The following is a 56,940-nucleotide window of genomic DNA, read 5'->3' on the forward strand; positions in this document are numbered from 1 at the left end:
ATCATAGCACTTTTAGCCGCTTCTTTTTATCCCTTCATGAGAAATCCGGGCTAGCTGCAAGGCGGTGTAGTGATAGCCGAATAGCGAGCCGGCGGCCAGCACAAGGGGTGCGGAAACCGCAATAATGTGGAGAAATAACAGGAAGTTCCCATGGGATTTATAGTCTCTCACAGACGACATAATGCGCTGTGCAAATACTGCCAGTGCAATGGACACCAAAGTGAAAAGCAGGCGCCCAAGGCTGTCATCAAATTGTGCACCTTCAGGCGTTGAACTTGTTGAGGTGGTGATGATTGTGACGGGAATAACAAAGGCCATCAGCAAAGGAATTTCCCGGCGGATAACCAGTAGAGAGCTCGGGTTCCAGTGGAAGTGGCTTTCCCCGAGCCCGCCTTTGCGGGCAACGTTGCGGATAAACGCGAGCAAAAACATAATAAAGCCGGCTGCGGTAAAGCCTTTTGAGAGTGCGGCGAAAAATTCATTGCCGTTCATCAGAACCAGGGCTGCCAGAGCGAATACAAGTACGCCAGGTAGCGCCAGTAAAAAACTGTTGACGAGTGCTTGCAGTGTATACGCTGTTCGGTCCTGGTCTACATTTCCGATATGGCGACCGTTGGTTTGGAGATGGTCAGCTATTGCTTTGCGCCTTATTAAAAGCACAGCCAGAAGCAGGGCTAAAAACGCTATGCGGCCGCCACGTTCATTCACAGACTCTTTAATGGCATCACTCAGTGCTTCAGGTTTTAATTGCGAAACAAACCACTTGGCAGATTGATAAAGCCCCCCGACGGTTTTTTTGCTCACCACGGCGGCACTGGGAAGCCAGAATAGTCGCTGCTGCAAGAGTGTTTGGTAGTCCTGAACCTGATCCTGAAGTGCCGACGCTGTGTTGAAATATTCATTGAGAACATCAATGTGGTCGGTCACCGCTTTGTGAAGCTCTCGCAGTAGTTCAGAGCGGCGGCTGAGCAGTTGGCTTTGGGCGTCGCTTTCGGGTTCGGCAATGGCCTCAAATTCCTCCAGCCGCAGTTGTTCTTCTCTTGCTGCAGAGAGTTTGTTCTCAATGCCTTCAATGAGATCTTCGGCAATACTCTGCCGCTGTAAACGCTCAAGACGCTGTTTTAACAGGTCGGCATAGCTTGCGGTTAGATTGAGCCCTGCCTTTTCGAGCCTCAGCTCGAAACTTTCGTACTCATCCTTCAGGCGGCTGAGGACAGATTCGGCATAGCCTAGTCGCTCCCGGCTCGCCAGGACTGCAGCCTGACGCTGATCGAGTGAGGCACCTAGCGTTTGGACCTGCTGATGAATGTCTGCATCGACCGAGTCCGGCAATTTGGTGTCCGGGGGCGCGTCTGTGCCCGCTTGCAGTTCCGGCTGTACCGCCGGGCGCGCCTCTTCAGGTTCTTCGGACTCTTCGGCGAAGGCCTGCGTTGTTACAAAGCACAGTAGAAAAAGCCCGGCCAGCCATCCTGTTAAAACTGGGTAACGGGTCGGGCGTTGCTTCATGATTTGCGATCCTCGCGTTGGCAGGGCCAGTGCTGTGTCCTCAGAAAGCGGTCAGCGGGGCTTTTTTCAGCTCCGGCGGCTGCTCAGGTTTGGCTATCAACCACCACACGTTTTCATCCCAGTCACCAAGGACAATCCGCTTCGCGGTTTTGCCATGTACTTCCGGGCTATGTTCAGCCGGCCGGTGGGTATGGCCATGAATCAGCCGCGGCACATTATGGGTCTCCATAACACGCACAACTTCTTCAGGGGTAACATCCATAATGTCTTCGGCTTTGCCCTGATTGGTGGCCATGCTCATTTCCCGGAGTTGTCGGGCCATTTGTTGGCGATCTTTAAGAGGACGGGCCAGAATGAGCTTTTGAGTCTGCGGGTTGCGCATGTTGGTGCGAAATTTTTGGTAGTCCACATCGGCCGTGCACAGGCTGTCGCCGTGCATTAATAGAGTAGGGGTGCCGTAGAGATCGATGAGGGTAGGGTCGTCCAGCAAGGTAGCACCGGCGCGGGCGCAGAAGTCTTCGCCCAGGAGGAAATCCCGGTTGCCATGCATCACGAAGATGCGGGTGCCACCATCGCTGAGCGCTCGCAATGCTGTTGCAATCTGCTCCTGCAGCGGCGTGCGCTCGTCGTCACCAATCCAGGCCTCAAAAAAATCACCCAGAATGTATAGCTGCTCTGCACCGGACGCTTTCTTTTCCAGGAAACCAAGAAACGCCCCGGTAATGTCGGGGCGTGATTCTTCCAGGTGGAGGTCGGAAATAAACAGCGTGGTCACGCTGCGCCTCCGTCCTCTTTACCATTTTCTGTAACAGTGGCTTTTACCAGCACCACGTCTTCATAGGGCACGTCCTGGTGGCCTGCATCCATAGTGGTGCGTACTGCGCGGATAGCGTTCACGGTTTCCATGCCCTCTACAACTTTGCCAAACACGCAGTAACCCCAGCCTTCGGCATTTTTTGCTGTATGGTCCAAAAAACCATTGTTCTCAACGTTGATGAAGAACTGGGCAGAGGCGGAGTGCGGGTCCATGGTGCGGGCCATGGCAACAGTGCCTTTCATGTTGCTCAGGCCATTGTCGGCTTCGTTCTTGATGGGCGCGCGCGTTTTGCGGGCAACCATACCCGGCTCAAAACCGCCACCCTGAACCATAAAGTTGCTGATTACCCGATGAAAAATCAGGCCGTCGTAGAAGCCGTCACGGACATACTGCTCGAAATTTTGAGCCGTTTCGGGTGCTTTTTCGTAATCGAGTTCGAGCTTGATATCGCCGTGATTAGTGGTCAGCAGAATCATCAGGGTTTCCTGTTCATTGGGTTTAAGTCGACTAAAGCCGGTATTGTACTCAAGAGTTTCCGGCGATGCATGAGTCCGGCCCTCATTTATGAGTATAATAGCGCGTTTATGATCCACTTCTTTTAAGAGATTGTATGAGCGCCGAGTCGAAGAAAGCCCACAACTTTATTCAGAACCTGATCGAAGATGCCGTCGCTAAAGGTGAGCATACCGGCCAGGTAGTCACCCGTTTCCCGCCTGAGCCCAATGGCTACTTGCATGTCGGCCACGCCAAGTCTATCTGCCTTAACTTTGGTATTGCTGAAACATTTTCCGGCGCGTGCAATCTGCGGTTTGACGACACCAATCCCGAAAAAGAAAACCAGGAGTATATTGAGGCCATTAAACGGGATGTAGAATGGCTGGGTTACACTTGGGCAGGCGAGGTGCATTACGCGTCTGATTACTTTGATTCCCTTTATTACTTTGCCGAAGAGTTGATCGAGAAGGGCAAGGCCTACGTGTGTGCATTGTCTGCCGATGAAATGGCAGAATACCGTGGCAGCCTGAAGGAACCTGGCAAAAACAGCCCTTATCGCGACCGGCCTGTAGACGAGAGCCTGAAGCTGTTCCGGGACATGCGCGACGGCCAGTACAGCAATGGCGAGATGGTGTTACGGGCCAGGATTGATATGGCCTCGCCCAACATCAACATGCGCGACCCCATTCTTTACCGTATTCGTTACGCGGACCATCACCAAACCGGCAGTAAATGGTGCATCTACCCGATGTACGATTTCACTCACCCCATTTCCGATGCCATGGAAGGGATTACCCATTCCCTGTGCACTCTGGAGTTTGAAGACCACCGGCCGCTATACGATTGGGTACTGGATAACATTACTGCTCCGTGCCATCCGCGGCAGATCGAGTTCTCACGGCTTAATCTGAATTACACTATTACCAGTAAGCGCAAGCTCAAGCGCCTGGTAGATGAGGGGTTTGTAGACAGCTGGAACGACCCACGCATGCCGACCATTTCCGGTATGCGCCGCCGTGGATACACGCCTGAGTCCCTGCGGGCGTTCTGCGATATGATCGGCGTGAACAAGGCGGGTGGCACTGTGGATATGGGCATGCTGGAATTCGCCATTCGCGAGGATTTGAACACCCGCGCACCTCGCGCCATGTGTGTAATGCGCCCGCTTAAGGTGACGCTTACCAATTACCCTGCTGACAAAACAGAAACCCTGGTGTTGCCTGTGCATCCGCAGAACCCGGATATGGGGCAGCGTGAAGTGACCTGGAGCCAGACACTGTATATCGATCGGGCAGATTTCGTGGAGGAGGCTCCCCGCAAGTGGAAACGCCTGGCACCTGATAAAGCCGTTCGCCTGCGCGGTGGCTATGTGATGACATGCAAAGAAGTGGTCCGCGATGCCAGCGGTGAGATTACAGAGCTGCGTTGCGAGTACGACCCGGCGACGTTGGGCGTTAATCCCGAAGGCTATAAGCCTAACGGCGTTGTTCACTGGGTGTGTGAAAGCGATAGCGTAGAGTGCGATATCAACGTGTACGATCGGCTGTTTAATCACGAGTCTCCAGACAGCGATAAAGACGGCGATCTGGTCGATCACGTTAATCCCGAATCACTTGTGGTGCTTAAAGGTGCGCGTGCAGAGAAGAACCTCGCCATGCCTCGCACAGACTTGCCTTATCAGTTCGAGAGGGAGGGGTATTTTTTCTGCGATCAGGAGCTGACAGCCAAAGCCGGCAAGCCGGTATTCAATCGCACCGTTACCTTGCGGGATTCCTGGGGTAAATAAAAAGTAAACAGGGTTAGCATTCGGGAGACCAGCAGTGATCAGAATTTACAACACGCTCACCCAGCAAAAAGAAACGTTTACGCCCATCGAGCCGGGAAAGGTTCGCATGTACGTGTGCGGTATGACGGTTTACGACTTTTGCCACTTGGGCCATGCCCGGGTGTTGGTCGCTTTTGATGTGGTGACACGTTATCTGCGCAACCGGGGTTACGACGTAACCTATGTGCGCAACATAACGGATATCGACGACAAGATTCTTCGTCGGGCTGAGGAGAACGCAGAGCCGTACACCGAGCTGACCGGTCGAATGATTGCAGCAATGCACGAGGATGAATCCCGCCTGGGCGTGCTAACGCCTGATGCTGAGCCCTGTGCGACCGATTATATCGATGAAATCATCGCCATGATCAACACGCTGATTGAGTCAGGCCATGCCTATGCTGCAGATAACGGCGATGTGTACTTTGCTGTAGAATCCTTTGAGGGCTACGGAAAACTCAGCAAGAAGAAGCTTGAAGACTTGTTGGCCGGGGCCCGGGTTGACGTGGAAGCGGCCAAGCGCTGCCCGGCAGATTTTGCTCTATGGAAGGCCGCTGACGAGGGCGAGGTTAGCTGGTCATCACCCTGGGGAAATGGTCGTCCGGGATGGCATATTGAGTGTTCTGCCATGTCCACCCGTTGCCTGGGTGATACATTTGATATTCACGGTGGCGGGCCGGATTTGCTGTTTCCCCACCATGAAAACGAAATTGCCCAGTCTGAATGTGCAACTGGTCATACGTTCGTAAACACCTGGATGCATGCAGGTGCGATCCGCGTGAACAAGGAGAAGATGTCCAAGTCTTTGGGTAACTTCTTCACCATTCGGGAGATCCTGGAGACCTATCCTCCGGAGGTTGTGCGCTTCTTTTTAGTGTCCAGCCATTACCGCAGTCAGGTCGATTATTCTGAAGATAATCTGGCTGAAGCAGGGCGCTCCCTTGCGCGGTTGTATCACGCGTTGCGTGGTGTCGCGCCGGCTAATTCTGACGATGTTCCTGAAACAGAGCACGATCGGCGCTTCGTGGAGTTGATGGACGATGACTTCAACTGTGCAGGTGCGATTTCGGTCCTCCATGCGGCGGCCAATGACATCAACCAGCATCGTCGGGAGGGGCGTGAAGATGACGCCAGAAATGTGGCGGCAGTGATGGTGCGATTGGGCGGCGTTCTTGGTTTGCTGCAGCAGGACCCGGACGTTTTCTTCCAGGCAGACACCGGCGGCCAACTAAGCGCAGAAGATATTGAAGCGCAAATACAGGCCCGTGCAGATGCCCGCAAAGCGAAAGACTTTGCCGGGGCCGACCGTATTCGGGATGAGCTGGCGCGGCAGGGGATTGTTCTGGATGATTCCCGTGAAGGTACAAGCTGGCGGCGCAGCTGATTGATATAGCTTAAGCCGTATTGTTTTCCGGGAAATGACCTTGTAGGGAATCTCCCGTATAATACGGCCTTCCATTTTCCCAACCCGACTGCTGCGGCTGTTGGGATAGGTTAACTCATTGAGGCTAAAAACGATGACAGAACGTGTGCAACTTGGCGGTATTCAGGTCGCAAAGAATTTGTACGACTTCGTAACCGACGAAGCAATTCCGGGCACCGGATTGGATGCAGATAAATTTTGGGCAGAATTCGACAAGATCGTTAACGATCTGGCACCACGTAACCGTGAGCTGTTGGCCAAGCGTGGCGAAATCCAGGAAAAAATGAATAGCTGGAACAGCGAGCACAAGGGCCAGAAGCTGGATATGGCCGCCTATAAAGCCTTCTTGAAGGAGATTGGCTATCTGGTAGATGAGCCGGCAGATTTCCGCATTTCTACCGCCAATGTTGACCCTGAAGTTGCCACCATGGCTGGCCCCCAGTTGGTGGTGCCGATCATGAACGCCCGTTTTGCATTGAACGCAGCCAACTCTCGCTGGGGCAGCCTTTACGATGCGCTTTATGGCACCGATGCGATTTCTGAAGAAGAGGGTGCTGAAAAAGGCCGCGGCTATAACCCGGTGCGTGGCGCCAAGGTTATCGAGTTTGCACGCAATCTACTGGATAGCTCTGCTCCGCTGGCGTCTGGAAGTCATAAAGATGCGGCCTTGTATCAGGTTGCCGGCGGCAAGTTGGCCGTTAAGCTGCAGAACGGTAGCGTGACCGGACTAAAAGACGAAACTGGTTTTGTTGGCTACACAGGTGCGGCGGATACCCCTACCGGCATCCTGTTGGTTAAAAATGGCATGCACTTCGAAATTCAGATTGATGCCAGTCACCCGATTGGTAAGGACGACGGTGCGCACGTTAAAGATGTGCTGATGGAATCTGCACTGACGACAATCATGGATTGCGAAGACTCGGTTGCTGCGGTTGATGCTGATGATAAAACTCTGGCCTACAGCAACTGGCTGGGCTTGATGAAAGGTGATCTGGAAGAAACCTTCGATAAAGGCGGTGAAAGCCAGACCCGTAAAATGAACGCAGACCGCGCCTATACAGCAACTGATGGCAGTGAGCTGAAGCTGAAAGGTCGCAGTTTGATGTTTGTCCGCAACGTGGGCCACTTGATGACTAACCCGGCCATCCTGCTAGAAGATGGCAGTGAAATACCCGAAGGGCTTATGGACGGCATGCTCACTTCACTGATCGCCATTCACGACTTAAAGGGCGGTGGGCAGTTTCAGAACAGTGCCACCGGTTCGGTTTACATAGTGAAGCCCAAGATGCATGGCCCGGAAGAAGTTGCATTTACCAATGATTTCTTCGGTCGGGTTGAAGATGCTCTGGGTTTGCCCGGCTTCACTCTGAAAATCGGCATTATGGACGAAGAGCGTCGCACCACGGTTAACCTTAAAGCCTGTATCCACGCTGCCAAAGATCGTGCCGTGTTCATTAATACCGGCTTCCTGGATCGTACCGGTGATGAAATGCATACCTCCATGGAGCTTGGGCCATTCATTCGCAAGGGTGAAATGAAGCAGGCTGCGTGGATAGGTGCTTATGAGCAGTGGAACGTTGACGTTGGACTGGAAACCGGTTTTCGAGGCGTTGCCCAGATTGGTAAGGGGATGTGGGCTATGCCGGATCTGATGGCGGCCATGCTCGAACAGAAAATTGGTCACCCCAAAGCAGGCGCTAATACCGCATGGGTGCCCTCGCCAACGGCGGCTACGCTGCATGCGACTCACTACCACCAGGTATCGGTGGCTGATATTCAGAAAGACCTGGAAAGCCGTGAACGGGCCAGCCTGGATGACATTCTGACGGTGCCTGTGATGGAAGACCCATCCAGGCTGACAGAATCCGATATTCAGCAGGAGTTGGACAACAACGCCCAGGGCATTCTTGGCTACGTTGTGCGCTGGATCGACAGTGGTGTGGGTTGCTCCAAGGTACCTGATATCAATGATGTAGGTCTTATGGAAGATCGTGCTACCTTGCGCATCTCGTCGCAGCACCTGGCTAACTGGCTGCACCATGGCATTTGCACCGAGGCGCAGGTTGAAGAGACCATGAAGCGCATGGCGCAGGTTGTTGACAAGCAGAACGCCGGCGATCCGACCTATCAGGCAATGGCGCCGGACTTCTCAGGCAGCGTCGCGTTCCAGGCTGCTATGGATCTGGTTCTGAAGGGGCGTGAGCAGCCAAGTGGTTACACTGAGCCACTTCTGCACGCCTACCGTCTGCAGGCGAAGGAAAAGTTCGGTCAGTAATAACGACTGAAAACAAAAAAACCCGCTTCGGCGGGTTTTTTTGTGGCTGATTAACTGCCTGAAGTGCACGGCTCTCAGCGTGGCGAGGTTACCCTTTGTGCAATTCGTTCGCAGCGTACAGGGTATTTTCGAGAAGCGTGGCGATAGTCATGGGGCCAACGCCGCCAGGCACCGGTGTGATATAGGCTGCGCGATCAGAAGCAGTTGCAAAGTCGACATCACCTTGTAGCTTGCCGTTTTCCATGCGGTTGATGCCCACATCGATCACCGTTGCGCCAGGTTTTACCCATTCACCCTTAATTAGCCCGGGCTTGCCCACGGCCGCAATAAGAATGTCGGCTTCGCGAACGAACTTTTCCAGGTTGGGTGTAAAGCGATGACAAACTGTCGTGGTTGCCCCCTTAAGTAGCAGTTCCATGGTCATGGGGCGGCCTACGATGTTTGAGGCGCCTACAATCACTGCGTGCTGGCCCTTGTAAGGGGTGTTCACGCTATCCAGCAATGTAATGACACCAGCGGGCGTGCATGGCCTGAGCGCCGGTTTACGTTGTACCAGGCGGCCTATATTGTAAGGATGAAAGCCGTCTACATCTTTGTCGGGGCGGATTTTCAGCAGAATGGGGTCGGCATCCAATTGCTCGGGTAGTGGAAGCTGCACGAGTATCCCGTCAACAGCGGGGTTTTCATTCAACTCATCAATCAAAGCCTCCAGGGCTTGCTGAGAGGTGTCTGATGGCAGATCGTAGGAGAGCGACAGGATGCCTGCCGCATCGCAAGCCTTTCGTTTGTTGCCCACATATATTTCAGAAGCTGTGTCGCTCCCTACCAGTACAACAGCTAAGCCAGGGGCGCGCAGCCCTATGCTTGTGCGGGCTTCTACGCCAGCAGCGACCTGCTGTCTGACCCCGGCGGCAATCTCTTTTCCGTTGATTAGTTTGGCGCTCATGTTTCGTCTTGTCGGTTGGTATGGGTAAATAAAAGAGGCGGCATTGTCTCACGCTTGCCCTTTAACTCCAATTGAGGACACTCTTGTGCCGCCGTTATTTCAGGAGGGTTTTCGGGGCAAAGAGCGTGTCTGTGTAAGAAATTGATTTTCCTTGTTGACGGAACCTGTTTGCAGCGGTAATATGCGCGCCAACTTAGCTGATGCAACACGTTGTTCAGTTCAGACGGGGTATAGCGCAGTCTGGTAGCGCGCCTGCTTTGGGAGCAGGATGTCGGGAGTTCGAATCTCTCTACCCCGACCATTTTCTGAATGTTCAGATGGGTGAACGGTCACGCGCCCGTAGCTCAGCTGGATAGAGCATCGGCCTTCTAAGCCGAGGGCCGCAGGTTCGAGTCCTGCCGGGCGCACCATTCAAGCTGTTCGCTTGATGGGAACCGAACCACCGCAAGAAGCGAAGTTAGAAAGTTAGTGATCTGGTTGTTGAAGTTACCGCAAGGTTGTTTCCCGATGTGGTGGACGTAGCTCAGTTGGTAGAGCTCAGGATTGTGACTCCTGCGGTCGAGGGTTCGATCCCCTTCGTCCACCCCACTTTTCAAAAGACTACCGACACTGATTTTCAGAATTACGGGTTGTGGCGAAATTGGTAGACGCGCCAGATTTAGGTTCTGGTTCCGAGAGGAGTGGGAGTTCGATTCTCCCCAACCCGACCATATTTTAAAGGCTCTTAGACGATCTCTAAGGGCCTTTTTTACTTGTCTGTCTTATTTTCTTTCTCTAGTTCCTCAAAATGCGGCGCCTATTCTGTAAATCCGGGTGGTTCACCCCTTTGTTTTTCTTTTTTCGTCCCAAACTCCTGTTTGTAGTGTCGTTGTGGTCACGATCCCTGAAACTACCCTTGGTAGGCGATTCTCTCGTAAGGGCAAACCGTGATAAACTACCGGCTTTTAATTTTGTGTCTTTTCCGGGGGAACTGCTTCGGGATGGACTTTTAGTTTAAATTTCATTCATATACCGAACCCGAAACTTGAGGATCTTCCATGCAAGTGTCTGTAGAAACGACCTCCAACATTGAGCGTCACATGACGATTAGTGTGCCCGCCCAGGAAATTGACCAGGCGGTTCAGAAACGCCTGCAGGAAACCGCGCGTACCGTGCGCCTGAATGGTTTCCGCCCTGGCAAGGTACCTATGAGCGTGGTTAAGCGTCGTTTCGGTGACAGTGTTCGCCAGGAAATCGTCGGCGACGTCATGCGTGACAACTATATTAAGGCGCTACAGGAGCAGGATATTAACCCTGCGGGTTGGCCAAAACTTGAGCCAAAAACCATGGAAGCCGGCAAGGACCTTGAGTTCGTTGCTATATTTGAAGTTCTTCCCGAGATTGAGTTGGGCGATCTGAGCAAAATTTCCATCGAGAAGTTGGCCTCTGAAATTACTGACAAGGATATCGATACCATGATCGATAACCTGCGTCGTCAGCAGGCCACCATGAAATCTGTCAAGCGCAAGTCCAAGAACAAGGACGTACTGACGATCGACTTCAAAGGCACCATCGATGGTGAGGAGTTTGAAGGTGGGGCGGCTGAGGGGCACAAGTTGACCCTGGGCTCTGATCAGATGATTCCTGGTTTTGAAAAAGCCATTGTTGGCGGTAAAGCGGGCGAAGAGTTTGAAATTGAAGTGACATTCCCGGAGGACTACCACGCCGAAGAGCTGAAGGGTAAGCCGGCCAAATTTGATATCAAGATCCACGAGGTTGAAGAGCCACAGCTACCTGAGCTGAACACCGAGTTCTTCACCAAGTTCGGTATCGAAGCCGAAGACGAAGCCGCATTCCGTGAAGAAGTGAAAAAGAATATGGAGCGCGAGCTCAAGCAGGCTGTAGCCAACAAGGTCAAGAATGACGTTGTGGACGGTCTTCTGGGAACGACCGAGGTCGACATCCCCAACGCCTTGACGGATCAGGAAATCGATCGTTTGCGCCAAGATGCTGTGAAGCGCTTCGGTGGGCAGGTGGATTTCCAGCAGCTACCCAAGGAAATATTCCAGGAGCAGGCTGAGCGCCGCGTGAAAACAGGCCTGTTGTTCCAGGAGGTGGTTAAGGCCAACGACCTGAAAGTGGATCCGGCCAAAGTCGACGAAAAGATCCAGGAGATCGCGTCAACGTATGAACAACCAGATGAAGTCATTGCGCACTTCAGTAGTAACCCTGAGCAGAAGAGCCAGATCGAGTCATCTGTGCTGGAAGATCAGGTTGTTGACCATGTGTTGTCGTTTGCCAAGGTCAAGGACAAGAAGGTCAAGTACGAAGAAGCTATTCAAGCTGGACAGGCGCAGCAGGGCTGAGGCCAGACAGAGAATAGCGCGATGGCCGGGTTGAGACCGGCCTGGCTGGCCTGAGTCAACGAACAGCCGGTGTGTCCGGCTGTTTCCATCAAGGCCGGCGACTGGCAAAGTAGAAGATGCAAGAAGACTGAAATTGCCGTGGTTTTTAAGCTACGTCCTATTTTTTTATAAGGAGTTCAGGCGCATCATGATGCAGAAACCGATTGATGGTCCCGCAATGGTTACGAGTTCCGGTCTGGTGCCGATGGTTATCGAGCAGACTGCCCGCGGGGAACGCTCGTTCGATATTTATTCCCGTCTGCTCAAGGAGCGTGTGATCTTTATGGTGGGCCCAGTGGAAGACCACATGGCTAACCTGATCGTGGCGCAGCTTCTTTTCCTGGAATCTGAAAATCCGGATAAAGACATTCACCTGTACATAAACAGCCCGGGCGGCTCTGTAACCGCAGGCATGTCTATCTACGATACCATGCAGTTTATCAAGCCTGATGTCTCAACCTTGTGCGTGGGGCAGGCAGCCAGCATGGGCGCATTTTTGCTGGCGGGCGGTGCTGAAGGAAAGCGCGCCTGCTTGCCCAATTCCCGGGTAATGATTCACCAGCCTTTGGGTGGTTATCAGGGCCAGGCAACCGATATTGAGATCCATACACGGGAAATTCTCAAGATACGGCACACTCTGAATTCCATTCTGGCGCATCACACTGGCCAGGATCTGGAGACGCTGGCAAGGGATACGGACCGTGATAATTTCATGGACCCAGCCCAGGCTAAGGAGTACGGGTTAATCGACTCGATACTTGATAAGCGCGTACCGAATAAATAATACTGGCAGTAAATGCATCACCCTTGGCCGGCGCACAGTTACTTCACGCGCCGGCAAAACGAGATCAGAGGTATTTCAATGGCAGATGAAAGAAACGGCAGAGGCGACGATAACGGCAAGTTGCTCTACTGCTCGTTTTGTGGAAAGAGCCAGCATGAAGTCCGTAAGCTCATTGCAGGGCCTTCGGTGTTCATCTGCGATGAGTGTGTCGACCTGTGCAACGATATTATCCGTGAAGAAATTCAGGAGAATGCACAGGAGGAGCCGAGTGACCGTCTCCCGACACCGGCTGAAATCCGCAACACACTGGATGAATATGTCATCGGCCAGGATCGCGCCAAGGTTGTGCTCGCGGTAGCGGTTTATAACCATTACAAGCGTCTTCGCTACGGCGAAGGGAAGGGCGATGTGGAGCTTGGCAAAAGTAATATTTTGCTGATTGGCCCAACGGGTAGTGGCAAGACTCTGCTTGCAGAAACTCTGGCGCGCATGCTCAATGTACCATTCACGATTGCAGATGCCACAACGCTTACCGAAGCCGGTTATGTTGGTGAGGATGTTGAGAACATCATCCAGAAACTGCTTCAGAAATGCGATTACGATGTGGACAAGGCCCAGCGCGGCATTGTGTATATCGATGAGATCGACAAGATCTCACGCAAGTCTGATAACCCGTCCATCACACGAGACGTCTCAGGTGAGGGTGTACAGCAGGCTTTGCTGAAGTTGATTGAAGGTACGGTGGCGTCCGTACCGCCACAAGGTGGGCGCAAGCATCCGCAACAGGAATTCTTGCAGGTTGATACGGGTAACATGCTGTTTATCTGTGGCGGCGCGTTTGCCGGCCTGGATAAAGTGATCCGTGATCGTACTGAGAAGAGCAGTATTGGCTTCTCGGCATCCGTTGCCAGCCATGACGACAGTAAGAATATGGGCGATGTGATCAAGCACGTTGAGACAGAAGATCTTGTCAAATACGGCCTGATCCCGGAGTTTGTAGGGCGCTTGCCAGTTGTTGCCACTCTGAACGAGTTGGATGAAGACGCACTGGTTCAAATCCTGACAGAACCGAAAAACTCTCTCACACGGCAGTATCAAAAGCTGTTTGACATGGAAGGCGTGGAACTGGATTTCCGTGAGGACGCCCTGCGTGCAGTTGCTGATAAAGCATTGGAGCGCAAAACCGGCGCCCGTGGCCTTCGCTCCATCATGGAGGCGACGCTGCTGGATACCATGTACCAGATCCCGTCTGAGCATGATATTTCCAAGGTTGTGATCGACGAAAGCGTGATCAAGGGCGATTCTGAACCGTTCAAGATTTATGCAAATACTGATCATGCCAAGGCTGTGCCTGATGACTAATCAGGTTGTCACCGCTGAGTGAGATAATATGTAGAGTTAAAAAAGGGGCGAAAGCCCCTTTTTTAATGGTTTGTGTTAGCAGGGCCAAGTGTCGTGTTGTTTGGTAAAAAGATTGCAATTCCGGCGGCCGCCCCAATGAAGGGTGATATGCTGAGACAAACACCGTCAGAGGATTCCTTATGACTCGGATACCCGAAGATACCGTGCAAGAATACCCACTACTTCCACTTCGTGATGTCGTGGTGTTTCCGCACATGGTGGTCCCTTTATTTGTGGGCCGTGAAAAATCCATTCAGGCTTTGGAAGCTGCGATGGAAGGAGACAAAGAAATCCTTCTGGTGGCCCAGCGGAAGGCCTCTACAGATGAGCCAGGCCCAAACGATGTGTTTGATACGGGCACGCTGGCTACCGTTCTACAAATGTTGCGCCTGCCGGATGGCACTGTAAAAGTGCTGGTAGAAGGTAACAACCGGGCAACGATCAGTAATATTTCCGAAGCGGAATATTTAACCGGTCGCGCGACTCTGTTGAACGAAAAAAACCTGCCTGAGCGTGAAGAAAAAGTGCTCCTGAAAACTCTGATGGATGAGTTCGAAAAGTATGTGAAGCTTTCGAAAAAAGTGCCTTCAGAAGTGTCAAATGCATTGACGGGCATTGAGGAGTTAGAGCACCTCTCAGACACCATGGCCGCTCACCTTGAAATGCAGATTCCGGAGAAGCAGGAGCTTTTGGAAGCTTTGGATCTGAATCGCCGCGTTGAGCTTTTGCTTGGAAAGCTGGACGGCGAAATCGACCTGATTGAAGTTGAAAAACGCATCCGTGGCCGTGTAAAGAAACAGATGGAACGCAGTCAGCGTGAGTATTACCTGAATGAGCAAATGAAGGCTATCCAGAAAGAAATGGGTAACCTGGGCGAAGGTAATAACGATTTCGAAGAGCTGGAGCAAAAGCTGGAGGATGCGGGCCTGCCCGAGGAGGCCCGCAAGAAGACCGAAGTAGAACTGAATAAGCTTAAAATGATGTCGCCGATGTCTGCCGAAGCCACAGTTGTGCGCGGTTATATAGACTGGATGCTGGCCATACCCTGGAAAAAGCGTAGCCGTGTACGCCACGATATTGAAAAGGCGCGAGAGATTCTTGATCAAGACCATTACGGCCTTGACGAGGTCAAGAAGCGTATTCTCGAATACCTGGCGGTGCAAAGTCGTGTGAAGAAAGTGAAGGGGCCAGTGCTGTGTTTAGTAGGGCCTCCCGGCGTTGGTAAGACTTCACTTGGGCAATCCATTGCCCGGGCCACTAACCGCAAGTATACGCGAATGGCACTTGGCGGTGTGCGCGATGAGGCTGAGATTCGTGGTCACCGTAAAACCTACATTGGTGCGCTGCCCGGTAAGTTATTACAGAAACTGTCCAAGGTGAGTGTTAAAAACCCGCTGTTCCTGTTTGATGAGATCGACAAGCTTGGCATGGACCATCGTGGGGACCCGGCCTCGGCGTTGCTGGAAGTGCTGGACCCTGAACAGAACCACACGTTCAACGACCATTATCTGGAGGTAGACTACGACCTTTCCGACGTCATGTTTGTTTGTACGTCTAACTCCATGGATATTCCGCCTGCGCTATTGGATCGGATGGAAATTATCCGAATTCCGGGTTATACGGAGGACGAGAAGGTCAATATCGCGCTTAAATACTTGTTACCCAAACAGATAAAAGCGAACGGCCTGCGCAAAGATGAGCTGACGCTGCCTGAGGATACACTGCGTGATCTGGTTCGTTACTATACCCGCGAAGCGGGTGTGCGCGGACTGGAGCGGGAAATTGCCAAGATATGCAGAAAGGTTGTTCGCGAGCATGTGGAGGCCGGTGATAAGGCGACTATAACCCTTGAGCCAACGATGCTTGAGCACTATTCAGGTGTGCGCAAGGTCAGCTTTGGGCTGGCAGAGGAAACCAATCAGGTAGGGCAGGTCACTGGTCTGGCCTGGACACAGGTAGGTGGTGAACTACTGACCATTGAGTGCGCGCTCACAGCCGGTAAGGGGCGAGTTGTGAAAACAGGCTCTCTCGGGGATGTCATGCAGGAGTCGATTCAAACCGCGCTTACCGTGGTAAGAAGTCGGGCTCCGGGCTTGGGGATAGCAGACGATTTTCACGAAAAACACGACTTGCATGTGCATGTGCCCGAAGGTGCAACGCCAAAAGATGGTCCCAGTGCCGGTATTGGGATGTGCACAGCTCTCGTTTCTGCACTGACAAAAATTCCGGTGCGTGCCGACGTTGCGATGACCGGCGAGATAACGCTGCGTGGTCGAGTGCTGGCCATTGGCGGCCTCAAGGAAAAGCTTCTTGCGGCCCATAGAGGCGGCATAAAAACCATCGTCATTCCTGATGAAAATGTTAGAGATCTCAAGGAGATACCGGAAAATATAAAGGAATCTCTGGAGATTGTTCCGGTGAAGTGGATTGATGATGTTTTAGACATTGCACTGGCCTACGCCCCCGAGCCACATACCGCCGGTTCATCATCTGAAACAGGGTCAGGTAAGCCCCGGGATGATGAAGGTGACAGTGCAGAACGCATAAATACACATTAAAGCTTGGATGAGTTGTTGACATGCCGGAGAGCCCATTGGTATAACTGTTTCGCCGTGAAGCAGCCAATACCAAGGGCTCCCGCGCAGTATGTGCCTATTCCAAACACCGGTTGAATGCCGAAAGGAATAAGAAAACCGAAGAATGGAATTCTCCGACCGCTTATGCGATAGTCGGGAAAGTCCCAGAAAAAACAAACCGACCTATAACATCTTCAACCTGAAAGCGAAGGGGTTTAGTGTGAACAAGTCCGAACTAATTGATGCAATTGCAGAATCAGCAGATATTTCCAAAGCAGCCGCTGGCCGTGCTCTGGACGCAATGACCAACTCTGTCACCGGTGCCCTCAAAAAAGGCGATCAGGTTACTCTGATCGGTTTTGGTACTTTCTCAGTGAAAGATCGTGCAGCGCGCACGGGTCGTAACCCGCAAACCGGTGCCGAGATCAAGATTGCGGCCTCCAAAGTGCCGGGGTTCAAGGCAGGCAAAGCTCTGAAAGACGCTGTTAAGTAACGGTTCTTTCTCCGGCGGCTCCTTTATTTAGGGGCGCCAAGAAGAATTCAAGGCGCATTCCGACAGGGTGCGCCTTTTTACGTTGAGAGTACCGGCAAAGGGGTTCGGGAGAAACATGCTTCAAGATATGCGGGAAAATGCCCAAGGCACTATAGCCAAGATCATTATCGGTCTGTTGATCGTGTCTCTCTCCATCTGGGGAATGGACGCCATTGTTGGTGGTTTCTCCGGCGAGCCGGAGGTGGCAACGGTTAACGATGAGGACATTACCGAGCGGGAGTTCCTTCGGGTGGTCCAAATGGAAAGCCAGCGTCGACTGTCGGAGATGGAACGTCCCGACCCGGCTATGCTGAATGAAGATCAGATCCGCAAAGATGTATTGGATACCCTGATTCAGGAACAAGTACTGATTCAGGACGCCAGGGCTCAGGGGTTTGTGCTCGATGATGAGGATGTCGACGCTCTGATTACCCAAATGCCGCAGTTTCAGGTTGACGGTGAGTTTAACCGCGATCGCTTTGTCTCTTCGGTACGCAACCTGGGCATGGGTGTGGGGGAATTCCGCGAAGCCATGCGCAAGCAATATGTGGTTAATCAGATCCGCAGTGGGGTTATCCAGAGTGGTCTCGTTGCAAATCAGAATGTCGCACAACTGTCGCGCATTCAAAATCAGACGCGAGACTTTCGCGTTGTTCAGATCCCGGCAACAGCTGTATCCGGTGAGGTAGAAGTGACCGATGCAGAGATTGAAACCTTCTATGACGAAAACAGCGATGCGTTCAGGCAGCCAGATCAAGTGGATGCCGCATACATAACCTTGTCGTTAGGCGCCCTGGCCGACAAAGTCGACATCAGCCAAGGTGACCTCGAAGCATACTACGAGCAACGTGCTGATGACCTGGCCCGGGAAGAGCGCCGTGCCTCTCACATTCTGATTGAAGATGGTGCTGATGCTGAACAGAAGATGGCCTCGATCCAGAAGCGTTTAAACGCTGGGGAGAGCTTTGGCGACCTTGCGAAGGAGTTTTCTGTCGACACCGTGTCTGCCAAAGAAGGCGGTGACCTTGGTTATGCCGGTCGTGGTGTCTATGACGAGGCGTTTGAAAAGGCTTTGTTTGCCCTGGAAGAAGGTAAGGTATCAGATCCGGTTAAAACCGGTTTTGGTGTGCACCTGATTCGCCTGGACGATGTGCGCCGGTCAGAGGTTCCGCCGCTGGCGGAGTTGGAGCAACAGCTTCGTAATGAGCTTGCCCGTGAGCGTGCTCAGGAAGAATACGCCGAAGTACGTTCCGAGCTGGCGGATTCCGCCTATGCCGCAGACGATTTGGCTGGCCCTGCAGAGGAATTGGGTCTGGAGGTTCGTGAGGCGGTAGGGGTTACCAAAGAAGGCGGTCAGGCGCCGTTTGATCACCCGGGTTTGGTTCGCCAGTTGTTCTCGGACGACGTGCTTGAGGACGGTTATAATACCGAGTTGATCGATGTTGGCGATAATGTCTCGGTGGTGGCCCGCGTGGGTGAATACCGCGAAGCGCAAAAGCTTGCGCTTGAGGATGTGCGAGACGATATTCGCAGAAACCTCGAGGCACGTAAGACCCGTGAACAGCTTGCTAACCGGGCTGAAGCCATCATTGCCGACCTGGAGAAAGGTGAAACGCTGGCTGATCTCAATGCGGGCGATTGGCAGCAGTTTAACGATCAGGCACGGAATGCCCAGGGGGCTGATCAGCGCGTAATGCAGACTGCTTTCTCCCTGACGCGGCCAGCCGAAGGCGAGACGAGTTACGGCACCGCGATGACGCAAAGCGGTGTTGCAGTGATTGCACTGGATGCCGTAAACGAAGGCGAAGCTGAAGAAGGAAGCGCAGAACTGAAACAGTTGCGTACGTTCCTGGCTTCTCTTGAGGGGCAGCGTGAGTACGCAGCCTATCAGCAGTACTTGAGAAGCACGGCTGAAGTATCCCGGCCTTAAAGCACGGCTGAAATAAAAAACCCGGGTAACAATTATGTTGCCCGGGTTTTTTATTTACTTTAATAAGACTTTGAGTCAGTCGGAGGTTGGCGGAAGGCGGGTAGGCTTCAGGCTGTCTTTGATTTTTTTGAGGTGCCCAAGAAAGTCTGCGCCGCGTTTGAGCGTCACTCCCGTAGCCAGAATATCAATAACAGTAAGGTGGATGATTCTGGACGACATGGGCATATAAACCTCTATGTCTTCCGGCGCCGTCACTTCCAGGGTTGTTGTACAGGTTTCTGCCAGCGGTGAGTCCGGGGTTGTAATGCCAATAACAGTAGCGCCATTATCGCGGGCAATACGCGCAATATCGACGGTTTCTTTGGTGCGCCCGGTGTAGGAGATCATCACAATAACGTCTCCAACGCTGGCCCCGGCAGCGACCATGCGCTGCATCAGTGTGTCGTCATAGGACATAACCGGTATGTTAAAACGGAAAAACTTGTGCTGGGCATCCAACGCTACAGACGCAGACCCACCCATGCCGAAAAAGTTGATTTGCCTTGCCTGAATCAGATAGTCGATAGCGGTTGCCAGGGCCCGGGGGTTCAGCGCCTGACGGGCTTTGTCCAGGTTAGACATTGTGCTCAGCATGATTTTATCGGCAAACTCTGCAACTGTGTCGTCAGGTTCAATGTTTTGGCCGATATACGGCGTGCCGGTGGCAATGCTCTGAGCCAGACGAATCTTGAAGTCGGGGAACCCGGTGGCCGAGAAGCCTCGACAAAATCGATTTACCGTGGGTTCGCTGACGTTCGAAGCCCTGGCCAAAGCGGCAATGCTGTATCGAGTGGCCGCGCTCGGGTCACGCAGGATGGCTTCCGCCACTTTACGTTCGGACTTATTCAGTGTCTCCAGTCGTGACTGGATATCTTCCAACAAATTGTCGTCACGATGCGCCTGGTTTGCGACCATCAAAGCTACTCCCTGTCTTCTGGGTGAAATCGTAGTAAATATGGGGTGAGTATACCGGGATTTTACGGTAATTTGGGTAGTAAACGTATCAGTGCCCAGGCATCAACCTTGGGTTACTCCCAGTCTGGTGTGATTATTTATATATAATTACTACATTTTAAGCCCTTAATGCTCTCTGGAGGTTGCTATGAGCCAATTGTCCGATTTTCACCGTGAGCGTATCCGGGCAATTTTAGATGTATCAGTGTTGATGCCTGTTATCACCATAAAGCACCCGGACGAAGCGGTACCCTTATGTCAGGCTCTCTTTGATGGCGGGATACGGGTAATGGAGATAACCTTGCGCACGGAGCACGGGGCGAAAGCGATCAAAGATGTGCGGGCAGCCCTTCCGGACGCGTGGGTGGGCGCGGGAACGGTCACCTGCCTGGCCCAGTATCGTCAGGCGGAGGCTGCTGGCGCGCAATTTATCATTACCCCCGGTATCACCGAATCGCTTCTTGAATTCTCGTTAACCTCTGAGGCACCTCTGTTACCCGGTATTTCAACAGCCTCAGAGTTGATGCTGGGATACTGCTTGGGCTATCGCGAGTTTAAATTTTTCCCTGCAGATGTGGCCGGTGGTATTCCGGCACTCAAAGCCTTTCGTGGTCCGTTTCCGGACGTAACTTTTTGCCCGACGGGCGGTATTCGTCGGGATACGGCTGGGGACTATCTGGTTTTGAGCAATGTGCAAACGGTAGGCGGCAGTTGGCTGACGCCTGAAGAGCTTGTTACGAACAAAGACTGGGCCGGGATCGAATGCCTTGCGGCCGCCAGTCTTTCGGATCTTAGCTGTTAGGATGACCTTAAACCGATGACGGATACACTTTCCCAACTGCCTTTTGATGAGCTGCTTCGACAAGTGCGCGCTTGCACGATTTGCGCCCATGCTCTGCCGCGGGGGCCACGACCGGTTATACAGTTGTCACAGACGTCGCGCATTCTGGTGGTGAGTCAGGCGCCCGGAAGGCGTGTTCATGAAACAGGGCTGCCTTTCAACGATCCCAGTGGCGATCGGCTCAGACAGTGGATGGGTGTGACTCGAGAAAGCTTTTACGATGCCAGCAAACTCGCCATTCTTCCCATGGGTTTCTGCTACCCTGGTACAGGCAAGACCGGTGATTTGCCGCCCAGACCTGAATGCGCACCCGCTTGGCGCAATGCCTTATTGGACCGCCTGTCCAACGTAGGGCTAACATTGGTTATCGGTCAATATGCCCATGCCTGGCACCTTCCGGACGGTAAAAAGTCCCTGACTGAAAACGTCAAAAACTGGCGCCAATACTGGCCAAACCTCCTGCCGATGCCTCATCCCAGCCCGCGTAACAATCTCTGGCTGCGCCGCAACCCCTGGTTTGAAGAGGAAGTTGTTCCCGAACTTCAGGCTCGGGTTGCCGGACTTTTGGCCGAAACCGATGAAAGATAGGTTGTCAGAGCCAGACATGTCCTCTGGATTAGCGTAAAGAAATACGCGTTTGCACCTTCACCGACATAAGCCATACTGCGCTAGCGAATAGAGCGCAACCGAAGAACGCTGACGTTCCGGGCGGAGGGGGCTTCCATGAAGGCAAAGGGTGCAAAAAATGAAACGATTAGCTGGCAGGCTGGCCACTGCTACCTTGGTGAAGTTCTGGTTGCATGCTCGCATACCGGTGTCTGTGCCGTATTACCGGGGGAATCCCGGGATGAGTTGGTAGCGGAGCTGGCTCGCCGCTTTCCCGATGCCATCCTCATCCACGCAAATGATTCCCGTGCCGATTGGTTTGCAAGCGTAATGAGGTATCTGATTGACAGCCGCAGGCCGCTCTCCGTCGCACTCGATCTCCGTGGCACTGAGTTCCAGTGCCGTGTTTGGCAAACATTGCGAGATATTCCGTCTGGCAGTTCAGCAAGTTATGGAGACATTGCCCGGCGTATGGGAATGCCTGCTGCGTCAAGAGCCGTCGCTGGCGCCTGTGCTGCCAATCCTCTGGCGGTGGTTGTGCCGTGCCATCGGGTGTTGCGTAGTGATGGCAGTCTTTCCGGGTATCGTTGGGGCATTAGGCGCAAGCAGGCCGTGCTGAGCCATGAACAGGGGTTATCTGAACGCTGATGCGCAATGGCAGATGGCTTGGGGTCGTGACCTGCAAAGGGTGACAGTGAGACGTATGTCACGGTATGTGTGTGCCCGAGTGCAAAACAAAACACATCACAATAAAGACTGCCCGCTTCTTGCCACAATTAAAGTTCAGTAGCGCATAGACTGGGTTAACGCCTTGTCTATGGAGTGCCCAGAAAATGATCGATACTGCCGTTCGCTTTTTTCAGGAAGGTGGCTTTTTTATGTTCCCTATAGCCGCTGTTCTGGTTGTCGGGCTTATTGTGGCCATTGAGCGATACGTATATCTGTCTGCCCAGAAGATTGCTAATCGAAGGGACTTTAACCGCCTGCACCAAATGATTGCGAAGCGCGATTTCAACGGGGCTCTCCGTTACGCTCAGGAATCCGGTACCGCGATGGCCACTATGATCGGTTTCGGGCTTCAGCGATTGGCTCGCCGCCAGGGGCGTGAAGACATCGAGTACGCCATGGAAGAAGGGCTGCTGGATGTAATGCCCCGTCTTGAAAAGCGTACACAGTACCTTGCAACCCTGGCTAATATCGCAACATTATTAGGTTTGTTAGGGACCATTATCGGGCTGATTGCCGCATTTACCGCCGTTGCAGCTGCCGACCCTGCGCAAAAAGCCAGCTTGCTGTCGCAAAGTATTTCCGTGGCCATGAACACCACGGCTTTCGGCCTTATGTCGGCGATACCCATCTTGTTGATTCACTCCGTTTTACAGACTAAAACCAATGAGATTATAGACAGCTTTGAAATGGCTGGCATCAAGGTGCTTAACCTGCTTAGCGATAGTTCCGGGTCTCATCCTGATGCGCAACCGCAAGCTGCGCCATCCTTGACCACTGCATCTGCACCCATCGGCACTCCGGCCTGATACTCAGCTGAAGGATCTCAGGTTATGAGGCGGAGACATCGTCGATTAAAGAGCGAGCCAGATCTGGACATTACGCCATTCATGAATCTTATGATTGTGCTGGTACCGGTTCTGCTTTTGAACATGGTATTTGCGCACACCAGCGTTCTGGAGCTCAACTTTCCCACTGGCGAAAATATAACGATGGAACAGGCGGAAGAGTTGCAGATACAGGTGGTGATCCACGTTGATCGTCTGGTGATTGCGGACAACAAAGAGGGCGTGATCAAGACCATTGCGAAAACCGGGGGCGAGTATGATTTCCGCCGGCTCAAAAAGGTAATGAAAATCCTGAAAAGCCGTGTACCTGATAAAAAAGACGTGGTTATCCTGCCGTCACAGAGCACCAATTACCAGACGCTGGTTACCGTAATGGATACGGTGCGCTCCTACGATGCTGTGGTTGCAGGTAGTCTTGTAGAGGCAGAGTTGTTTCCTGAAGTGTCCTTGGGCGAGGACCCCATACAAGGGGCTGAAGAAGCGCAGAGTGCTGGAGGGCGAACATGAAGGAATCTGCCAAAGCCCGCCGGCTGAAGCGTCACCATAGGCGCAATAAACATCAAAGCAAAATGAACCTGGTGTCGCTGATGGATATTTTCACGATTCTTGTGTTCTTCCTGATGGTTAATTCCTCTTCCGATGTCCAGGTACTCAACCAGAGCAGTGCTATCAAACTGCCGAATTCTTCCTCTGTGCAACCGCCGGGAGAGGTGTTGGCGCTAACGGTGACGGATCAGGATATTCTGGTAAACGGGCAGGTGGTCATTAAACGCGAAGTACTCAGGGCTTTGAAAGGGCAGGTGGAGCCAGGCTTGAAGCAAGAGCTGGATTACCAGGCCAGCCGGTCTGGCAAGCCGGCACCGGAAGCAGGGCGGGCTATCACCATTCTGGCAGACCGCGAACTGCCTTACGATTTGCTTAAGAAAATTATGTCTACGTGTGTAGATGCGGGGTACGCCAGTATTTCTCTGGCAGTTAACCAGAGTGCAAACAAGCGACAGGTGCAGGGCCAGATTTGAGGCACAGTTATCTTTAAGCCATCAGTTCTTTCGGTATCTTACCGTAACAATATGTAATCCGATAAATGTCACGGATAATAAAAACAGGAAGTTAATCTGACATGCTGCTGGTGCTCGCTGGATCCATTCTCACATTTGCCATGGTGCAGGAGGCTACCGTGGTAGAGCCCTATGAAAAAGGCGCGATTGTGGTTGAGCAAAAGGTCGATGCCAGCCCGGTGGAGCTACGCACAGGCTTTCGCATTGAGCCTTTGGTCGAGCAGAATTTTCGTAACATTGTCCGTCAGGCATACGACTACAGCTGCGGTAGCGCCGCACTCACAACCGTACTTAATTTCTATTTGGGTCGAACCCTTTCAGAGCGGCAGGTAATGGAAGGCCTGCTGCATTACGGCGAAAGCGACCGTATCGTGTCGCGTCGGGCCTTTTCCATGCTCGATATGAAGCGCCTTGTGACGGCACTCGGGTATCCCTCTGGCGGTTTTCGCGCAACAACCGACGATCTGATGGACCTGGACCACCCGGCCATCGTTCCTATCCAGCATGCAGGCTTCAAACACTTTGTAGTACTTAGAACCATTCGCGATGGCCGTGTGTATGTGGCTGATCCAGCCGTTGGCAACCTGTCTTTCACCCTGGCCCAGTTTGAAGAAAAGTGGCACGACAATGTGTTGTTTATTGTTTTTCCGGGGAGTGACAAGCCTTTGGATAACCTCGAACTCAAAGAAGAAGATCTGCGCTTTGTAGACGATCAGACCATGACCCTACTGGCATTGCAGAAAATGCCAGTGTTCCATGAATCTACCGCCAGGCGTATCCAGAATTTACTTGAGCGTCAAAAGAACAATCCCGACGGCAGTGTTGAGAATACTCGAAAGCAATTACATTACCGTCGTAACTAACATTGGCCGGGCGGAGTGCCTGGCGCAGGGCTATTACCAACAAAAATTAAGGGAGTCAGGATGAAACGTTGGCTTGTGCGAGGTCTTATCCTTGTTTCCGCGGCGGGTTTGCTTGCGGGTACTGCCCAGGCGCAGGAAGAGAGTGTAGATCAGGCGAGAGATGCGCTCGCAAAACAGGAGAGCGACAAAGACTCTTCGCAACAGCTTGAGGAAGTGTTCCAGGCAGCTGAGCAAAATTATTCCCTGCAGAAAAAAGGCACCCATTCTCTTAATTATTCGTTTGATTACTCCTACACGGCCGATCAGCGCCTGGACCTTGCTATTACAAACGGCTCGGTTCGAAATCTGGATGTGGTTCCCTCGGCAACTCACAACTTCACCAATGCGTTTTCTTATGACTATGGGCTGTTGGATAACTTCACTGTTGGGGCACGGATACCCCTGGTTGTAAAGTACGACACCGAAGATGAATTGAATGTGTACGACTTTGGCGATATCTCATTGACAGGCCGCTGGCAGCCGTTTGCCTATGTGCCCGGGAAAATGTCGACAACCCTTTTCGGCACATTTACCAGTAAAACGGGTGTAAGCCCCTACGAGATTGATATTAAGGAGCAGCTTTCTACCGGCAGTGGCTATTACTCCCTCGGAGGTGGCGCGAGCCTGTCCAAGGTACTTGATCCGGTGGTGATTTTTGGTTCTGTAAGCGCCACATACAACCTGCCGGCAGAAGATCTTCAACAGGTTCGGGGTGCTCGCTTGCTGAATGAGGTTGAGCCAGGCTTTGGTCTTTCTGGTTCTACCGGGTTTGCCTATTCACTGTCCTACGATATTTCATTGAGCATTTCTGCGCAGTTAAGTTACAGCGACGAAACCGTTCTCACGTTCTCCAATGGCGACCAGGCCATTGCCCAGGACCAGATGAGCGGATTCCTGAGTGTTTCGCTGGGAACCCGTGTTAGCGATACCACGATCATCAATACCAGCCTTGGCATTGGTCTGACTGAGGATGCTCCGGATTTCTCCCTGGGAGTGTCCCTGCCCATTAATTTCTCCGGTCTCAAAGAGTGATTGGTGCCGCTGACGATTTAACGGGAAGGGAAAGACTTCATGGGATATAACAGCCACAAGCGGCAGTTACTTGCGGCAATGGTCGCCGCGACACTTTCGTGTGGAGCCCAGGCTCAGCTTGCACAGAACCTGACCATTCACCCGAAAGCACTGGCTTTGGGTAACGCTGTCACGGCCGATCCTCCAGGAATCATGGCCATTCACTACAATCCGGCGGGTTTGACAAAACTGGATGGCCGTCAACTGGAAGTGAACCTGATGAGCATCTATCTGGATATCGATGCTGATTTCACGGCTCCGGATGGCTATGAGATTTTTGGAATAGATGGTCTGGAAATTGACCCGGACACAGGCAAACAGCGTGATCCCGTTGCCAATAGTCACAGTCATACCAATAACGTTGCGCTTTATGTGCCTGGCTTTGGCATTCTTCGCACCCCGAAAGGGCCGGCAATTGCGCCCTCTGCGGGCTTCAGCATTAATCCGCCGGGCTCCAAACTGACATTTGGTAACGCCTTTTATCTGCCCCTGGCGGCAGGTTTTTACCGTGATAAAAACGATCCGGGCCGGTACCAGCCTCAGGCAACAGCGTTGCAGCGCACTACCTATCTGGCACCCACCGTAGGCTATGAAATTAACGATGAATGGTCTGTGGGCGCGGGAATCCATTTATCCCACATGGGGATTGCTGCAGATCAATACATGCGGGCGCCTAACCTCTTGCTGGGCGTAGCAGAAATTTTACAGGACGCGTTCAACTGCGAAAGTGGCGACGAGCCACTGCAGCCTTGGCTGGCTCTGTGTGGGGGGAACGTCGGCCCTTGGGATGATATCGGTGCTTTGAGCATTAATGTTCAGGAAACACTATCACCTACCTACACCCTGGGTGTTATGTGGGAGCCAAGAGACTGGTTCAGCTGGGGCGCAAGCTACACCTCCGAAGCTGAAATGAACATGAAGGGCACCTTCGAGATTGAATATACTGACGACTGGTCCGGGTTCTGGCAGAGCGTTAACGGGTCGGTGTTAGGTGCCATTACCTCGGCTATTCTCAGTTTGCCCTCTGGCGCCCCCCGGGAAGCGGGCAACGTGAGTATGGATCTGGTGTATCCGCAACACTTTCAAACCGGGATCAGTGTGGATGTTCACCCAAAACTGACACTGAACGCCGATGTGGGTTGGACGGACTACAAACAGTGGGATGCTTTTTTGTTCCGCTTTGACCGCAACCTGGAATTCCTCAACGCAGCGCGTATTTTGTCTCCAGACAATGCCACTCCAAACACACTCAAGCTGCCCCTGGGTTTTAAAAGCCAGTGGAACTGGGCCTTCGGAATGGAATTTCATGCGTCATCACGGCTTGATCTGAGAGCCGGTGTAGAGATCCGGGATTCGGTGATACCGGACGATCAGCGCTCTGTCATGGCGCCTTTTGGTGGTGCCAACCTATACAGCATTGGTATGGGGTACAAGTGGGATAAAAATACTGAAATTGACATGAACCTGAGCTATTTGCATTCTGTTGAGACCATTCCGGCCAATACCAGCTGCAACATTAACTGCGATAACATTACCAATATTATCTATAACCCCTACGCTGGCCTGGATGTGAAAACATCATTGCGTGTTGTTATGGCTGGTCTCAGTTTCCGCACGAAATTCTGATTATATTGTGCGCCTCACTAAAAGGGGCATTTTGGTGAATATAAACCAAGGGCTAAAAACGGTTGTATGTATCATTTTCTGGGCGGCTCTCGCGGGTTGCCAGGTGGGTGGGTCAACGGTGTCAGACAAAGAGGGCTACTTTACCTGGGTAGACGAGCAGGGTCGGGTGCGTTATTCACCTATAGCCGAAGAAGAACCTCACAAAAAAACCACCGATGAGGAGTTTAACGCAACGAACTATCCGGATGCGGAAGCGCTCCGGCGCAAAGGGTATGTGCGCGAGGGCGAGCAGCAGCCCTACTTTACCTGGCGGGATGCCGAAGGTAACGTTAGAAACACCGCCTATCAGCCGGATACGCGTACAGATAAGGAAAAAGGTCGGGTTGCGCCGCCCGCAACGATCACCCCGGCTAACGTGTATCGCGCGACCGACATGCTTGTTTCCGCTGATCCCGTAGCTGGGCACGACCCGGATGCCTTTGCCATTCTGGGCATCGAAAAAAACGGCGACAATTATTTGGAGCGCTTTGCCGGCACCTGTTGCCAGGGGATTGAGACCGAAAACCATGAGCGCTGGCAGGAAGGCCGAAAATTTGGCATTCACCTGACAGAAAACTCGCCCGTGCACGGGTTTCTCACCGGCAAAAGCCCCTACCAACTGATTTCTTTACCACACAGAGAAAAGCCCGGGGGGCAGGTTATGCGGCTTCGCTCCTATGCCAATAACGGTATTTTTGTGCCGTCGGTGGTCTTTCTCAACAGCGACCTTGTTCCGGTGCGGCTGGTTACAGATCTGGTTTCAAAATTTGAACCAGAAAACTGGCACCGCCGAGGCTACCTGGAAGCGCGGATTCCCGTCTTGGAGGTTAAGGCGGAACGTTGGATGCTGATTTTTACGCGCAAAAAAGACCTTGAAGGCCAGACAGTTGTTGAAACACGTCGTGGCCCTCGCAAGATTCCTCATGTAACCACCGGCGAATTTGGGCTAAGTATGATTGAGGCCCGGTAGGCGCTTCAGTCTTCGGGCTGGCTAAGATCTAGCCATTGTTGAGACAACCAGTAAAAACTGCCGTCCTCTGCGGGGTGGGTGCAGTTATAACGGAATCGACGACTGTTGAAGGGCTTGGGAGCTTGTACTGAAATCTGGTCGCCTGACACGTCAAAATCAATGCGCCCCATGCCTGATGCAAAGCAGGTTAGCCGGGCAGGTTTCATTCCCTCTGCGAGAGGCAGGGTGAGCACCGGCGGGTTGGTGTCCATGATGCCATCAGGCAGGGTATTGGTATCGATGGGAAACGCCTTGCTGGTCAGTTTGTCCTTTAGACCATTAAGCTGCCCGTAGGCGTTGGCCATGGGGTATCTGGGCAAACGGGTTTTTCCGGAAAGTGGGCCGATTGCCCCTGATTGTTGCCCGAATCCAAACCAACCCCTCTCGGAAATCTCTGCCTCAAGGGCTTCATCGAACTCGCCATAAGGATAGGCAAACAAGGGTAAATCCGTTCCAAGCTGCTTTTGTAATGCCGCCTGCGCAGAATCCAGGCTGCGGGTTATCCGTTTTTCCCAGTGTGATTGCGGTTCACCGGGCTTTCTCGCCATATGACCATGGCCGGCACTGTGATTGGCAATGCTAACACCTTCGCGGTTGGCAAGCTCCTGCAACTGCTCCCACGTCATATATCCATGGTTACCCACGGCTTTTGTATCAACGAAAATAGTATAGGGCAGGTCCCGTTCCTGAAGCATATCGGCCGCTACGCTGTAAACTGATTCGTAGGCATCATCGAAGGTGAGTGCGATATTTTGTTGCGCGGGTGGGTTGTCGGAAAGCAGGTTTGTTGTCGCATCATGCAGGTCAACAACATCGATACCCAACTCTGAGATCAGATCCAGCTGAGCCTGAAACAAGGATGCGGAGGTACTGGTGGAAGGCGGAGTGGCATCGCTAATATGATGATACTGGAGTACGACCAGGTCGGCCCTCGCAGTCAGGCTTGCTAACAAAAGCGAACTCAGGGTCACGCACATCCGGAATTTTCGTGCAATCATGACTGCTCCATCATCTGACCAAAGTGCGTTTTAAGCACAGAGAATGCCTCGTTTAGGGACTGGATTGCTTCGGTTTCACCTCCCCGGTCAGGATGAGCTTGCATCACGGCGCGGCGAAACGCCTGCTTAACCGTAAGAAAGCTCGCGGGAACCGACTCGAATCCTAACACGTTTGCTGCTTGCAGAATGTCGGACCTGTCAGGCCCGGAACCCTGGTAGCCGGCCCAGAAATTATCCATCATCTGATTTATGGCGTCTTCCGGTAACTCGTACTGGGATAAATCCAGATAGAAACTACGCAGGCTATCTACTGAGCCGGGCATTCCGCTACCGCCAACCGTATCCTGGGGCTCAATGCTGATTCGCATGGGCGAAATGGTCAGACTCTCACCCGCCTGGGCCAGGGTATCCCTAAGCCGGTAAAGCACGTGAAAGAGTAAAAAGTGCACTGGATAGAGTTTTTGCGTGTCATGAAACTCCAGCTCCCCGATCAGCCTCCAGGGCGGCCTTTGTAGCTTTTTGATGAGATTCAATTCGTCTATACCAAAGGCTGAGCTACGCAGTTCATGCTCAACAGCCACCAGAAGGTGCTGAATCTGTTGTTCCAGCATTGAACCAGGCACGCTTGCGGTGGTTGAACAGGGAACGTCTGGAGAGGTTGGCGTGTTATTCATAGTGCCAATGGTAGGTTAGTGGCAGCGTTCAGGGAAGGGTGGTCAGCTTGGTTAGGCCGCCTGTGAACAAGGCGGTTGCAAACTTTGTCGCTCTGAGCACCTCTTCCTCTGCCTGCTCCGGCTGCTGATAAACGCGCCTGGCAACCATTAAGCTTGTTTCGTAAGCCACACCGAAGAAGGCTGTACAGAGGTACGCCTGATCCGTTTTGGGCAGAATATTCTGCTCAATAGCTGCCCTGACATCGCTTTCCAGGGACATCATGATTAACCCGAGAATACCAGAGCCGAACAGCTCTTTTAAGGCGCGATCGTTGCGGTGGGCAAGTTCATACACCAATGGATCTTGTGCGGTTGCCTGGTAGAGAGCCAGGTAGGAGCGATAAATAAAATCTTCTGCTGTTGTGGCCGAGCGCCTGGACTGGTGCAGGTGTTCATTGAGACCACTGAGAAAATCCGTCAGCAGCGCCGCAAAGATGTCCTGTTTGCTTCGAAAGTAATTATAAAAAGTACCCGAAGCCAGGTCCGTTTTCTGTATAAGCTCGCGAATAGTGGTATTTTCGTACCCCTGATCCTGAAAGCAGGTGCGGGCCGCAGTGAGTATGGCCTGGCGATTACGCAGCCGGTTCTGTTCGCGCTTGCCAGTCACATCTTTGCTCGAACTCAACGTATCCATGTCGATGTCCTGTCCCTGAAATGATGGGATGGGTATAATACCATGACCATTTTCTCAATAAATACGGTTGTTATGCCCGAAGCGATATTAGATAGCTCCAAACAGGCTCCTGGTTCTGAGTACGAACGATCTCGCAAAACAGAGCAAAATAAGTTGCAGAAGCGTCTGCGCCGGGATGCGGGTCAGGCCATTGCTGATTTTTCGATGATCGAGGCAGGCGACAAGGTTATGTGCTGCTTATCCGGTGGCAAAGATTCTTATGCCATGCTGGATATTCTACTTAACCTGCAAAAAAGCGCCCCAGTATCCTTTGAGTTGATCGCGGTTAACCTGGACCAGAAACAGCCGGGCTTTCCGGAAGAGGTTCTACCGGACTATCTGGCAGCCATAGGCGTTGAATATCACATCATCGAGAAAGACACCTATAGCATCGTTAAGGAAAAAGTACCTGAGGGAAGCACTACGTGTGGCTTATGTTCGCGCCTGCGTCGCGGCATTCTCTATAACTTTGCCGAAGAACATGGTGTGACCAAGATTGCCTTGGGGCATCATCGTGATGATCTTCTGGAGACCCTGTTTCTGAATATGTTTTACGGTGGCAAGCTTAAAACCATGCCTCCGGTACTGCACAGTGATGACGGCCGGAATACAGTTATTCGCCCATTGGCATACAGTCGCGAGAAAGATATTGCCAGATACGCCGAGCTCAAGCAATTTCCTATTATTCCCTGCAATCTGTGCGGCTCTCAGGAAAATCTGCAAAGACAGGTTATCAAGGAGATGTTCCAGAACTGGGATAAGCAGCATCCGGGCCGGCTTGAATCCATGTTCAAGGCATTGCGTAATGTTGAGCCGTCGCACCTTGCGGATACGCGTCTTTATAACTTCCGCGAGGGTAAGCGTTTGGGTGGAGAGCGCCAGGCGGTACAAACAGCCACGCCAGAACAGGAGAAAGAGCAGGATTTTGGCCGCCTGGATGTTCTGAATATCTAAATCTGTTTAAGGCTGCCGGAAAGGGCAGGTTTAGTGACCGGCCAGCATCATGAACGGCAGGGTCCACAGCCCGAAAAGAACCAGCAGGGCACCGGCGAACTTTCGGAACGCCGGGTTGCGTTTAAGCTCGCTGATCCAGGTCGCCGCGTAACCAGCGCCAAGCATCGAGGGCAGGGTGCCCAGCCCGAAAAACACCATGGTGAGTGCGGCGGAACCTACCGTAGGCTGCAGCGCCGCCCAGCCTAGTGTGCTGTATACCAGCCCACAAGGCAGCCATCCCCAGAGTGCACCGAGAGCGAGCGCCTGCCCTGCGTGATTAATTGGAAGCAGTCGGCCTGCCAGGGGCGACAGGCGCTTCCACAGAGGGGCGCCAACGCGCTCCACATAGCGAATGCCCTGCCACCATTGCCCCATTGATAAACCCATGAAAATCAGCAATAAACCTGCAATTGAGCGTAACACCCAACCAAGTTGTGCCCACTGATCAGCAGCGGTTGTGCTTAGCAGGGCGATCAGCGCAGCGATCAGTGCGTAGCTTGCGATTCGGCCAACGTTGTAGGCCAGCAATAACACTGTTTGCCGTGTACGGAACCCCTTGCCAACAGGCAAAGCCATGGAGAGAGAGGCGCTGATCCCGCCGCACATGGCTATGCAGTGGGTGCTGCCAAGCAAACCAATGAGAAATGCGCTGGGGTAGCTAAGGTATAGGTCAGGGCTCATGCTTGGATGAATCTTCTGGATTGTCCTGGTTATCTTGTTGGGGCTTTGCGGCGTCTGATTTGTCTAAGCGGGCTTCTTCCGGAATCAGGTCTTTATCGTCGTCGTAAAGAATCCGGTGTGCCGGGCCTTCCAAATCGTCGTACTGGCCATTTTTAACTGCCCAAGAAAACAACAGGATACCCATGGTTACCAGAATCAGCATGACAGGTACCAGGAGTATTACGATTTCCATAGCGTAAACCTTTTAGTGAAAGCTATACAGGTACGTTATCAGGGCACACTCTGTGCGCCAAATTCCGTCACCCTGACAGGGTTTTTGGGCGGGTTTACTTACCCAGGCGCAAGGCGTTGAGCACGACTATTAACGAGCTGATTGACATGCCTATGGCGGCGAGCCAAGGCGGAACCAATCCTGCTGCCGCCAGCGGCAGGGCGCAGACATTGTAAACCAAAGCCCAAGCCATGTTCTGGCGAATGATTCTTCTGGTGCGGCGGCTGGTATTTATCGCTTCAACCAACTGCATAAGTTGGCCGTTGAGTAATACCGCGTCTGCTTTTAGCTGAGTGAGGTCGGCGGCTGTGCCCATGGCAACCGAGATGCCTGCGCCGGCCATGGAAGGCAGGTCATTAAGACCATCACCAACCATCATTACCTGATGGCCTTCAGATTCCAGCCTCTTGAGAACGTTTAATTTGTGTTCCGGCGAAGCCTGCCCGATTGCTTCATCAATGCCGAGCATGTCTGCGATCTGACGAACATGGCCAGACCGGTCACCGCTCAGAAGCAGTGTGCGAATGCCGGCATTCTGCAAGGCTTCGACGGCTTTGGCTGCGTCGTCTCTGGGCTGGTCGTCAAGCCGAAAGCAGGCCAGCCACTCGTTGTCTGCCGCCAGCCAGACCTCCATACCTGAGTGTTGTTCAGCTTCAGGTTCGGGGGCGTGCGTGTGTTTTGCAACAAAACCCCTGTGGCCAATATAAAAAGACTGACCGCCGAAGGTGCCGGAAAGCCCGCCGCCAAGGTGGTTTTCAACATGCTCTATGGCGGTCGCCGGGCGACCATGGAAAACCCGTGCAATCGGGTGCTCAGAATGCTGCTCCAGGCCGGCAGCAAGGCGCAGGCAGCTGTCTTTGTCTTTGCTACCAACCGTGTGCGTATTGATCAGGCTCAACTCGCCCCGGGTGAGTGTTCCGGTTTTATCAAACACCACGGTATCTATGGCGTTTATAGTCTCCAGGGCATGGCCTCGAGTCGGTAAGAAGCCCAGGCGCCGCAGTTTTACTGTGGCTGAAGTTATGGCTGTAGGTGTGGCCAGAGATAGCGCACAAGGGCAGGTAACCACCAGCACTGAAAGCGTAATGTCAAAGGCGTTATCTGCCCCTGCCAGCCACCAGCCAATCCAGACGAGGGGGGCTAAAATGAGCACCCGGCCAACAAACTTGCCGGCAATGCGGTCTGCCATGCGCGCCACCGGCGGCTTTTCTGATTGAACGCGATCGAGTATTCGCAGAATGCCCGAAAGCCGCGTTTGTGCACCGGATTTTTCCACGTTTACGTCCAGCGGGTTTTCACCATTGATGCTTCCGGCATGAACAGTATCGCCGGGCACCCGGGTTTCGGGCAGATATTCGCCGGTGAGAGCGGATTCATTGAGGGTAGATTGGCCACGGAGAATGGTGCCATCAACGGGGAGGGTTTCCCCTGGCCTGATTCTCACCACGTCTCCCGGTTTTACCTGGTGAGCCGGTATGATTTCTGTATCTTCCTCATTGACTCGCGTGGCTACTGTAGGGTGAAAGCCGGCCATGGCATTACCAGTGAGCCCTGCACGATATCTCGCCTGAACCTCTATGTAGCGGCCGAGCAGCAGGAAAAATGTAAACATGCACACAGATTCAAAATACACTTCTTCACCACCTGCAAACGTTACCCAGGCGCTGGCTCCATAGGCAAGGCCGATAGCAATGGCGACGGGTACATCCATAGTAAGGTGGCGGGTCTTGATATCGCGCTGTGCATTGCGAAAAAATGGTCCTGCGCTGTAAAACACCACCGGCGTGGCAACAAGCAGACTAAACCAACGAAAAAATGCCACAAACTCAGCGGACACACCACTGATCAGTTCGAGGTAAAGAGGGAATGCAAGCATCATGCTCTGGAATGTACCGATACCTGCAACCGCCAGCCGAATGAGCATGGAGCGGTTTTCCGCTTTCAGCTGGTCTTCCACTTCGTCGGATTGGTAGGGGCGAGCACTGTAGCCAAGCTCGTGAATGGCAATCAACAGATTGCTGAGGCTGGCCTTATCCTGGGCCCATACAAGCCTTGCTCGCTGTGTCGTATGGTTTACCGAGAAGGAGAGTACGCCGGGCTGCTGCTTCAGGTGGTTTTCAAGTAACCAGATGCAGGCTGCGCAAGTAATGCCGCCAATCAGAAGCTGTGCTTCCTGACCGGCCTTAACCGGCGACACGAAGGCTTGCTGCACCAGGGGATGGTCCAGCTCCCGCAGCCGGTCCAGCTCGCCACCGGTTAGTTTTTTTGGTGTTACAGCTGGCTCTGTGCGAAGTTGGTAAAAACCGGTAAGGCCTTCCGTGTGTATGATGTTGCACACCGCCTTGCAGCCTTCGCAGCAGAAGAAGCGGGTCTCCCCGCTGATCTGAAATGTTATTGGCGGTTCCCCGGCAGCGGGTTCACCGCAATGGAAACAGTCCCTTGGGCTCACCCTTGAGCGGCGCCTTCAGAGGTTATGTGAAGCTTGTTATCGCTGGGTAGCCAGGCTTCACCTTTTAGCCGCCACTGATTGTCAGGCCCGCGTAGCTCGTAATACCAGCGCCCATCAATGTCGTCCAGCAACGACCCGGTGTAGTGGCCGTTGCCATCGCTCCGGAACTGAATGGTGCGATCTTTTTGGGCCAGTGTTGGATGGAACAAATTCAGCACAAGATAGGGGTAGCTCGCAGAGCCTTGCTCGGTATTAACCGTTAGCAAAATAGCCCGGTCTTCAAACGCCAAATCAGCATTCACGCCCAATTCTCTGGCTTTCACGTCGCGAGCTATCTCCTGGTTAATGCCCCGGCCTTCTTTTGAGTAGTCGTCCGACACCATCGTGTCGTCCATGTTCGAAGCGACAACAAACATGATAATGCAAAAAGTGATTGCGGACAGTGGTGCGATGGTCAGAAACCAGAACCAGGGCTGGCGATACCAGGGTGCGACGGAAACTTCTTCATTCATAATACGCAGTCTCTTCTATGGACGGGGGCCCAACTGTGATCCTGGAGAGGGTCATTGGGTTGGGCCAACAAATCGGCTTTCGGTTTCCAGCTTCAGTGAAGCATCCGTTTCAGACTGTGCGTGGAAGATAATTTCAGTGTTCGACTGTGGAATAGATTCGGGTGAAACGTCTACGACGGTGGGCAGTGAGCGAACCTCACCGCTGTCTACGGTCACCTGAGCCTCGGTCAGAATGCGAATGTCATCCATGCCCGCAACAGACAGGGTAAACGTCTGTGGCACTTCAGACATATTGACGACCTTCAGGGTATAGGAGTTTTCGATTCGTCCCTCACCATTGAAGCTGTACAGGGCACCACGGTCCCGAAGGACATCAAGCTGAGCGGGCACCCGGGTAGCTATAACAAAAACGATGGCGGACATCATGGCCACCAGCACTATGCCGTACCCGAATGTGCGCGGCCGCAGCAGCTTCGATGGTTTGCCCTCCAGTTCGTTCTCGGTGGTGTACCGAATCAGGCCCCGCGGATAATTCATTTTGTCCATGATCTCATCGCAGGCATCAATGCAGAGCGCACACCCAATGCATTCGTACTGCAGGCCGTCGCGAATATCGATTCCGGTGGGGCACACATGCACGCACTGTCCGCAATCAATGCAGTCGCCCAGGCCCGCTTCCTCCGGGTTCACGTTCTTTTTGCGGCCACCGCGAGGCTCACCACGGTTGGGGTCGTAGGATACAATGCGTGTGTTCGGATCAAACATTACAGACTGGAAGCGTGCATACGGGCACATATACAAGCAAACCTGCTCCCGCATCCAGCCTGCGTTCAGATAGGTTGCAACGGTGAAGAATGCCACCCAGAAATAAGCCCAGCCATTGGCCTGGAGCGTGACAATGTCGGCAATCAACTCCCGGATAGGGTAAAAGTACCCGATAAACGTCAGCCCGGTTACCAGGGAGATAATGAGCCAGGCTGTATGTTTTGCTGATTTCTTGAAGATTTTCTCAGGGGAGTTTGGAGCCTTGTCCAGCTTCATCCGCTTGTTCCGGCTGCCCTCAATGCGCTCTTCCACCCACATGAATATGAAGGTCCACACAGTTTGTGGGCAGGTATAACCACACCAAACCCGACCAAACAGGGTGGTGATAAAAAACAGCCCGAAAGCGCAGATGATCAGCATACCCGAAAGAAGGAAGAAGTCCTTGGGGTAGAAGGTAGCGCCGTACAGGTGGAATTCCCGGGCGGGAAGATCAAAGTGAATGAGCGGGGCACCGTCCAGAGTCAACCAAACGAACAAGAAATACATGCCCATAAGCACCAGAAGGCTGACAGTTCGGATGCGCTGGAACAGGCCCGTTACTTCCTTGGCATAAATTTTCTTTCGACTGGCGTAAAGCTCAACGGTTTCCGTTTTCTTTTCGCCCGAAGGTTCCTTGGAGGGGTCGACCTGTGTGACAGGAATTTGGTTACTCATGGATACCTCCAGGTGGAGTTATATAAACGCGAGAGGGGCCTTGCGGCTACTGCAGATCTTCTCAACCCTGTGCCCGCGTGCGCAGGCACAGGGTTGAACAGACCATGCCGGGCCATGCGGCCCGGCTGGAGTGTCAGTTTGACAAGCTGTAAACGTATGCAGCCAGAATCTGGATCTGATCTTCCGAGAGGCGGCCACCCTGGGCTGGCATCTCGTTCTGGCGACCGTTAACAACGGTTTCCTTGATCCATTTGTAGGTCGACCCGTAGAGCCAGACGTTGTCAGTCAGGTTCGGTGCGCCCATGGCTTGCATGCCTTTCCCTTCCGGGCCATGACAAGCGGTGCATGCTTGAGCAAACACAGCTTTACCGGCCTCGGCAGCGGCTGCATCTTTCTCACGACCGCTGAAGCTCAATACATAGTTTACCACCTGGTCTACCTGCGTGCTGGTCATGCTGGGCATAACACCCTTGGCAGGCATGTTGCCCTGGCGACCATTGTGCAGGGTTGCCAGGATAGCATCCGGCGTACCGCCCCACAGCCAGTCATCGTCGGTCAGGTTGGGGAAGCCAACCTGACCGCGTGCGGCAGAGCCGTGACATACAGAGCAGTTGTTGGCAAACAGACGCTGACCAATTTTCAGTGCGTCGTCGTTTTTGGCCAGCTCGGGTACCGGGGTCTCGCCGTACTGGGCATAGATTTCGCCATACTTTTCGTCAGCTTCGGCCACTTCTGCTTCCCACTGGTTGGTGGATGTCCAGCCCAGCAGGCCTTCGTAGTTGCCCAGGCCCGGGTAAAGGGCCAGATAACCAAGGGCAAATACGCATGTGGCTACGTAAAGGTAAAACCACCACTTTGGGAGGGGGTTGTCATACTCTTCGATACCGTCGAATGAGTGGCCCGTAGTGCGTTCGGTTTCGGTATTGGTTGGCTGGCTCTTGCGGGTTGCAAACAGCAGCCACCAGCAACCGAAGACCGTACCGAGCACGATCACAGTGACCCAGATGCTCCAGAAGGTAGTCATCGTTTTTTCTCCGTTTTTTCCTGTTCAAGAGTACGCTTGTCCACCTCATCATCCTCGAACGGCAGGTTAGCTGCTTCGTCGTTCGGCTTTTTGCGGTGGGCACTGAATGCCCACCAGATGATGCCAATGAATATAGCGATCAGCAGAAGGGTTTGAACGCCGCGTAACTCGTTAATATCCATCAAATCACCGCTTGTCTGAAAGTACGGTTCCAAGTTGCTGCAAATACGCAACCAGGGCTTCGATTTCAAACTTGCCATCCAAATCGTCAGCCGCACTGCCGATTTGGTCGTCGGTATAAGGGACACCCAGCGCTTTCAGGGTTGACATCTTGGCTGCCGTTCCCTTGTGGTCCACCTTGTTCTCAAACAGCCACGGGAAAGCAGGCATGTTGGATTCAGGAACAACACTGCGCGGGTTGAACAGGTGCTGGCGCTGCCAGGCATCTGAGTATCGACCACCGACACGGGCAAGATCTGGTCCTGTTCGCTTGGAGCCCCAAAGGAAGGGGCGCTCATAAACAAGCTCACCGGCTACAGAATAGTGCCCGTATCGCTCGGTTTCAGCACGGAAAGGTCGGATTTGCTGGGTATGACAAACGTGACAGCCTTCGCGAATGTAAATGTCACGCCCCTCCAGTTCCAGCGAGGACAAAGGCTCAAGGCCTTCGATAGGCTCATTAACCTCGTCCAGGAAAAAAAGCGGGACTACTTCCGCAAGAAAGCCACCACTTATGGTCAGCATGATAAAAACGATCATCAGACCAATATTTTTTTCGACAATATCGTGTCTCATTTGCTCTCTCTCCGTTACGCCGCTTGAACTGCCGCATTGTCTTGGGCAACCGCTTCTTTCTGGCGCACGGTCATGTAGACGTTATAGGCCATGAACAGCATACCGGTCAGGAAGATGGCGCCGCCCAGGAAGCGTACAAAGTACCCTGGGTAAGACGCCTCAAGGGACTCAACGAAGCTGTAGGTGAGGGTGCCGTCTTCGTTTACTGCACGCCACATCAGGCCTTGCATGATGCCGTTCACCCACATGGCGACGATGTAAAGCACGGTGCCGATTGTTGCCAGCCAGAAGTGGGTGTTAATCATGCTGGTGCTATACATTTCCTTGAGGCCCCAGAGTTTCGGGATCATGTGATAAACTGCGCCGATACTGATCATGGCAACCCATCCCAGTGCACCAGAGTGTACGTGGCCGATAGTCCAGTCAGTGTTGTGGGATAACGCGTTTACCGTTTTGATTGACATCATGGGGCCTTCGAAAGTGGACATGCCGTAGAACGACAGGGAAACCACCAGGAAGCGCAGGATGGGGTCAGTGCGCAGTTTGTGCCAGGCACCGGACAGCGTCATCATGCCGTTGATCATGCCGCCCCAGGAGGGTGCAAGCAGAATAAGCGACATAACCATACTGGCAGTCTGTGCCCAGTCTGGCAGGGCGGAATAATGCAGGTGGTGACCACCGGCCCATACGTAGGTCGCAATCAGTGCCCAGAAGTGAACAATGGACAGGCGGTAGGAGTAAACCGGGCGGTTGGCCTGCTTGGGAACAAAGTAGTACATCATGCCCAGGAAGCCAGCGGTCAGGAAGAAGCCCACAGCATTGTGACCATACCACCACTGTACCATTGCGTCGGTTACACCGGCGTAGGCTGAGTAGGACTTGAAAGCACTGACCGGTATCGCCGCGCTATTCACAAAGTGCAGCACACCGATGGTGAGGAGAAACCCTCCATAGAACCAGTTGGCGACGTATATGTGTGGCGTGGCTCGCTTGGTTATCGTGCCGAAGAACACGACACCGTAAGTAACCCAGACCACAGCAATCAGAATATCGATGGGCCATTCGAGCTCAGCATATTCTTTTGTGCTGGTTAAGCCCATTGGTAGGGTAATAGCTGCGGCAACAATAACGGCAGTCCAGCCCCAGAAGGTAAAGGATGCCAATTTGTCGGAAATCAGGCGTGTTTGGCAAGTGCGCTGAACTACGTAATAGGACGTGGCAAACAGGGCGCTACCGCCAAAGCCGAAAATGACCGCGTTGGTATGCAGAGGTCTTAGGCGACCAAAGTGGGTAAAAGGGAGGTCGAGGTTGAGAGATGGCCAGACCAGTTGTGCTGCAATCAGCACGCCTAGGGCCATACCAACAACACCCCATACCACTGTCATGATGGCGAACTGTCTTACCACCTTATAGTTGTATGTCAGGTTCGGATTTTGTGTGCTCATAGCCTTACCAATGGGTTCAAAGTGGGGAATTATGCGGGCGCAAGTATGGAGAAAGCATTAGCTGTTTGCAATGATGCGGATCAACTCCTGACATCTATCAAGTGTGCCCGAATCAGCGGCATGGCGCCATTTCTGAGCGCCTTGCAGCTGATACGCTATAATAGCTCCAGTGCGCTGAAAGTTGAACTTGGGAAACTTGATCAAGAGCAAAAAACGTAGCATTGGGGGTGAAAGTAATCGCGCTAATGTTCGGAGACAGCGGTTTGATTTCGACCCCGGGCTTTTGCTTCGTATAGAGCACGGTCGGCACGTTCAAAGAATGCCTGTTGATCCTCGTTGGTGAGTAACGAGGCTATGCCAGCGCTCATTGTAAGCGAGGCGATTTCACCGTTTGGTGCCTCAATCGAAGAAGAACGGAGTTCTTCCAGTAGAGCTGCACATACTTTTTGCGCACCCTCAATGTCAGTGCCGGGCAGCAGTAGTGCAAATTCTTCGCCGCCAAATCTGATTGCAACATCCTGTGGGCGTTTTACATGGCGCAACAGAGTACCGGCGATCAATTGCAGGCATGTATCGCCAAAGCCGTGACCCCAAGTGTCATTAACGGCCTTGAAGTGGTCAGCGTCGAGCAGAATTAATGATAATGACCGGCTGGTTCTGCGCGCCTCAGCGCATAAGTTAGGTAGGGTTCTATCCATGTGGCGTCGGTTGAACAGGCCAGTGAGCGGGTCGTTCAGGCTCAGCGTTGCCAGCTTCTGGTTGGCGTCTTCCAGTTCTCGCATGGTTGAACGCAGCTGAGCAGTGCGCTCGTGTACCCGGAGTTCCAGATCCGTTCTGGCCTTTCGCTCCACCGCAAGTAATTGGCTGTTCAGCAGCCGCCAGCGCTGAACCATAGCGTAGTTAAGCAGTATGATTTGCCCACCGAAAGCAGCCTGCATCAGCGACTCCCGGGCCAGGAAATCCGTAAGGTGGCCAAACGCTGCCAGGGAATATGCGACGGTCCCGCTTGCCAGCATTGCCCATGCAAGAACGTACCATTTTGCTGGCTGATAGCCTTGGCGCCATCGGCTTAAAGCAATGATGGACAGGATAAACATGACGGCTAGCCCGAGCCCGGTATTGAAAAGAACGGCCTGATTGTAAGGGATCACCAGGGTTAGGCCGGTAAAGCCGGTGCAAATCCAGGTAATGGCTTTTAGCGTTTTGTCTGCAAGGGTGCGCGGCTCTATTTCAAGAAATGAGCGCCCGAAAAGAGCCATGGCCAGCACGCATAAAATGAGGGTCACAGGGATGGCGGTATTGGCGACCTCCGGGTTTGTTGGCCAGAAATACTGGTTGGCAAAGCCACCCATGGAGCATAGAAAAAGCCCCATAGCAGCCATATAAAAGGCGTTGTGAAAGTAATAAACAGTTCCCGAGCTAAAGAATAGAAGAAGATTGAAAATCGCCAGTACCAACACGGCGCCATAAAACAGCCCGTGGGTGACCGCCAACTGATTACTCTCCGCGAGCAGTTCAGCGGGAGTCTGCAGGTTAAGAGGAATGTTCAGTGCGCCACTACTGTGTACGCGCATGGTAATAGAGCGGGCTTCGCCGCTGTTCAGCATGATCGGCAGAAGGAAGTATCTGTAATCTACGACTCTCGAATTAAAAGGCTGCTGATCACCAGTTATCACAGCGCTATCCGGGTTATTGTTCTGCCAGAACGTGACTTCATCCAGTAGAGGGTAGTTCAGGTTGAGATACCATAGCCGGCGCTCGCTACTGTTATTTTCGACAGCCAGTTGAATCCAGTAAACCGAGCGTGTTCGGCTGAAAACCAAATCATGCCCACGGGCAGGCGCCCACTCCAGGTCTTCTGGTAGCTCACCCGGGTTTGTTGCGTTATACGCCGGGTCTCCTGGTGATGATTGATGGTGGCATACGTAATACATCAATGAATTGCGCGCTTCGGAATCACTGGCATCCAGTACCGGGCACTCTGAAGCTGGCGTTGTTGTCTGGGCAAAAGTGGGCGCTGGAGCCGCGTAACAGGCCAGAAGAAAAAGCAGGCGCACAAAATGTGACATCAGTAGTTTCCGAAAATATCAAAGTTCGGAAGTGTAGCGAACGTACACAATTTATGCTGTTAAACACTTTAAAATTATGTAAGTTGTTACAGGCTTAATGTGCTCAAATTAAGCGTCGCTTTGCCTAAGCACTGTTATGGCTTCATTCGTGTCCATCATGGGAACCAGTTCGGCCATTAGCTCTCTGCGGTCATCAGACAGGAACCAACGGTTCCAGTCGGCTTCAGAGCGCCAGTTGGCAAGAGTGATCCGATGATTTGGGTCATCGCTGGCAACCAGTGTTTCTCCGGAAATGAACCCCGGTGCAGCAACGGCACGCTGTAGCACTTTACGGGAGCGCTCCTCATAGGCAGTTTCAAGGGATTCGGCAATATGCCGTTCAATCAGAACCCGAATCATAAAATCCTCCAGTTGTTTTAATGGTATAACAATAATTTAGCACGTTTTTTCGAAAATACAGACCAGACCAAAGGAGACGGCGTATGACAACTACTGAGTATGATGCCGAGTTGGATGCCCGCGGGCTATTTTGCCCGGAGCCTGTGATGATGCTTCATAATCGAATTAATGACGTGGCGCCCGGAAAAATTCTGCGAGTGGTTGCTACAGACCCTTCAACGATTCGCGACGTACCAAGGTTTTGCCAGTTTTTGGGCCACGAATTAGTGAGCCATACAGAGCAGGACGATCGTTTTATTTATCTTATACGCCGTGGAGGCTGATACGCAGGGGCGGGTATCAGCCATAAGATTGCACTAGAGGGCAGAGGAAAGGCCGTTAATATGGTCCAGAAACTGGCTTTTGTTCATTTCCCCGAGAACCCTCCGGGGGGCAATCTCTTCACCGCTGCTGTCGTAGAACAGAATTGCTGGCGGCCCGAACAGTCCGAGTTCATCCAGCATCGCCTGTTGGGCCGGGGTGTTATCTGTGAGGTCAATCTGGAGCAGCGTGAATGGTTCCAGCGAGCGAACCACTTCCGGTTTGTTGAATACATTGCGCTCCATAATCTTGCAGGAAATGCACCAGTCTGCATAGAAATCCAGCATAACCGGGCTTCCCTTTTTCTGCGCCTGTGCCAGCATGGCCTCGATTTCTGAAGGTGCCTCCACACGGGCGAAGTCTGCGTGGCTGCTGTTATAGCCTGCCGAGCTGCCCGATGAGCCGTCAGGTGCGGCTTTTGCGACGAAAGGGTCCAGGGGGGCTAAGGGGTCAGTGGCGCCCGCTACGGCTCCGGCCAACAATGCCAGACCATAGGCAAAAAAGACCAGCCCCAAACCTTTTCGGGTGCGCTCCCAGCCGGATTTTGCGCCGTCGAAAGCCCCTAGTTGCACGCCGGTTATGGCAACCAATAGTCCCCAAAGTGTGAGGCCGGCCCAACCTGGAACCAGGCGTTCAATTAACCATATAGCGACCGCGATCAGCATCACACCGTAAAAGTGCTTTACGGTTGTCATCCAGTGCCCTGTAGTTGGCAGCAGTTTACGGCCGCCAACGGCCACCAGAATGAGCGGAACACCCATGCCCAGCCCGAGAGCCAGCAAAGCGATTCCGCCGATCACCGCATCCTGCGTGGTGGATATGTATAACAAGCTGCCTGCCAGTGGGGCAGACACGCAGGGCGATACAATTAACGCGGATAGAGCGCCAATGCCGAAAATACTGATCACTCGGCCGCCTGTAAGGCTTTGGCTTGCATCGTTAAGTGGCTCGCGAATGAAACGCGGTAGCTGAATTTCGAACACATCAAACATGGACAGGGCAAAGATCACGAACATCAGAGAAAAGACACCGAGCACCCAGGGCGATTGCAGCTGTGCCTGCAGGTTAAAGCTCGCGCCCAGGAGCCCCGTGAGAACACCGGCGGAGGCGTAGGTCAGAGCCATTCCGAGCACATAGCTGCCCGAAAGCAGCAGTGCGTGTCGGGTTGAGTGGGTATTTTGCCCGGAAACCAGAGACGAGATAATGGGCACCATGGGGAGCACACAAGGCGTAAAAGTCAGCCCCAGGCCAAGCAAGAAGAATACACCGGCGATGACCAGTGTGGGCTGTTCGGAGAGAAACCCTGCAAGCCCCGTTGCCGAGTCGGTATTGACGGTTGGCGTACTGTCGGTTTGCGCGGCACTGCTCTGGCTGTCTGGCGCTGAGCCTGCGGCAGAGTCCAGGCTTTGATAAAAAAGCACTTCCCGGGTTTGAGGTGGGTAGCACAGGCCTGCTTCGGCGCAGCCCTGATAGGTTACTTCGAAGCGCGCTTCCCGGGTGTTGGCGGGAAGGGTGACAGGTACTGTTGCTTCTACAGGATTAAAAAAAACGGTTGTTTTGCCAAAAAATTCGTCTTCGGTTTCGGTGCCTTTTCGGGAATATTCCAACTCGCCGGCGCTGGCGCCTTCATCCAGTGCTTTTATGCTGATGCGGTCGCGATAAAGGTAATGCCCGGGCGTTATATCCCAGGACAGCACAACCGTATTTTCTTCTGTGGTATGGCTGAACGGGAGGGCGTCATCCACCTGGAGAAACTCGCTGTTTCGGCTGCCAAATAGCGAACTGTTATCGCCAATGGCCCAGGACATATTTGTTGCAGTAAGCAGCAGGGCAAACGCCAGGAGCATAATGGATGGAGCGGTGGGGCGCTGAGTGCTGCGAAAATTGGAGGATGGAGCGATCATGAAGTGCGCAGTTTCCCGGTTGGTTCAAGACATGAGATAGCCGGCCGTGCCGGATGGTTTGTAGGTCGGTAATGTTCAGACAACCGATGGACACAGTGGTGCTGCAAAAGTTCCCTCTGGCATTGAGCGCGTTAAAGTCGCACAATAGCGCCCTGATGAATCACTGTCCAAACGATCTTATCATGCTGTTTAATGACCTGTTCCGGGAAGCATTCCGGACAATACTGGTCAGAGGCGACGATGAACCCGAGTACCTGCCTGCAGGCAATGCCAAAGAACCTGCACAGATTGTTTTCGCCCACGGTTATTATGCCAGTGCCCTACACGAAGTAAGTCATTGGTGTGTGGCGGGTGAGCATAGGCGCACACTTCACGATTATGGTTACTGGTATTGTCCGGATGGCCGCACGCCCGAGCAGCAAAGAGCGTTTGAGCATGTTGAGATAAAGCCTCAGGCTATCGAGTGGCTGTTTTCCGTGGCCGCGGGTTCTCGTTTTCATATCAGCGTGGATAACCTGTCTGGTGACGGTGCATCTGATGGTTACGAGTTCCAATGCAATGTGCTGGCACAAGCCGAACACTATCTGGCCAGGGGCCTGCCGAAGCGAGCACAATCCTTTTTTGATACGCTGACATCGTTTTATGGAACCAACGATACTTTCAGTAAAGCCTGGCGTGATGACGTAGGGCGTGTGGTTCCGTTATATTCTGAAAAGAACATTATGAGGCAAACTGAGACTCCATGACATCTGACTCAAAGCACACCGGCGATCTGAAATTCAGCGATCTGAATCTGGATAAGCGCCTGCTGGACGCCATTGCTGCCATTGGTTTTGAATACTGCACACCAATACAGGCCGAAACATTGCCCTGGACACTGGCCTGTGAAGATCTGATAGGCCAGGCTCAGACCGGAACCGGCAAAACGGCAGCGTTTCTTATTACGGCCATCCAAAGCCTGCTGGAAACCCCTGTACCGGAAGGTGATCGTTTTGCGTCTGAGCCCCGGGTTTTGGCGCTGGCACCCACCCGCGAACTCGCTATGCAGATTGCCAAGGATGCCGAGGAGTTGTGCCAGCACACGGGCCACAATGTGGTGACAGTGGTTGGCGGTATGCATTATGACAAGCAACGTGAACAGCTACATAACGGTGTTGTTGATATCCTGGTCGCTACCCCTGGTCGGTTAATTGACTTCCTTGGCTCCCAGGATGTCTTCCTTGATCAGCTGGACATTCTGATTCTGGATGAAGCAGACCGAATGCTGGATATGGGGTTCATACCGGATGTTAAGCGCATTATTCGCAAATGCACCTCGAAGGACGATCGCCAAACACTGCTGTTCAGTGCCACATTCAATCAGGACGTTCTCAACTTGGCCTCTATGTGGACTCGCAACGCGGAGTTTGTAGAAATTGAGCCAGAGCAGAAAACCGCCGAACGGGTTGAGCAGACGGTTTATCTGGTGGGCGACGACGAGAAACTTCCGGTACTGGTGAACTACCTGAAGCGACCGGAGGTGGAAAAGGCCCTGGTCTTTGCAAATCGCCGTGATCAATGTCGCGATCTGGAAGAAGATCTGCGCAACCAGGGCGTGAAGGTTGCCCTGATGTCTGGTGAAATAGCCCAGAACAAACGCCTGAAAACGCTTGAGCAGTTCAAAAAGGGCAGCATTCAGGTGTTAGTGGCCACAGATGTGGCAGGGCGCGGTATTCACGTGAACGGTGTTACCCACGTATTCAATTACAATTTGCCTGATAGCGCCGAAGATTATGTTCACCGCATAGGCCGCACCGGCCGAGCGGGCAGCACGGGCGTATCTGTTACTTTTGCGGGCGAGGACGATTCCTTCGGCCTTCCTGCTATTGAATCCTATATTGGCCAGAAGCTGAAAACCGCCGTGCCGGATGAAGTGTTGATGACGGCAATGGAGAATCCGCCTATTACCCGTAAACGCGGACGCCGGCCTCACCAGGGGCAGGGCGGCCGTGGGCCGGGTGGGCGTCCCTCCCGCCCACGCAGGAACTGAGAAGGCTGGCAGCTACTATGTTGATCGTCGCAGATGAGAACATTCCACTGTTGGACGCTTTCTTTGGCGATATCGGCGAAATCCGCCGAGTGTCAGGCCGCACCCTGCGACCCGAAGATGTACGCGATGCCGATGCGTTATTGGTTCGGTCGGTCACGCCGGTAAATTGCGCTTTGCTTGAAGGTAGCCGTGTACGCTTTGTGGGAACGGCCACCATTGGCACCGATCACATTGACCTTGACTGGCTGAAAGAAAACAATATCCAGTTTTCTGCCGCGCCAGGCTGCAATGCCAACAGTGTGGCCGAGTATGTGTTAGCAGTGTTGTCCCTGTATGCAGAGCGCCTCGTGTTGGGCGATTGGTCGAAGCTCAGTGTCGGTATTGTGGGCGTTGGGAACGTGGGCGGAGAATTGGCGGAAAAGCTGAGCCGTTTAGGGTTTGATGTCAAACTTTGCGATCCACCCAGAGCCGAACGCGAGCCGGAGTCCACCGATACGTTTGTAAGCCTCGGCGAAGCGCTTACGTGTGATGTGGTCTCGTTCCATACCCCGCTGACCCGCGAGTCTGAGCACCCTACTTACCATATGATCGGTGAGCGGGAGTTGGCTGGTTTAACCTCCGCTCAGCTTCTGATCAACGCCGGTCGGGGGGAAGTGATCGATGGTGCCGCTCTGCAGTCACGGCTGGATCAGGTTAACGCGCCGCTGGTAGCGCTTGATGTGTGGGAGCGGGAACCACAGATCAGCCCTGATTTGCTGGACAAAGTCTGGCTGGCGACGCCCCATATCGGTGGTTATAGCCTTGAAGGCAAGGTTCAGGGAACGGAAATGATTTACCAGGCTATGAGCCGGTTCATGGGCTTGCCATTACGCAAGCAGGCCGGCCAGTTTCTGCCTGAACCGGCGCTGAGCAAAGTGGCTTTTACCGGGGCAGCCGATGAGCACGATGCCATTCGAATAGCACTGCGAGCCTGCTATGATCCACGCCAGGATGATGCGCGCTTGCGCCATACTATGGGATTGCCCGTCGATGAGCGTGGTGCGGCATTTGATCAGCTGCGCCGGGATTATCCTGTGCGCCGGGAATGTTCCAGCTTGAAAGTACAGTTAAAGGGCACGAGCAAATCCCTGCATGACAGCTTCCGTGCAATTGGTTTCAAACTGAAGATCTGAGGCGGAAGCGCCTACCGTTCTGACGCCTTGTCTGTAAAGAGCGAGGCCCGGATAGCGTAGCCAATACGCACGGCATCGCGACTTTTCAGAGCTGTGCGCACCAGGTGTATGTGACTTGAGAGATCTTCCTGTACAGACGGTGGCAGGGTTGCGCCAATAGGGTCTTCCGACCCTGTTAGCTCCTGCACAAGATCGTCTGCTGCGGGGGAACTCAGGCGGGTAAACGCGTTCTGGGTAAGCACTGCCTGATCAAGAGCCTCCTGCCGAATAGTATCCACATACCGCAAAAAACCTTCCTCGGCCAGCCAAAGCAGCGCGCCGAAGCACGCCATGTGGCGTTTGCTGTGCAGGCCAAACTCATCTGTTTCGTCTGGCCCAGCAATATCTTCAACGAATAAATTTACCCGCCGGGGGAAGGCGCTATAAAGCTGTGTTAAGGCTATGGCCACGTCTTTATAGAACTCTTCAATATGGATATCAGCCATCAGCGTGTTCCTTTATTGCCGGTAGCTTTCCAGGAAATGCCCCAGCCTTCCCATTGCGTCTTCCAGCGTGTCTTTACGGGGCAGGAATACTACCCGAAGGTGCTGTTTGTCATCAACATTGAAAGCAGAGCCCTGAACCAACAGAATTTTTTCCTGAAGTAACAAGTCCAGCACCAGCTTTTCGTCGTTCACCACAGGGAATTTTTTCGGATCCAGCTTGGGAAACAAGTACAACGCCCCTTGAGGTTTCACGCAACTCACGCCAGGGATATCGTTCAGCATTCGCCAGGCGATTTCGCGCTGTTCGTACAGGCGTCCGCCCGGGGCTACCAGGTCGTTGACGGACTGGTAGCCACCCAGCGCGGTTTGTATGGCCAGTTGTGCTGGAACGTTGGAGCATAGGCGCATGTTGGAGAGCATGTCGATGCCAACAATCAAATCTCTGGCCAGGTGCTTGGCGCCGCTGATAATCATCCAGCCAGAGCGATAACCAGCGGCTCGATAGTTCTTGGAGAGGCCGTTGTAGGTAAAGAAAAGCACGTCGTCGGCAAGGGAGGCCGTGGGCACATGCCTGGTGCCGTCATACAGAATCTTGTCGTAGATCTCGTCGGATAGCACGATCAGGTTATGTTGGCGCGCCAACTCTATGACTTGTTCCAGTAGTTCGGTGCTATAAACCGCACCCGTGGGGTTGTTCGGGTTGATCAGTACTATCGCCCGGGTACGGTGTGTGATCTTCTTGCGAATGTCATTGATATCAGGGAACCAGTTCTGCTCTTCGTCGCAGTGGTAATGCACCGCCTTGCCGCTGGAAAGCGTAACGGCAGCGGTCCAAAGCGGGTAGTCCGGTGCGGGTATAAGCACCTCGTCACCCGTGTTGAGCATGGCTTGCATGGACATCACGATCAACTCGCTAACGCCATTGCCCAAATAGATGTCGTCAATATCTACTTTGTCGATGCCGCTTTGCTGGCAGTAGTGCATTACTGCCTTGCGGGCGGAAAATAGCCCTTTTGATTCGACATAGCCTTGAGCCTGCTGCATGTTGTAGATAACGTCTTGCTGGATTTCCTCGGGAACGTTCAGCTCAAACGTCGCAGGGTTGCCAATATTGAGTTTGAGTACCCGGTTGCCTTCCTCTTCCAGCCGGCGTGCTTCGCGCATTACTTCGCCCCGGATTTCATAACACACGTTATCCAGCTTGGCGGATTTGTAGTAGTTCTGCATAAGACCCGGGCTTCCTCAGTCAGTAAACGTAAAAAACAGGCATCTGTTATTCAGGCAAACCCCTATTCTAGCGGAGGCAAGGGTATCGGCAACAGGGGAATTGTGATCAATTATGGCGGGTTAGCACTGTATTCTGTAAATCCACGCCTCTTTGATCGATTGCAGCGGGGGAGTGTCCCGATATATCCTGAAACTATCAAAGGCGCTATGCGTATGCCTTAAGCCTTAATTTTGCCTGTTTATTGCGACTTTCATAATTTTCAAGGAGACATCTGTGGCCAGTCCTTCAGTTTTCGACTTCACCGCCCGGGACATCAAAGGCAATGACACGCAAATGGCCGACTATAAAGGCCAAGTGTTGCTGATTGTGAATACGGCTAGCAAGTGTGGTTTTACACCACAATTTAAAGGGCTGCAGTCCTTACACGAAGAGTTGGGCGACAAGGGGTTAAAAGTACTTGGTTTTCCCTGCAACCAGTTCATGAATCAGGACCCAGCGAGTGAGGATGAGATTAGCCAGTTTTGTAGCCTGAACTATGGTGTGGATTTTCCCATGTTCTCGAAGGTGGATGTTAACGGCGACAATGCCCACCCTCTGTTTCAGTTTCTTAAGGATGAGGCGAAAGGGCTTCTGGGTTCGGGGAAAGTGAAATGGAATTTTACCAAGTTTTTGGTCAATCGCGAGGGCAAGGTCGTGGGGCGTTATCCACCCACCACAAAGCCTGAAGACATCAAGGCCGATATCGAAGCGCTTTTGTAGTGCTCGCCTAGTGGGGAGGCGCCCAAAGGGTAATGGCCGCACTCAGCTTCTTGCGATTGTAAGGCTTGGTTATATAGTCGTTCATACCGCTGGCAAAGCAGGCGTCCCTGTCTCCCTGCATCACGTTGGCGGTAACGGCTATCACTGGCAGGTCGTTCCACTCGGGGTTTTTGCGGATTTTGCGCGTGGTCTCATAGCCGTCCATAACAGGCATCTGGCAGTCCATCAGTATCAGGTCATAACGCTGATGTTCCAACGTCTCCATAGCCAGCTGGCCGTTTGCGGCAGTGTTTACCTGGTGCCCCATCTTTTTCAAGAGCATACCGGCTACCATCTGGTTTACTTCGTTGTCTTCAACCAACAGTATGCGGAGTGATCGTTGTGGTTGGGGGCTGTTTTCTGGCAATTCGGTGGGTTTAGCTCTCTGTTGAGGAGGGGCTGTATTCAGTTCGCTGTATACGGGCAGGGGCAGCATGACGGTAAACCGGGTGCCTTCCTGTTCCTTGGACTCAACCTTGATTTCACCCTGCATGCGTTCAATTAGCTGGCCGCAAAGGGCAAGCCCCAGGCCTGTGCCGCCATACAAGCGTGTTGTTTGCGTATCTGCCTGGGAGAAGGGTGAAAATATCCGCCGCAGGCCCTCTTTGCTCATGCCGATACCTGTGTCGGCCACCTCGAAGGTCAGAGTGCTACCGGCGTAGTGGGCTGTGATACGCACATATCCGGAATCGGTAAACTTTATGGCGTTGCTGAGTAAGTTGTTAATAATTTGGCGAATCCGGGTCGGGTCTCCCGAAAAACAGCTCGGAAATCCTGAGTCTATCTCTGCAATCAGTTCAACGCCTTTCCTGTGAGCCTGTTGCGCGTAAAGCGTTGCACATTCGGCTATCAGGCCGTGCATATCGAATGAAATGTTCTCAAGGTTGAGCTTGCCGGCCTCTACCTTTGAAATATCCAGAATATCATCAAGTATGCCAAGCAGACTTTCCCCTGCAGATATGGCGATTTCAAGCTGTTGACGCTTGGAAGATTCCCGCTCGCCCTCCAGCGCAAGCCCTAGCATTCCCAGTACACCGTTCAGTGGAGTGCGTATTTCATGGCTCATGCTGGCCAAAAAATTTGCCCGGGACTTGGCTCTGCGCACGGCGTCTTCTTTGGCTTTTACCAGCGCCCGGTTGCCCCGTTGTAGCGCCTGGTTTTTTTCTGATATTTCCCGGGTTCGGCTTTCAACGTCCTGTTCCAACTCGCTGGAATAGTTCTTCATGGCACTTTCAGCTAAGCGAAGCCGTATCAGGGTGGAATCTATGGTTTCAAGGTGCTGGTTAATAACGCCCACCATTGTGCCTATTTCGTCATGCTGGTGGCCTGCCGGAACAAGCAGGCGAACTTTTTCTGGTAAGTCTGCTTTGAACTGATTTAGGGTTTTGATAACACTCAGCATCGGGCGTGTGATAATCAGATAAAAAATACCGAGCAGCGAAGCGGAAAGAACAAGACTTTTCAGAAGCCCGCTGATAAGTGTGTAACTGGCACGCTCCAGAAACTGCAAGCCGTAATGAAAGGTATCAAAGGTTACCACCAGTTCGCCCAGAGGCAGGTTGTTGAGTTGTGATACGTGCAGCTCTCTACTGAAAACCCGGCTGGAGCCAAACAATTCATCACTGATCCAGCGATAGGGCGATACCGGGCTGCTCTTGCTGGCCGCAGCCATGGTCACGTTTTCGCTATCGATGATTCTGGCATCAATAGTTGCAGGGTGCCTGACAAGACCATCCAGCAATTCTTCTGCCAGGCGCACATCAATGTTATAGGCAATCTGGGAGGCTGGGCTGTGACTGATTTCAACCAGCGCCTGAATATCTTCCTCCATGGAACGCTGGGCGCCGAAATAATCCAGGGTTATTTGTACCAGGTTCAGAATGAGGCCCAACACCATGGCGATCAGCACTGTGTTGCGGGTGAGTCGGTATGAGAGCCGGTTTCTGAAGCTGCTATTCACAAGTGTTACAATCTCTGTTCCTGATCCGGTTTGGTGTCCGGATTAACTTTTCAATCGTCGTAGTCGGCCTTCTTCTTCCAATCGTCATCGTGAAGAAAATTGTCCCATTGTTTATCAAGTTGTGAATCGAATTCGGAACTGGTGTCTTCGCCGCCTGCAACCCTGGCTTCCAACTCCTTTATGCGGGTGCGAAAACTTTTTACGGCTTTCATAGCAAGCGGATTGTCTTTGGACTTGCCTATTTCTGCGCTGGCCAGATGATAGGCGTGAATAGCCTTGCGAATCTCATTTTGACGGATAAAATCGCGGGCCTGGAACACGTGCAGGTCTGCGTGGGTTTTGTGTACCAAAAACAGGATATATTTCAGGTTCTTTTGGGCTGTTTTGCTATCGATTCGGCCACTTTTGTGCATGGCTTCAATCACCTTGAAAAGAGTTTGAAGCAGCTCTTTAACCTCATTTGCTTTGTCTAATGAGTCGATTTTGACTGATTGAACCTCTTCGCGGTTTTCCTGTATCAGTGCTTTTAACTGTAAAGCTGATTCTCGCCATTGCTCAACGGGCAGGTTGGATTTAAGCCCGGACAAGTCGTTGCAGATATCTTCCATACGCTTGAGCAAAAGTAACTTAATCTCGCTAGTCAGGTACTGACCCGGGAGCCCGGCAAGCAGGCTAGCGCAACGCTTGTAGTTATCCTCTAAAGCGGTCGTTCGGCGAACACGTTCAATTCTCGCCTTTTCGCGCATCTGGCTGACAACAAGAACAGCGATCGAAATCAGGACGATGGTCGCCAAAGCAAGAATGATAGTAGTGGTATTCATTTTTTAGGTAACGACTCCAGCTTTTTAGGGCAGATTATAGCCTGGTCAGAATTCTGGTTCGGTATGCCTGTTTTTCGGCAAGTCGCAGAAAGATTAGCAGAAATACGGCATTGAAACTGAAATCAAATGTGAAAGTTCGTTTCACTTATTTATTTTATGAATTGTTGCTGTCCTGTATATTGTGCAGGTGAATGGTGTGCGCGGTCAGGTGCCGCTGATGGTTTTGATTGTGCCCAGGAGTGATTCATGGATATTTCTCGCATTGACCTTAACCTTCTGGTTTATCTGGATGTGTTGTTGCGCGAGCGCAACGTAACCAAGGCCGCGAACCATTTGGGCATTACCCAACCTGCCATGAGTAACAGCTTGCGCCGATTACGTGACCTGTTTGGCGATCCATTATTGGTAAGAACCAGTGCGGGCATGACGGCCACTGAACGGGCCTGCGAAATACAACCCCTGGTGCGCAGTATCCTGTCAGACATTGAACAGGCGGTGCAGGAGAAAACACCGTTTGCCGCCCTGGAAAGCCAAAGGGTGTTTCGCATCATGGCTAGTGACTACGCTGAATCCTGTTTGATGCCCAGGGTACTGCGGCGAATTCGTCAGGAAGCTCCAAATGTCACCCTGGATGTGCTTACTCCAAGTGATGTGAGTTTTCTGGATGTGGAGCAGGGACGCCTTGATATGGCTATTAACCGCTTCGACAAAATTCCTCAGTCGTTTCACCAGAAAACCCTTTGGATCGAATATTTCGCTTGCCTGATGAACGCCCGCAACCCGATACTGAAGCAACCGTTTACGCTTGATACCTACCTGGATGCCAGCCACATATGGGTCAGTAAAACCGGTTTTGGTGTGGGTGTCGGGGTAAACCCAAAAGACGTACAGCGTCTTGGCTGGGTGGATGAGGCGGTTTCCAGAATGGGACGGCAGCGCCAGATTTCGGTGTTCACCCGGCATTATCAGTCAGCTATGCTGTTGGCGGAGCAACACGATCTTATAGCCACGCTGCCGTCCCGGGCGGCCTGGCTGCAAAAAGACAACGCCAACCTTGTGGTGAAGGTTCCGCCCTTTGAGATTCCACCTTTTGAGCTGAAAATGGCCTGGAGCCCACTGTTGCAGCATAACGCAGACCATCAATGGCTGCGCCGGCTCATTTCCGGTGTTGCAGAAGAAGTTGATGTGGAGTTCGCGCCTTTTGGTGCCCGTTTTGAGTCTGCCGATACACCGTTTGCGCATCAGTCACAGCGGTAATTCGCGCAGTTCAAGCGAGTGGCGCCCGGCGTCCCACATACGCTGGAAGTTTTCCGACAGTAGCTTTACCCGGCCACTGTCGGCGAACCCTGCAAAGCCGGAGGGCCCGGAAAAACCGTGCCGGAGCACCACGCCCTGCCGGTCTGCGAGCACAAAAGGCTGGTCTTCGTGGGGGTAGTCACGGTTGATTAGCCTGAGCTCAATACGGCTGGGCAGCCTGCGCATAAGCTCTACCAGTTGATGACGTCGCTTTACAAGTGGCTGCTCGTCATGGATCAACAAGCGAATCTCGCTAAATCTGTGCCGCCGTGCAAGGCCGGATATCAACTCCCTGAATCTTTGGCGATCATACAGATCGTGGTCCAGTGCCCGGTCATAAAGCCGCAACCGTCGGCTTGCCTGACCGACCATAGAATCCATGAGATCAAGCATGCTGTATTCGTCTTCGAAGAGCCAGGAGGGCGCATCCTCGCCCAATATCATAGGACACCGCCGCCCGGCGTTCGTTTGTGCGTCAAGCAGCGCGGGGGCCAGGCAGCGCATGTCCAGGTGGAGAATGCCTGCTTCATAGTAGGGTTCTGAGCAAACATGAAACCCCGCGCGCTGATAGAAAGCAACGGCATGCTGCTGGGCCGAGAGCTTCAGTTCCTGATACTGCCCTGCGGATGCGCTGATGAGGTGCCGTAGCATGGCTTCACCAATGCCGCGGCCGCGAAATTCGGGCAGGATAGCCATGCGCCCGATGTGGCCGGTTTCACCCAGGGTTGAGAACAGTCTGGCCGCGCCTACCGGGGTGTTGTCGGGGAGCACCGCGAGAAAATGATCCGCAATTTCGTCGGTGTGATCCCATTCTAACTCGGGAGGCACTTTTTGCTCTTCCACAAATACCTTTTTGCGGATGCTCCAGATCTGTTGCGGGGCAAGTTGCCAGCTGTATTTTCGAATCCGAATGGTCATGTCATTACTCGAAATACACAGAGCCCTGATTATAGAGAGTTGTAAGCAAGCCGAGCAACGCCGGCTCACTGGCAAGCCGGGCCAGTGCGCCCATATCGACGCGGGCACCGGCGCACAGTAAAGGAGCCAGTGGGCGAGCCTCTCCGCTGAGAAGAAATTGCTCACCGTCGGCAAACAGAGCGGTTTGCCCGTTTTCCTCATGATACGCAAAACGGGAACCTTCGTTCCAGCGCAGCTGCTCGCCAGCCTGTATGGCCGCTGCGACCGTGTCATGGGAGGCAGGTTCCTCGGCAGGCGCCACAATTTCCAGGCTTTTGGGTGCTGTAGCGTACTGGCCAAACCACAACGCCAGTTGGCGTTTGTCCTGGAGCTTTTCAGTCAGCACAGCTTGCAGCCGGTCAATCACCTCAGGAGCGATAGTGCCCGGGTTATCCTGAACCTGCAGGTCCGGGTCATTCAGGTGATCCGCGGCGTCTGGCTGATTGCACAGGAAATCGGTGAACCCGGTAAGCAAGTCGTCGATGGTGGGCGCGCGAAAGCCGACTGATAAGGTAATGCAGTCGTCCTCAGCCACACCGTGATGACCAATGCCGGGTGGCAAATACAGCATGTCGCCCGGTTCCAGTGTCACGGTCTCCTCACCTTCCCAGTTGTTGAGAATACGCAGAGGCGTGCCTTCGACCCTCGGCGAGGTGGCGTCGCAATGGCCGCCAAACGTCCAGCGCCTGTGCCCCTGTGCCTGCAGTAAGAAAACATCGTACTGGTCGTAGTGTGGGCCGACGCTGCCACCTTTAGGTGCATAGCTTGCCATAATGTCATCAAGACGCCAGTTGGGCACAAACCGGAAATGTTCGA

At 53.0% G+C, this 56,940-nt stretch carries 52 protein-coding genes and 4 tRNA genes (1 of these 56 only partly in view); 30 read left to right on the plus strand and 26 right to left on the minus strand.

Annotated features, from left to right (window positions below):
- Positions 1–12: 12 nt before the first annotated feature.
- Genes ACTHYN_RS07975 through ACTHYN_RS07985 form a run of 3 tightly spaced genes read right to left on the minus strand, consistent with a single transcriptional unit; the run spans position 13 to position 2,799 of the window.
- The gene (locus ACTHYN_RS07975) at positions 13–1,506 is read right to left on the minus strand and encodes a hypothetical protein (RefSeq protein WP_441811925.1); all 1,494 of its coding nucleotides are present in this window, start codon (positions 1,504–1,506) and stop codon (positions 13–15) included.
- A 40-nt stretch (positions 1,507–1,546) separates the two neighbouring features.
- Positions 1,547–2,281, minus strand: coding sequence for a UDP-2,3-diacylglucosamine diphosphatase (gene lpxH / locus ACTHYN_RS07980; protein ID WP_441811926.1), 735 nt, complete (start codon positions 2,279–2,281; stop codon positions 1,547–1,549).
- Positions 2,278–2,799 (minus strand): peptidylprolyl isomerase, encoded by a 522-nt coding sequence (locus ACTHYN_RS07985; protein ID WP_441811927.1) that lies wholly within the window; start codon positions 2,797–2,799, stop codon positions 2,278–2,280. Before ACTHYN_RS07985 ends, lpxH begins: the two co-directional genes overlap by 4 nt.
- Before the next feature lie 134 nt (positions 2,800–2,933).
- Here ACTHYN_RS07985 and ACTHYN_RS07990 point away from each other — a divergent pair, with 134 nt between their 5' ends.
- The 3 genes from ACTHYN_RS07990 to ACTHYN_RS08000 all read left to right on the plus strand — a co-directional run bounded on the left by ACTHYN_RS07990 (position 2,934) and on the right by ACTHYN_RS08000 (position 8,341).
- Complete coding sequence (locus tag ACTHYN_RS07990; RefSeq protein ID WP_441811928.1) at positions 2,934–4,604, plus strand: glutamine--tRNA ligase/YqeY domain fusion protein; 1,671 nt, start codon at positions 2,934–2,936, stop codon at positions 4,602–4,604.
- A 34-nt stretch (positions 4,605–4,638) separates the two neighbouring features.
- The gene (gene cysS / locus ACTHYN_RS07995) at positions 4,639–6,027 is read left to right on the plus strand and encodes a cysteine--tRNA ligase (protein ID WP_441811929.1); all 1,389 of its coding nucleotides are present in this window, start codon (positions 4,639–4,641) and stop codon (positions 6,025–6,027) included.
- Positions 6,028–6,160: 133 nt separating this feature from the next.
- Positions 6,161–8,341 (plus strand): malate synthase G, encoded by a 2,181-nt coding sequence (locus ACTHYN_RS08000; RefSeq protein WP_441811930.1) that lies wholly within the window; start codon positions 6,161–6,163, stop codon positions 8,339–8,341.
- 88 nt (positions 8,342–8,429) lie between these two features.
- On the opposite strand, the gene folD is transcribed toward ACTHYN_RS08000, so the two are convergent.
- Positions 8,430–9,287 (minus strand): bifunctional methylenetetrahydrofolate dehydrogenase/methenyltetrahydrofolate cyclohydrolase FolD, encoded by an 858-nt coding sequence (gene folD / locus ACTHYN_RS08005; protein WP_441811931.1) that lies wholly within the window; start codon positions 9,285–9,287, stop codon positions 8,430–8,432.
- Positions 9,288–9,511: 224 nt separating this feature from the next.
- On the opposite strand from folD, the gene ACTHYN_RS08010 reads away from it, so the two are divergent.
- The 10 genes from ACTHYN_RS08010 (at position 9,512) to ACTHYN_RS08055 (ending at position 18,894) form a co-directional block, all read left to right on the plus strand.
- Positions 9,512–9,588 (plus strand) — tRNA-Pro (locus ACTHYN_RS08010).
- 32 nt (positions 9,589–9,620) lie between these two features.
- Positions 9,621–9,697: transfer RNA gene (locus tag ACTHYN_RS08015), tRNA-Arg, on the plus strand.
- A 102-nt stretch (positions 9,698–9,799) separates the two neighbouring features.
- Positions 9,800–9,875, plus strand: a tRNA-His gene (locus ACTHYN_RS08020).
- Positions 9,876–9,912: 37 nt separating this feature from the next.
- Positions 9,913–9,997 (plus strand) — tRNA-Leu (locus ACTHYN_RS08025).
- Positions 9,998–10,324: 327 nt separating this feature from the next.
- Positions 10,325–11,632, plus strand: coding sequence for a trigger factor (gene tig, locus ACTHYN_RS08030; protein ID WP_441811932.1), 1,308 nt, complete (start codon positions 10,325–10,327; stop codon positions 11,630–11,632).
- Between the two features lie 187 nt (positions 11,633–11,819).
- Positions 11,820–12,455 carry an ATP-dependent Clp endopeptidase proteolytic subunit ClpP gene (clpP, locus tag ACTHYN_RS08035; protein ID WP_441811933.1) on the plus strand — a complete coding sequence of 212 codons (636 nt, stop codon included), beginning with the start codon at positions 11,820–11,822 and terminating at the stop codon, positions 12,453–12,455.
- A gap of 78 nt (positions 12,456–12,533) precedes the next feature.
- Positions 12,534–13,817 (plus strand): ATP-dependent Clp protease ATP-binding subunit ClpX, encoded by a 1,284-nt coding sequence (clpX, locus tag ACTHYN_RS08040; RefSeq protein ID WP_441811934.1) that lies wholly within the window; start codon positions 12,534–12,536, stop codon positions 13,815–13,817.
- A gap of 179 nt (positions 13,818–13,996) precedes the next feature.
- The gene (lon, locus tag ACTHYN_RS08045; protein WP_441811935.1) at positions 13,997–16,414 is read left to right on the plus strand and encodes an endopeptidase La; all 2,418 of its coding nucleotides are present in this window, start codon (positions 13,997–13,999) and stop codon (positions 16,412–16,414) included.
- Between the two features lie 238 nt (positions 16,415–16,652).
- Entirely contained in the window at positions 16,653–16,925 is a 273-nt protein-coding gene (locus ACTHYN_RS08050; RefSeq protein ID WP_441811936.1) for an HU family DNA-binding protein, read from the plus strand.
- Positions 16,926–17,040: 115 nt separating this feature from the next.
- On the plus strand, positions 17,041–18,894 hold the full coding sequence (locus ACTHYN_RS08055; protein WP_441811937.1) for a SurA N-terminal domain-containing protein: 1,854 nt from the start codon (positions 17,041–17,043) through the stop codon (positions 18,892–18,894).
- A gap of 75 nt (positions 18,895–18,969) precedes the next feature.
- Here the strand turns inward: ACTHYN_RS08055 and hexR are convergent, their stop codons facing one another.
- Positions 18,970–19,848, minus strand: coding sequence for a transcriptional regulator HexR (gene hexR / locus ACTHYN_RS08060; RefSeq protein ID WP_441811938.1), 879 nt, complete (start codon positions 19,846–19,848; stop codon positions 18,970–18,972).
- A 187-nt stretch (positions 19,849–20,035) separates the two neighbouring features.
- Between hexR and eda the strand changes: the two genes are divergently transcribed.
- The 10 genes from eda (at position 20,036) to ACTHYN_RS08110 (ending at position 28,574) form a co-directional block, all read left to right on the plus strand.
- Complete coding sequence (eda, locus tag ACTHYN_RS08065; protein ID WP_441811939.1) at positions 20,036–20,689, plus strand: bifunctional 4-hydroxy-2-oxoglutarate aldolase/2-dehydro-3-deoxy-phosphogluconate aldolase; 654 nt, start codon at positions 20,036–20,038, stop codon at positions 20,687–20,689.
- A gap of 15 nt (positions 20,690–20,704) precedes the next feature.
- Positions 20,705–21,316: a uracil-DNA glycosylase family protein gene (locus tag ACTHYN_RS08070; RefSeq protein WP_441811940.1), complete on the plus strand. Its 612-nt coding sequence runs from the start codon at positions 20,705–20,707 to the stop codon at positions 21,314–21,316.
- 135 nt (positions 21,317–21,451) lie between these two features.
- Positions 21,452–21,982, plus strand: coding sequence for a methylated-DNA--[protein]-cysteine S-methyltransferase (locus ACTHYN_RS08075; protein ID WP_441811941.1), 531 nt, complete (start codon positions 21,452–21,454; stop codon positions 21,980–21,982).
- 185 nt (positions 21,983–22,167) lie between these two features.
- Positions 22,168–22,869 (plus strand): MotA/TolQ/ExbB proton channel family protein, encoded by a 702-nt coding sequence (locus tag ACTHYN_RS08080; protein WP_441811942.1) that lies wholly within the window; start codon positions 22,168–22,170, stop codon positions 22,867–22,869.
- Between the two features lie 24 nt (positions 22,870–22,893).
- Positions 22,894–23,415, plus strand: a complete 522-nt coding sequence (locus ACTHYN_RS08085; protein ID WP_441811943.1) for an ExbD/TolR family protein — start codon at positions 22,894–22,896, stop codon at positions 23,413–23,415.
- On the plus strand, positions 23,412–23,927 hold the full coding sequence (locus ACTHYN_RS08090) for an ExbD/TolR family protein (protein ID WP_441811944.1): 516 nt from the start codon (positions 23,412–23,414) through the stop codon (positions 23,925–23,927). The genes ACTHYN_RS08085 and ACTHYN_RS08090 overlap by 4 nt, the downstream gene beginning before the upstream one ends.
- A 101-nt stretch (positions 23,928–24,028) precedes the next feature.
- Complete coding sequence (locus tag ACTHYN_RS08095; protein ID WP_441811945.1) at positions 24,029–24,829, plus strand: C39 family peptidase; 801 nt, start codon at positions 24,029–24,031, stop codon at positions 24,827–24,829.
- A gap of 60 nt (positions 24,830–24,889) precedes the next feature.
- Positions 24,890–25,900, plus strand: a complete 1,011-nt coding sequence (locus tag ACTHYN_RS08100) for a transporter (RefSeq protein WP_441811946.1) — start codon at positions 24,890–24,892, stop codon at positions 25,898–25,900.
- 39 nt (positions 25,901–25,939) lie between these two features.
- Entirely contained in the window at positions 25,940–27,565 is a 1,626-nt protein-coding gene (locus ACTHYN_RS08105) for an OmpP1/FadL family transporter (protein ID WP_441811947.1), read from the plus strand.
- 34 nt (positions 27,566–27,599) lie between these two features.
- Positions 27,600–28,574 (plus strand): MalM family protein, encoded by a 975-nt coding sequence (locus ACTHYN_RS08110; RefSeq protein WP_441811948.1) that lies wholly within the window; start codon positions 27,600–27,602, stop codon positions 28,572–28,574.
- A gap of 5 nt (positions 28,575–28,579) precedes the next feature.
- Here the strand turns inward: ACTHYN_RS08110 and ACTHYN_RS08115 are convergent, their stop codons facing one another.
- The 3 genes from ACTHYN_RS08115 to ACTHYN_RS08125 all read right to left on the minus strand — a co-directional run bounded on the left by ACTHYN_RS08115 (position 28,580) and on the right by ACTHYN_RS08125 (position 30,958).
- Positions 28,580–29,611, minus strand: coding sequence for a polysaccharide deacetylase family protein (locus ACTHYN_RS08115; protein ID WP_441811949.1), 1,032 nt, complete (start codon positions 29,609–29,611; stop codon positions 28,580–28,582).
- Positions 29,608–30,222 (minus strand): DNA-J related domain-containing protein, encoded by a 615-nt coding sequence (locus tag ACTHYN_RS08120; RefSeq protein ID WP_441811950.1) that lies wholly within the window; start codon positions 30,220–30,222, stop codon positions 29,608–29,610. The genes ACTHYN_RS08115 and ACTHYN_RS08120 overlap by 4 nt, the downstream gene beginning before the upstream one ends.
- 91 nt (positions 30,223–30,313) lie before the next feature.
- Positions 30,314–30,958, minus strand: a complete 645-nt coding sequence (locus tag ACTHYN_RS08125; protein ID WP_441811951.1) for a TetR/AcrR family transcriptional regulator — start codon at positions 30,956–30,958, stop codon at positions 30,314–30,316.
- A 72-nt stretch (positions 30,959–31,030) separates the two neighbouring features.
- Here ACTHYN_RS08125 and ttcA point away from each other — a divergent pair, with 72 nt between their 5' ends.
- The gene (gene ttcA, locus ACTHYN_RS08130) at positions 31,031–31,951 is read left to right on the plus strand and encodes a tRNA 2-thiocytidine(32) synthetase TtcA (protein WP_441811975.1); all 921 of its coding nucleotides are present in this window, start codon (positions 31,031–31,033) and stop codon (positions 31,949–31,951) included.
- A 30-nt stretch (positions 31,952–31,981) separates the two neighbouring features.
- Here ttcA and ACTHYN_RS08135 read toward each other — a convergent pair whose 3' ends face one another.
- From ACTHYN_RS08135 to ACTHYN_RS08185, 11 genes are all read right to left on the minus strand, one after another.
- The gene (locus ACTHYN_RS08135) at positions 31,982–32,671 is read right to left on the minus strand and encodes a sulfite exporter TauE/SafE family protein (protein ID WP_441811952.1); all 690 of its coding nucleotides are present in this window, start codon (positions 32,669–32,671) and stop codon (positions 31,982–31,984) included.
- Positions 32,661–32,903, minus strand: coding sequence for a cbb3-type cytochrome oxidase assembly protein CcoS (gene ccoS / locus ACTHYN_RS08140; RefSeq protein WP_441811953.1), 243 nt, complete (start codon positions 32,901–32,903; stop codon positions 32,661–32,663). Before ccoS ends, ACTHYN_RS08135 begins: the two co-directional genes overlap by 11 nt.
- Before the next feature lie 94 nt (positions 32,904–32,997).
- On the minus strand, positions 32,998–35,391 hold the full coding sequence (locus ACTHYN_RS08145) for a heavy metal translocating P-type ATPase (RefSeq protein ID WP_441811954.1): 2,394 nt from the start codon (positions 35,389–35,391) through the stop codon (positions 32,998–33,000).
- Positions 35,388–35,903 carry a FixH family protein gene (locus tag ACTHYN_RS08150; protein WP_441811955.1) on the minus strand — a complete coding sequence of 172 codons (516 nt, stop codon included), beginning with the start codon at positions 35,901–35,903 and terminating at the stop codon, positions 35,388–35,390. The genes ACTHYN_RS08145 and ACTHYN_RS08150 overlap by 4 nt, the downstream gene beginning before the upstream one ends.
- A gap of 51 nt (positions 35,904–35,954) precedes the next feature.
- Positions 35,955–37,382: a cytochrome c oxidase accessory protein CcoG gene (gene ccoG / locus ACTHYN_RS08155; protein ID WP_441811956.1), complete on the minus strand. Its 1,428-nt coding sequence runs from the start codon at positions 37,380–37,382 to the stop codon at positions 35,955–35,957.
- Between the two features lie 133 nt (positions 37,383–37,515).
- Entirely contained in the window at positions 37,516–38,406 is an 891-nt protein-coding gene (gene ccoP / locus ACTHYN_RS08160) for a cytochrome-c oxidase, cbb3-type subunit III (protein ID WP_441811957.1), read from the minus strand.
- A complete protein-coding gene (locus ACTHYN_RS08165; RefSeq protein WP_441811958.1) occupies positions 38,403–38,588 on the minus strand; it encodes a cbb3-type cytochrome oxidase subunit 3 in 186 nt (61 codons plus the stop codon). The genes ccoP and ACTHYN_RS08165 overlap by 4 nt, the downstream gene beginning before the upstream one ends.
- A 4-nt stretch (positions 38,589–38,592) precedes the next feature.
- On the minus strand, positions 38,593–39,201 hold the full coding sequence (gene ccoO / locus ACTHYN_RS08170; protein WP_441811959.1) for a cytochrome-c oxidase, cbb3-type subunit II: 609 nt from the start codon (positions 39,199–39,201) through the stop codon (positions 38,593–38,595).
- A gap of 14 nt (positions 39,202–39,215) precedes the next feature.
- Positions 39,216–40,646, minus strand: coding sequence for a cytochrome-c oxidase, cbb3-type subunit I (gene ccoN / locus ACTHYN_RS08175; protein WP_441811960.1), 1,431 nt, complete (start codon positions 40,644–40,646; stop codon positions 39,216–39,218).
- A gap of 242 nt (positions 40,647–40,888) precedes the next feature.
- Positions 40,889–42,715 carry a sensor domain-containing diguanylate cyclase gene (locus tag ACTHYN_RS08180; protein WP_441811961.1) on the minus strand — a complete coding sequence of 609 codons (1,827 nt, stop codon included), beginning with the start codon at positions 42,713–42,715 and terminating at the stop codon, positions 40,889–40,891.
- Positions 42,716–42,823: 108 nt separating this feature from the next.
- A complete protein-coding gene (locus tag ACTHYN_RS08185) occupies positions 42,824–43,114 on the minus strand; it encodes an antibiotic biosynthesis monooxygenase family protein (protein ID WP_441811962.1) in 291 nt (96 codons plus the stop codon).
- Between the two features lie 83 nt (positions 43,115–43,197).
- Between ACTHYN_RS08185 and tusA the strand changes: the two genes are divergently transcribed.
- The gene (tusA, locus tag ACTHYN_RS08190) at positions 43,198–43,437 is read left to right on the plus strand and encodes a sulfurtransferase TusA (protein ID WP_441811963.1); all 240 of its coding nucleotides are present in this window, start codon (positions 43,198–43,200) and stop codon (positions 43,435–43,437) included.
- Between the two features lie 33 nt (positions 43,438–43,470).
- Here tusA and dsbD read toward each other — a convergent pair whose 3' ends face one another.
- Positions 43,471–45,378 (minus strand): protein-disulfide reductase DsbD, encoded by a 1,908-nt coding sequence (gene dsbD / locus ACTHYN_RS08195; RefSeq protein WP_441811964.1) that lies wholly within the window; start codon positions 45,376–45,378, stop codon positions 43,471–43,473.
- 155 nt (positions 45,379–45,533) lie between these two features.
- Between dsbD and ACTHYN_RS08200 the strand changes: the two genes are divergently transcribed.
- The 3 genes from ACTHYN_RS08200 to pdxB are packed head-to-tail and all read left to right on the plus strand — an operon-like array spanning position 45,534 to position 48,579.
- Positions 45,534–46,124 (plus strand): elongation factor P hydroxylase, encoded by a 591-nt coding sequence (locus ACTHYN_RS08200; protein ID WP_441811976.1) that lies wholly within the window; start codon positions 45,534–45,536, stop codon positions 46,122–46,124.
- Entirely contained in the window at positions 46,121–47,407 is a 1,287-nt protein-coding gene (locus tag ACTHYN_RS08205; protein ID WP_441811965.1) for a DEAD/DEAH box helicase, read from the plus strand. Before ACTHYN_RS08200 ends, ACTHYN_RS08205 begins: the two co-directional genes overlap by 4 nt.
- A gap of 17 nt (positions 47,408–47,424) precedes the next feature.
- A complete protein-coding gene (gene pdxB, locus ACTHYN_RS08210) occupies positions 47,425–48,579 on the plus strand; it encodes a 4-phosphoerythronate dehydrogenase PdxB (RefSeq protein ID WP_441811966.1) in 1,155 nt (384 codons plus the stop codon).
- Between the two features lie 11 nt (positions 48,580–48,590).
- Here pdxB and ACTHYN_RS08215 read toward each other — a convergent pair whose 3' ends face one another.
- The gene (locus tag ACTHYN_RS08215) at positions 48,591–49,064 is read right to left on the minus strand and encodes a hypothetical protein (protein WP_441811967.1); all 474 of its coding nucleotides are present in this window, start codon (positions 49,062–49,064) and stop codon (positions 48,591–48,593) included.
- Between the two features lie 12 nt (positions 49,065–49,076).
- The gene (locus tag ACTHYN_RS08220) at positions 49,077–50,291 is read right to left on the minus strand and encodes a pyridoxal phosphate-dependent aminotransferase (RefSeq protein WP_441811968.1); all 1,215 of its coding nucleotides are present in this window, start codon (positions 50,289–50,291) and stop codon (positions 49,077–49,079) included.
- 274 nt (positions 50,292–50,565) lie between these two features.
- On the opposite strand from ACTHYN_RS08220, the gene ACTHYN_RS08225 reads away from it, so the two are divergent.
- Complete coding sequence (locus ACTHYN_RS08225) at positions 50,566–51,051, plus strand: glutathione peroxidase (protein WP_441811969.1); 486 nt, start codon at positions 50,566–50,568, stop codon at positions 51,049–51,051.
- A gap of 7 nt (positions 51,052–51,058) precedes the next feature.
- Here the strand turns inward: ACTHYN_RS08225 and ACTHYN_RS08230 are convergent, their stop codons facing one another.
- A complete protein-coding gene (locus ACTHYN_RS08230; protein WP_441811970.1) occupies positions 51,059–53,050 on the minus strand; it encodes an ATP-binding protein in 1,992 nt (663 codons plus the stop codon).
- A 50-nt stretch (positions 53,051–53,100) separates the two neighbouring features.
- Positions 53,101–53,871: a hypothetical protein gene (locus ACTHYN_RS08235; RefSeq protein ID WP_441811971.1), complete on the minus strand. Its 771-nt coding sequence runs from the start codon at positions 53,869–53,871 to the stop codon at positions 53,101–53,103.
- 246 nt (positions 53,872–54,117) lie between these two features.
- Between ACTHYN_RS08235 and ACTHYN_RS08240 the strand changes: the two genes are divergently transcribed.
- A complete protein-coding gene (locus tag ACTHYN_RS08240) occupies positions 54,118–55,128 on the plus strand; it encodes a LysR family transcriptional regulator (RefSeq protein ID WP_441811972.1) in 1,011 nt (336 codons plus the stop codon).
- Here the strand turns inward: ACTHYN_RS08240 and ACTHYN_RS08245 are convergent.
- Both ACTHYN_RS08245 and ACTHYN_RS08250 read right to left on the minus strand, forming a co-directional pair.
- Positions 55,117–56,085, minus strand: coding sequence for a GNAT family N-acetyltransferase (locus ACTHYN_RS08245; protein WP_441811973.1), 969 nt, complete (start codon positions 56,083–56,085; stop codon positions 55,117–55,119). The genes ACTHYN_RS08240 and ACTHYN_RS08245 overlap by 12 nt on opposite strands.
- A 4-nt stretch (positions 56,086–56,089) precedes the next feature.
- Positions 56,090–56,940, minus strand: the 3' portion of a protein-coding gene (locus ACTHYN_RS08250; protein ID WP_441811974.1) for a ribosomal protein uL16 3-hydroxylase. The gene runs 301 nt beyond the window's last position; the window shows 851 of its 1,152 coding nt (coding positions 302–1,152); its start codon lies off the right edge, out of view; it ends in the stop codon at positions 56,090–56,092.

Source organism: Marinobacter sp. (genome assembly GCF_052091845.1).
In the GTDB taxonomy this organism is placed as follows: domain Bacteria; phylum Pseudomonadota; class Gammaproteobacteria; order Pseudomonadales; family Oleiphilaceae; genus Marinobacter.

Bases quoted from the DNA above. Each gene is read 5' to 3' on its own strand.
- pdxB (WP_441811966.1), top strand. From the start codon at position 47,425: ATGTTGATCGTCGCAGATGAGAACATTCCACTGTTGGACGCTTTCTTT.
- ccoP (WP_441811957.1), bottom strand. From the start codon at position 38,406: ATGACTACCTTCTGGAGCATCTGGGTCACTGTGATCGTGCTCGGTACG.
- ACTHYN_RS08165 (WP_441811958.1), bottom strand. From the start codon at position 38,588: ATGGATATTAACGAGTTACGCGGCGTTCAAACCCTTCTGCTGATCGCT.
- ccoG (WP_441811956.1), bottom strand. From the start codon at position 37,382: ATGAGTAACCAAATTCCTGTCACACAGGTCGACCCCTCCAAGGAACCT.
- folD (WP_441811931.1), bottom strand. From the start codon at position 9,287: ATGAGCGCCAAACTAATCAACGGAAAAGAGATTGCCGCCGGGGTCAGA.
- ACTHYN_RS08215 (WP_441811967.1), bottom strand. From the start codon at position 49,064: ATGGCTGATATCCATATTGAAGAGTTCTATAAAGACGTGGCCATAGCC.
- ACTHYN_RS08080 (WP_441811942.1), top strand. From the start codon at position 22,168: ATGATCGATACTGCCGTTCGCTTTTTTCAGGAAGGTGGCTTTTTTATG.
- ACTHYN_RS08180 (WP_441811961.1), bottom strand. From the start codon at position 42,715: ATGTCACATTTTGTGCGCCTGCTTTTTCTTCTGGCCTGTTACGCGGCT.
- ACTHYN_RS08245 (WP_441811973.1), bottom strand. From the start codon at position 56,085: ATGACCATTCGGATTCGAAAATACAGCTGGCAACTTGCCCCGCAACAG.
- ttcA (WP_441811975.1), top strand. From the start codon at position 31,031: ATGCCCGAAGCGATATTAGATAGCTCCAAACAGGCTCCTGGTTCTGAG.
- ACTHYN_RS08205 (WP_441811965.1), top strand. From the start codon at position 46,121: ATGACATCTGACTCAAAGCACACCGGCGATCTGAAATTCAGCGATCTG.
- ACTHYN_RS07985 (WP_441811927.1), bottom strand. From the start codon at position 2,799: ATGATTCTGCTGACCACTAATCACGGCGATATCAAGCTCGAACTCGAT.
- ACTHYN_RS08120 (WP_441811950.1), bottom strand. From the start codon at position 30,222: ATGCTGGAACAACAGATTCAGCACCTTCTGGTGGCTGTTGAGCATGAA.
- ACTHYN_RS08185 (WP_441811962.1), bottom strand. From the start codon at position 43,114: ATGATTCGGGTTCTGATTGAACGGCATATTGCCGAATCCCTTGAAACT.
- ACTHYN_RS08000 (WP_441811930.1), top strand. From the start codon at position 6,161: ATGACAGAACGTGTGCAACTTGGCGGTATTCAGGTCGCAAAGAATTTG.
- ACTHYN_RS08240 (WP_441811972.1), top strand. From the start codon at position 54,118: ATGGATATTTCTCGCATTGACCTTAACCTTCTGGTTTATCTGGATGTG.
- ACTHYN_RS08095 (WP_441811945.1), top strand. From the start codon at position 24,029: ATGCTGCTGGTGCTCGCTGGATCCATTCTCACATTTGCCATGGTGCAG.
- ACTHYN_RS08075 (WP_441811941.1), top strand. From the start codon at position 21,452: ATGAAGGCAAAGGGTGCAAAAAATGAAACGATTAGCTGGCAGGCTGGC.
- eda (WP_441811939.1), top strand. From the start codon at position 20,036: ATGAGCCAATTGTCCGATTTTCACCGTGAGCGTATCCGGGCAATTTTA.
- ACTHYN_RS08125 (WP_441811951.1), bottom strand. From the start codon at position 30,958: ATGGATACGTTGAGTTCGAGCAAAGATGTGACTGGCAAGCGCGAACAG.
- ccoS (WP_441811953.1), bottom strand. From the start codon at position 32,903: ATGGAAATCGTAATACTCCTGGTACCTGTCATGCTGATTCTGGTAACC.
- lon (WP_441811935.1), top strand. From the start codon at position 13,997: ATGACTCGGATACCCGAAGATACCGTGCAAGAATACCCACTACTTCCA.
- ACTHYN_RS08220 (WP_441811968.1), bottom strand. From the start codon at position 50,291: ATGCAGAACTACTACAAATCCGCCAAGCTGGATAACGTGTGTTATGAA.
- ccoO (WP_441811959.1), bottom strand. From the start codon at position 39,201: ATGAGACACGATATTGTCGAAAAAAATATTGGTCTGATGATCGTTTTT.
- ACTHYN_RS08070 (WP_441811940.1), top strand. From the start codon at position 20,705: ATGACGGATACACTTTCCCAACTGCCTTTTGATGAGCTGCTTCGACAA.
- tusA (WP_441811963.1), top strand. From the start codon at position 43,198: ATGACAACTACTGAGTATGATGCCGAGTTGGATGCCCGCGGGCTATTT.
- ACTHYN_RS08115 (WP_441811949.1), bottom strand. From the start codon at position 29,611: ATGATTGCACGAAAATTCCGGATGTGCGTGACCCTGAGTTCGCTTTTG.
- hexR (WP_441811938.1), bottom strand. From the start codon at position 19,848: ATGGTCGCAAACCAGGCGCATCGTGACGACAATTTGTTGGAAGATATC.
- ACTHYN_RS08055 (WP_441811937.1), top strand. From the start codon at position 17,041: ATGCTTCAAGATATGCGGGAAAATGCCCAAGGCACTATAGCCAAGATC.
- ACTHYN_RS08150 (WP_441811955.1), bottom strand. From the start codon at position 35,903: ATGAATGAAGAAGTTTCCGTCGCACCCTGGTATCGCCAGCCCTGGTTC.
- ACTHYN_RS08200 (WP_441811976.1), top strand. From the start codon at position 45,534: ATGAATCACTGTCCAAACGATCTTATCATGCTGTTTAATGACCTGTTC.
- ACTHYN_RS08135 (WP_441811952.1), bottom strand. From the start codon at position 32,671: ATGAGCCCTGACCTATACCTTAGCTACCCCAGCGCATTTCTCATTGGT.
- ACTHYN_RS08235 (WP_441811971.1), bottom strand. From the start codon at position 53,871: ATGAATACCACTACTATCATTCTTGCTTTGGCGACCATCGTCCTGATT.
- ACTHYN_RS07975 (WP_441811925.1), bottom strand. From the start codon at position 1,506: ATGAAGCAACGCCCGACCCGTTACCCAGTTTTAACAGGATGGCTGGCC.
- ACTHYN_RS08100 (WP_441811946.1), top strand. From the start codon at position 24,890: ATGAAACGTTGGCTTGTGCGAGGTCTTATCCTTGTTTCCGCGGCGGGT.
- dsbD (WP_441811964.1), bottom strand. From the start codon at position 45,378: ATGATCGCTCCATCCTCCAATTTTCGCAGCACTCAGCGCCCCACCGCT.
- clpP (WP_441811933.1), top strand. From the start codon at position 11,820: ATGATGCAGAAACCGATTGATGGTCCCGCAATGGTTACGAGTTCCGGT.
- ACTHYN_RS07990 (WP_441811928.1), top strand. From the start codon at position 2,934: ATGAGCGCCGAGTCGAAGAAAGCCCACAACTTTATTCAGAACCTGATC.
- ccoN (WP_441811960.1), bottom strand. From the start codon at position 40,646: ATGAGCACACAAAATCCGAACCTGACATACAACTATAAGGTGGTAAGA.
- ACTHYN_RS08105 (WP_441811947.1), top strand. From the start codon at position 25,940: ATGGGATATAACAGCCACAAGCGGCAGTTACTTGCGGCAATGGTCGCC.
- ACTHYN_RS08090 (WP_441811944.1), top strand. From the start codon at position 23,412: ATGAAGGAATCTGCCAAAGCCCGCCGGCTGAAGCGTCACCATAGGCGC.
- tig (WP_441811932.1), top strand. From the start codon at position 10,325: ATGCAAGTGTCTGTAGAAACGACCTCCAACATTGAGCGTCACATGACG.
- ACTHYN_RS08085 (WP_441811943.1), top strand. From the start codon at position 22,894: ATGAGGCGGAGACATCGTCGATTAAAGAGCGAGCCAGATCTGGACATT.
- clpX (WP_441811934.1), top strand. From the start codon at position 12,534: ATGGCAGATGAAAGAAACGGCAGAGGCGACGATAACGGCAAGTTGCTC.